This is a genomic window from Streptomyces virginiae (genome assembly GCF_040638905.1).
Classification (GTDB): Bacteria; Actinomycetota; Actinomycetes; order Streptomycetales; family Streptomycetaceae; genus Streptomyces; species Streptomyces virginiae_B.
In genome coordinates this window covers 1-55,724 of the sequence record NZ_JBEZYV010000033.1, presented here as the reverse complement: position 1 = coordinate 55,724, position 55,724 = coordinate 1, and the positions used below count along the sequence as shown (strand labels likewise).

General features: G+C 71.4%; 55 protein-coding genes and 3 pseudogenes (1 of these 58 running past the window's edge). 26 read left to right on the top strand and 32 right to left on the bottom strand.

Translation table 11 applies throughout. From position 1 onward, the window contains the following. Positions 1-709, top strand: partial view of an acyl-protein synthase gene (locus AB0F82_RS31275; RefSeq protein WP_362633578.1) — the 3' portion only. The gene continues 440 nt to the left of window position 1, outside the view; only the last 709 of its 1,149 coding nucleotides appear in the window; its start codon lies off the left edge, out of view; its stop codon occupies positions 707-709. A gap of 2 nt (positions 710-711) precedes the next feature. Beyond that, positions 712-3,222, top strand: coding sequence for an acyl-CoA reductase (locus tag AB0F82_RS31270; RefSeq protein ID WP_362633575.1), 2,511 nt, complete (start codon positions 712-714; stop codon positions 3,220-3,222). Between the two features lie 73 nt (positions 3,223-3,295). Here the strand turns inward: AB0F82_RS31270 and AB0F82_RS31265 are convergent, their stop codons facing one another. Both AB0F82_RS31265 and AB0F82_RS31260 read right to left on the bottom strand, forming a co-directional pair. After that, positions 3,296-3,793: a DUF427 domain-containing protein gene (locus tag AB0F82_RS31265; protein ID WP_362633538.1), complete on the bottom strand. Its 498-nt coding sequence runs from the start codon at positions 3,791-3,793 to the stop codon at positions 3,296-3,298. After that, the gene (locus tag AB0F82_RS31260; RefSeq protein WP_362633535.1) at positions 3,790-4,173 is read right to left on the bottom strand and encodes a UBP-type zinc finger domain-containing protein; all 384 of its coding nucleotides are present in this window, start codon (positions 4,171-4,173) and stop codon (positions 3,790-3,792) included. The genes AB0F82_RS31265 and AB0F82_RS31260 overlap by 4 nt, the downstream gene beginning before the upstream one ends. A gap of 225 nt (positions 4,174-4,398) precedes the next feature. Here AB0F82_RS31260 and AB0F82_RS31255 point away from each other — a divergent pair, with 225 nt between their 5' ends. The 3 genes from AB0F82_RS31255 to AB0F82_RS31245 all read left to right on the top strand — a co-directional run bounded on the left by AB0F82_RS31255 (position 4,399) and on the right by AB0F82_RS31245 (position 6,991). Continuing rightward, a complete protein-coding gene (locus AB0F82_RS31255; RefSeq protein ID WP_362633532.1) occupies positions 4,399-5,076 on the top strand; it encodes a M15 family metallopeptidase in 678 nt (225 codons plus the stop codon). 138 nt (positions 5,077-5,214) lie between these two features. After that, the gene (locus AB0F82_RS31250; RefSeq protein WP_362633529.1) at positions 5,215-6,516 is read left to right on the top strand and encodes an LCP family protein; all 1,302 of its coding nucleotides are present in this window, start codon (positions 5,215-5,217) and stop codon (positions 6,514-6,516) included. Between the two features lie 214 nt (positions 6,517-6,730). Then, entirely contained in the window at positions 6,731-6,991 is a 261-nt protein-coding gene (locus tag AB0F82_RS31245) for a hypothetical protein (RefSeq protein ID WP_362633526.1), read from the top strand. A 170-nt stretch (positions 6,992-7,161) separates the two neighbouring features. On the opposite strand, the pseudogene AB0F82_RS31240 reads toward AB0F82_RS31245, so the two are convergent. Both AB0F82_RS31240 and AB0F82_RS31235 read right to left on the bottom strand, forming a co-directional pair. Further along, positions 7,162-7,527, bottom strand: a pseudogene (locus AB0F82_RS31240) (cation:proton antiporter domain-containing protein); the annotation flags it as partial. A 72-nt stretch (positions 7,528-7,599) separates the two neighbouring features. After that, positions 7,600-8,178 carry a suppressor of fused domain protein gene (locus AB0F82_RS31235; protein ID WP_362633523.1) on the bottom strand — a complete coding sequence of 193 codons (579 nt, stop codon included), beginning with the start codon at positions 8,176-8,178 and terminating at the stop codon, positions 7,600-7,602. Between the two features lie 175 nt (positions 8,179-8,353). On the opposite strand from AB0F82_RS31235, the gene AB0F82_RS31230 reads away from it, so the two are divergent. Next, positions 8,354-9,568, top strand: coding sequence for a serine hydrolase domain-containing protein (locus tag AB0F82_RS31230; protein ID WP_362633520.1), 1,215 nt, complete (start codon positions 8,354-8,356; stop codon positions 9,566-9,568). Between the two features lie 257 nt (positions 9,569-9,825). After that, positions 9,826-10,467, top strand: coding sequence for a ScbR family autoregulator-binding transcription factor (locus AB0F82_RS31225; RefSeq protein ID WP_362633517.1), 642 nt, complete (start codon positions 9,826-9,828; stop codon positions 10,465-10,467). Between the two features lie 166 nt (positions 10,468-10,633). Here AB0F82_RS31225 and AB0F82_RS31220 read toward each other — a convergent pair. After that, positions 10,634-11,070, bottom strand: a pseudogene (locus AB0F82_RS31220) (phosphatase); the annotation flags it as partial. Positions 11,071-11,253: 183 nt separating this feature from the next. Between AB0F82_RS31220 and AB0F82_RS31215 the strand changes: the two are divergent. After that, entirely contained in the window at positions 11,254-11,685 is a 432-nt protein-coding gene (locus tag AB0F82_RS31215) for a VOC family protein (protein WP_362633514.1), read from the top strand. An 8-nt stretch (positions 11,686-11,693) separates the two neighbouring features. Here AB0F82_RS31215 and AB0F82_RS31210 read toward each other — a convergent pair whose 3' ends face one another. Beyond that, positions 11,694-11,885, bottom strand: coding sequence for an alpha/beta fold hydrolase (locus AB0F82_RS31210; RefSeq protein ID WP_362633511.1), 192 nt, complete (start codon positions 11,883-11,885; stop codon positions 11,694-11,696). A 691-nt stretch (positions 11,886-12,576) separates the two neighbouring features. Between AB0F82_RS31210 and AB0F82_RS31205 the strand changes: the two genes are divergently transcribed. Continuing rightward, positions 12,577-12,984 (top strand): hypothetical protein, encoded by a 408-nt coding sequence (locus tag AB0F82_RS31205; RefSeq protein WP_362633508.1) that lies wholly within the window; start codon positions 12,577-12,579, stop codon positions 12,982-12,984. A gap of 90 nt (positions 12,985-13,074) precedes the next feature. Here AB0F82_RS31205 and AB0F82_RS31200 read toward each other — a convergent pair whose 3' ends face one another. The 3 genes from AB0F82_RS31200 to AB0F82_RS31190 all read right to left on the bottom strand — a co-directional run bounded on the left by AB0F82_RS31200 (position 13,075) and on the right by AB0F82_RS31190 (position 15,276). After that, on the bottom strand, positions 13,075-13,401 hold the full coding sequence (locus AB0F82_RS31200) for an STAS domain-containing protein (protein WP_362633505.1): 327 nt from the start codon (positions 13,399-13,401) through the stop codon (positions 13,075-13,077). A gap of 694 nt (positions 13,402-14,095) precedes the next feature. Continuing rightward, on the bottom strand, positions 14,096-14,299 hold the full coding sequence (locus AB0F82_RS31195; protein WP_030832902.1) for a cold-shock protein: 204 nt from the start codon (positions 14,297-14,299) through the stop codon (positions 14,096-14,098). A 632-nt stretch (positions 14,300-14,931) separates the two neighbouring features. Beyond that, positions 14,932-15,276 (bottom strand): hypothetical protein, encoded by a 345-nt coding sequence (locus tag AB0F82_RS31190; RefSeq protein WP_362633500.1) that lies wholly within the window; start codon positions 15,274-15,276, stop codon positions 14,932-14,934. 327 nt (positions 15,277-15,603) lie between these two features. Between AB0F82_RS31190 and AB0F82_RS31185 the strand changes: the two genes are divergently transcribed. From AB0F82_RS31185 to AB0F82_RS31170, 4 genes are all read left to right on the top strand, one after another. Continuing rightward, a complete protein-coding gene (locus tag AB0F82_RS31185; protein ID WP_362633497.1) occupies positions 15,604-16,968 on the top strand; it encodes an NAD(P)/FAD-dependent oxidoreductase in 1,365 nt (454 codons plus the stop codon). A gap of 185 nt (positions 16,969-17,153) precedes the next feature. After that, entirely contained in the window at positions 17,154-18,053 is a 900-nt protein-coding gene (locus tag AB0F82_RS31180; protein ID WP_362633494.1) for a hypothetical protein, read from the top strand. 217 nt (positions 18,054-18,270) lie between these two features. Beyond that, the gene (locus tag AB0F82_RS31175; protein ID WP_362633491.1) at positions 18,271-18,627 is read left to right on the top strand and encodes an SsgA family sporulation/cell division regulator; all 357 of its coding nucleotides are present in this window, start codon (positions 18,271-18,273) and stop codon (positions 18,625-18,627) included. Between the two features lie 40 nt (positions 18,628-18,667). Next, on the top strand, positions 18,668-19,018 hold the full coding sequence (locus AB0F82_RS31170; RefSeq protein WP_362633488.1) for a PRC-barrel domain containing protein: 351 nt from the start codon (positions 18,668-18,670) through the stop codon (positions 19,016-19,018). A 24-nt stretch (positions 19,019-19,042) separates the two neighbouring features. Here AB0F82_RS31170 and AB0F82_RS31165 read toward each other — a convergent pair. After that, a pseudogene (locus AB0F82_RS31165) lies at positions 19,043-20,084 on the bottom strand (IS701 family transposase). Positions 20,085-20,245: 161 nt separating this feature from the next. On the opposite strand from AB0F82_RS31165, the gene AB0F82_RS31160 reads away from it, so the two are divergent. Then, on the top strand, positions 20,246-20,614 hold the full coding sequence (locus AB0F82_RS31160) for a hypothetical protein (RefSeq protein WP_362633485.1): 369 nt from the start codon (positions 20,246-20,248) through the stop codon (positions 20,612-20,614). 251 nt (positions 20,615-20,865) lie between these two features. Here AB0F82_RS31160 and AB0F82_RS31155 read toward each other — a convergent pair whose 3' ends face one another. From AB0F82_RS31155 to AB0F82_RS31105, 11 genes are all read right to left on the bottom strand, one after another. Then, positions 20,866-21,300: a hypothetical protein gene (locus AB0F82_RS31155; RefSeq protein ID WP_362633483.1), complete on the bottom strand. Its 435-nt coding sequence runs from the start codon at positions 21,298-21,300 to the stop codon at positions 20,866-20,868. Positions 21,301-21,370: 70 nt separating this feature from the next. Continuing rightward, complete coding sequence (locus tag AB0F82_RS31150; protein WP_436842201.1) at positions 21,371-21,763, bottom strand: gas vesicle protein K; 393 nt, start codon at positions 21,761-21,763, stop codon at positions 21,371-21,373. Continuing rightward, entirely contained in the window at positions 21,700-21,978 is a 279-nt protein-coding gene (locus AB0F82_RS31145; RefSeq protein ID WP_362633477.1) for a gas vesicle protein, read from the bottom strand. Before AB0F82_RS31145 ends, AB0F82_RS31150 begins: the two co-directional genes overlap by 64 nt. Beyond that, a complete protein-coding gene (locus AB0F82_RS31140) occupies positions 21,975-22,880 on the bottom strand; it encodes a GvpL/GvpF family gas vesicle protein (RefSeq protein WP_362633474.1) in 906 nt (301 codons plus the stop codon). The genes AB0F82_RS31145 and AB0F82_RS31140 overlap by 4 nt, the downstream gene beginning before the upstream one ends. Continuing rightward, complete coding sequence (locus AB0F82_RS31135) at positions 22,877-23,308, bottom strand: gas vesicle protein (RefSeq protein ID WP_362633471.1); 432 nt, start codon at positions 23,306-23,308, stop codon at positions 22,877-22,879. The genes AB0F82_RS31140 and AB0F82_RS31135 overlap by 4 nt, the downstream gene beginning before the upstream one ends. A gap of 40 nt (positions 23,309-23,348) precedes the next feature. Further along, positions 23,349-24,485, bottom strand: coding sequence for an SRPBCC family protein (locus tag AB0F82_RS31130; protein ID WP_362633468.1), 1,137 nt, complete (start codon positions 24,483-24,485; stop codon positions 23,349-23,351). Further along, positions 24,478-25,110, bottom strand: a complete 633-nt coding sequence (locus AB0F82_RS31125) for a hypothetical protein (RefSeq protein ID WP_362633465.1) — start codon at positions 25,108-25,110, stop codon at positions 24,478-24,480. Before AB0F82_RS31125 ends, AB0F82_RS31130 begins: the two co-directional genes overlap by 8 nt. 40 nt (positions 25,111-25,150) lie before the next feature. Continuing rightward, positions 25,151-25,408 carry a gas vesicle protein GvpG gene (locus AB0F82_RS31120; RefSeq protein WP_362633462.1) on the bottom strand — a complete coding sequence of 86 codons (258 nt, stop codon included), beginning with the start codon at positions 25,406-25,408 and terminating at the stop codon, positions 25,151-25,153. Between the two features lie 45 nt (positions 25,409-25,453). After that, positions 25,454-26,167: a GvpL/GvpF family gas vesicle protein gene (locus AB0F82_RS31115; protein WP_362633459.1), complete on the bottom strand. Its 714-nt coding sequence runs from the start codon at positions 26,165-26,167 to the stop codon at positions 25,454-25,456. 3 nt (positions 26,168-26,170) lie between these two features. Further along, positions 26,171-26,608, bottom strand: a complete 438-nt coding sequence (locus AB0F82_RS31110; protein ID WP_362633456.1) for a gas vesicle structural protein GvpA — start codon at positions 26,606-26,608, stop codon at positions 26,171-26,173. Between the two features lie 79 nt (positions 26,609-26,687). Continuing rightward, complete coding sequence (locus tag AB0F82_RS31105) at positions 26,688-26,984, bottom strand: gas vesicle protein (RefSeq protein WP_362633454.1); 297 nt, start codon at positions 26,982-26,984, stop codon at positions 26,688-26,690. A 247-nt stretch (positions 26,985-27,231) separates the two neighbouring features. On the opposite strand from AB0F82_RS31105, the gene AB0F82_RS31100 reads away from it, so the two are divergent. Continuing rightward, on the top strand, positions 27,232-28,275 hold the full coding sequence (locus tag AB0F82_RS31100; RefSeq protein ID WP_362633572.1) for an aldo/keto reductase: 1,044 nt from the start codon (positions 27,232-27,234) through the stop codon (positions 28,273-28,275). Between the two features lie 132 nt (positions 28,276-28,407). Here the strand turns inward: AB0F82_RS31100 and AB0F82_RS31095 are convergent, their stop codons facing one another. Further along, positions 28,408-29,031, bottom strand: a complete 624-nt coding sequence (locus AB0F82_RS31095; protein WP_362633451.1) for a TetR family transcriptional regulator — start codon at positions 29,029-29,031, stop codon at positions 28,408-28,410. Positions 29,032-29,130: 99 nt separating this feature from the next. On the opposite strand from AB0F82_RS31095, the gene AB0F82_RS31090 reads away from it, so the two are divergent. Both AB0F82_RS31090 and AB0F82_RS31085 read left to right on the top strand, forming a co-directional pair. Beyond that, entirely contained in the window at positions 29,131-29,322 is a 192-nt protein-coding gene (locus tag AB0F82_RS31090; protein ID WP_362633448.1) for a hypothetical protein, read from the top strand. A gap of 74 nt (positions 29,323-29,396) precedes the next feature. Next, positions 29,397-29,612 carry a DUF4190 domain-containing protein gene (locus tag AB0F82_RS31085; protein WP_362633445.1) on the top strand — a complete coding sequence of 72 codons (216 nt, stop codon included), beginning with the start codon at positions 29,397-29,399 and terminating at the stop codon, positions 29,610-29,612. Positions 29,613-30,028: 416 nt separating this feature from the next. On the opposite strand, the gene AB0F82_RS31080 is transcribed toward AB0F82_RS31085, so the two are convergent. After that, positions 30,029-31,372, bottom strand: coding sequence for a hypothetical protein (locus AB0F82_RS31080; protein WP_362633442.1), 1,344 nt, complete (start codon positions 31,370-31,372; stop codon positions 30,029-30,031). Positions 31,373-32,005: 633 nt separating this feature from the next. Between AB0F82_RS31080 and AB0F82_RS31075 the strand changes: the two genes are divergently transcribed. Next, positions 32,006-32,614 carry a GPP34 family phosphoprotein gene (locus tag AB0F82_RS31075; protein WP_362633439.1) on the top strand — a complete coding sequence of 203 codons (609 nt, stop codon included), beginning with the start codon at positions 32,006-32,008 and terminating at the stop codon, positions 32,612-32,614. A 786-nt stretch (positions 32,615-33,400) separates the two neighbouring features. Here the strand turns inward: AB0F82_RS31075 and rph are convergent. Further along, on the bottom strand, positions 33,401-36,001 hold the full coding sequence (rph, locus tag AB0F82_RS31070) for a rifamycin-inactivating phosphotransferase (RefSeq protein ID WP_362633436.1): 2,601 nt from the start codon (positions 35,999-36,001) through the stop codon (positions 33,401-33,403). Between the two features lie 412 nt (positions 36,002-36,413). On the opposite strand from rph, the gene AB0F82_RS31065 reads away from it, so the two are divergent. The 6 genes from AB0F82_RS31065 (at position 36,414) to AB0F82_RS31040 (ending at position 41,091) form a co-directional block, all read left to right on the top strand. Beyond that, positions 36,414-36,839, top strand: coding sequence for a pyridoxamine 5'-phosphate oxidase family protein (locus AB0F82_RS31065; RefSeq protein WP_362633433.1), 426 nt, complete (start codon positions 36,414-36,416; stop codon positions 36,837-36,839). 209 nt (positions 36,840-37,048) lie between these two features. Beyond that, positions 37,049-37,651, top strand: a complete 603-nt coding sequence (locus AB0F82_RS31060) for a hypothetical protein (protein WP_362633430.1) — start codon at positions 37,049-37,051, stop codon at positions 37,649-37,651. A 48-nt stretch (positions 37,652-37,699) separates the two neighbouring features. Continuing rightward, positions 37,700-38,677, top strand: a complete 978-nt coding sequence (locus tag AB0F82_RS31055; protein WP_362633427.1) for a GlxA family transcriptional regulator — start codon at positions 37,700-37,702, stop codon at positions 38,675-38,677. A gap of 309 nt (positions 38,678-38,986) precedes the next feature. Then, positions 38,987-39,748 (top strand): MBL fold metallo-hydrolase, encoded by a 762-nt coding sequence (locus AB0F82_RS31050; protein ID WP_362633425.1) that lies wholly within the window; start codon positions 38,987-38,989, stop codon positions 39,746-39,748. Positions 39,749-39,895: 147 nt separating this feature from the next. Next, positions 39,896-40,510, top strand: coding sequence for a hypothetical protein (locus AB0F82_RS31045; RefSeq protein WP_362633422.1), 615 nt, complete (start codon positions 39,896-39,898; stop codon positions 40,508-40,510). A 251-nt stretch (positions 40,511-40,761) separates the two neighbouring features. Beyond that, on the top strand, positions 40,762-41,091 hold the full coding sequence (locus tag AB0F82_RS31040; protein ID WP_436842200.1) for a hypothetical protein: 330 nt from the start codon (positions 40,762-40,764) through the stop codon (positions 41,089-41,091). An 88-nt stretch (positions 41,092-41,179) separates the two neighbouring features. Here the strand turns inward: AB0F82_RS31040 and AB0F82_RS31035 are convergent, their stop codons facing one another. The 4 genes from AB0F82_RS31035 to AB0F82_RS31020 form a co-directional block, all read right to left on the bottom strand. Then, positions 41,180-42,679: a tyrosinase family protein gene (locus tag AB0F82_RS31035; protein WP_362633420.1), complete on the bottom strand. Its 1,500-nt coding sequence runs from the start codon at positions 42,677-42,679 to the stop codon at positions 41,180-41,182. Positions 42,680-42,811: 132 nt separating this feature from the next. Further along, positions 42,812-43,447 carry a DUF3291 domain-containing protein gene (locus AB0F82_RS31030; RefSeq protein WP_362633417.1) on the bottom strand — a complete coding sequence of 212 codons (636 nt, stop codon included), beginning with the start codon at positions 43,445-43,447 and terminating at the stop codon, positions 42,812-42,814. A gap of 328 nt (positions 43,448-43,775) precedes the next feature. Next, positions 43,776-45,227, bottom strand: a complete 1,452-nt coding sequence (gene argG, locus AB0F82_RS31025; RefSeq protein WP_362633414.1) for an argininosuccinate synthase — start codon at positions 45,225-45,227, stop codon at positions 43,776-43,778. A 17-nt stretch (positions 45,228-45,244) separates the two neighbouring features. Then, positions 45,245-46,534 (bottom strand): PP2C family protein-serine/threonine phosphatase, encoded by a 1,290-nt coding sequence (locus tag AB0F82_RS31020; protein ID WP_362633411.1) that lies wholly within the window; start codon positions 46,532-46,534, stop codon positions 45,245-45,247. Positions 46,535-46,634: 100 nt separating this feature from the next. On the opposite strand from AB0F82_RS31020, the gene AB0F82_RS31015 reads away from it, so the two are divergent. Both AB0F82_RS31015 and AB0F82_RS31010 read left to right on the top strand, forming a co-directional pair. Next, positions 46,635-47,504, top strand: a complete 870-nt coding sequence (locus tag AB0F82_RS31015) for a hypothetical protein (RefSeq protein WP_362633408.1) — start codon at positions 46,635-46,637, stop codon at positions 47,502-47,504. A 38-nt stretch (positions 47,505-47,542) separates the two neighbouring features. Continuing rightward, complete coding sequence (locus AB0F82_RS31010) at positions 47,543-48,259, top strand: hypothetical protein (RefSeq protein ID WP_362633405.1); 717 nt, start codon at positions 47,543-47,545, stop codon at positions 48,257-48,259. Positions 48,260-48,412: 153 nt separating this feature from the next. On the opposite strand, the gene AB0F82_RS31005 is transcribed toward AB0F82_RS31010, so the two are convergent. The 4 genes from AB0F82_RS31005 to AB0F82_RS30990 form a co-directional block, all read right to left on the bottom strand. Beyond that, positions 48,413-49,201 (bottom strand): class I SAM-dependent methyltransferase, encoded by a 789-nt coding sequence (locus AB0F82_RS31005; protein ID WP_362633402.1) that lies wholly within the window; start codon positions 49,199-49,201, stop codon positions 48,413-48,415. A gap of 623 nt (positions 49,202-49,824) precedes the next feature. Then, on the bottom strand, positions 49,825-50,667 hold the full coding sequence (locus AB0F82_RS31000) for a dienelactone hydrolase family protein (RefSeq protein ID WP_362633399.1): 843 nt from the start codon (positions 50,665-50,667) through the stop codon (positions 49,825-49,827). A gap of 113 nt (positions 50,668-50,780) precedes the next feature. Further along, positions 50,781-53,210, bottom strand: coding sequence for a SpoIIE family protein phosphatase (locus AB0F82_RS30995; protein ID WP_362633396.1), 2,430 nt, complete (start codon positions 53,208-53,210; stop codon positions 50,781-50,783). Beyond that, the coding region (locus AB0F82_RS30990; protein ID WP_362633393.1) for a response regulator at positions 53,207-55,724 on the bottom strand (2,518 nt) is incomplete at its 5' end. The genes AB0F82_RS30995 and AB0F82_RS30990, both read right to left, overlap by 4 nt.

Below are 55,724 nucleotides of genomic sequence, written 5' to 3'. Positions count from 1 at the left end.
GCCGGCCCCGTCCCTGAACCTGGGCACCGCCTTCACCGACAACTACCTGTGTGATTTCGCCCCGGCGCGCAGTGTCGAGTACGCGCTGCGCAACACCGGCGGCGACCACGAGTTCGACCCCTTCGGCTGCGTCGCCGCGCTGCGCCGCTTCGAACGGGAGGACGCCCCGGTCCGCATCCTCGGCTTCCCCGCCTTCCTCTTCTTCACCCTGGAGCGGATGCGGGCCATGGGGATGGCGCCGCTGCGCCTGCCCGAGGGCTCGCTGGTCGTCCTCGGCGGCGGCTGGAAGGGCCACGCCGACCGGCGCATCGAGAAGGAGGAGCTCTACGCACGCGTCACCGAGCAGCTCGGCATCCCGGGTGAGCGGATCCGGGACACCTTCGGGTCGGTGGAGCACTGCATCCCGTACATCGAGTGCGACCACCACCGGCTGCACGCCCCCGTCTGGTCGCGGGTGACGATCCGCTCCACCCGGACCCTCGAGCCCCTGCCGTACGGGGAGCGCGGCTACCTGCACCTCGTGTCGCCGTACATCACCTCGGTGCCGGCGCAGAGCGTGGTCATGGGCGACCTCGCCTCGCTCCGGCCGGGCGAGGCCTGCGGGTGCGAGCTGGAGACCCCCTGGTTCACCGTCCACGGCCGTGCCGGGGTGAGCCGCAACCGGAGCTGCGCCGTGGCCGCGGCGGAACTGATGAAGGGAATGGCGTGACCATGAGCGTGCACCACCACTACTGGCAGGGTTCCTTCATCGGCGACGAGGAGGCGGGGCGACGCCTCGCGGAGCTGCCGGCCGCCGTCGAGGCCGCGCTGGCGACGGACCTGGAGACCGAGACCGTCCTGGCCGCCTGCGACGCCCTCGCCGGCGCGCTGTGCGACCCGGCCCACCCCGTACACGGCCGGCTCGCCGCGCACCTTCCGGAGGGCGAGGACCCGGCGGTGCTGGCCGAGCTCGGCACCCTCCTCGGCCGGCGCGAGCTGACCCGCAAGCTGCGCCGGGAGCTGGGCGGCGCGGCTCCGGGCCGGCTGAACCGGGCCGATCCGCGCGAAACGGTCTACGAGGCGTGGGCGCCGGTCGGCCTGGTCGCCCACATCGCCCCGGGCAACGCGGCGACGGTGGCACCGCTGAGCATCGTCGAGGGCCTGCTCGCGGGCAACGTCAACATCCTCAGGACGAGCAGCGCCGACACCCTGCTCACCCAGCACCTGATGGCCGAGCTGGCGGCCCTGGACCCCAGTGGCGCGCTGGCCGCGCGAATCGTCGTCCTGCGGTTCCCGTCGTCCCGGCAGGAGTGGCTGCGCCTGATGTGCGCGCCCGCGGACGCCGTCGCCGTGTGGGGCGGGGAAGGCGCCGTGGAGGGCGTGGCCGCCCATGTGCCGGCCGGCTGCCGGCTGGTGGAGTGGGGGCACCGGATCTCCTTCGCGTACCTGACGCGTGACGCCTGGTCGGATGCCGTGACGCTGGGGGCGCTCGCGGACGACGTGTGCCTGCACGAGCAGCAGGCCTGTTCCAGCCCCCAGGTGGTGTACCTAGACACCGAGGACGAGGCTGAGGTGTTCGCCTTCGCCGAGCGGTTCGCCGCCGTGCTCGCGGCCCGGCCGCCGGCGGTGGGCGCCGTGTCCGCGCTCGGCCCGGATCCGGCACAGGAGGCGGAGCTGACGACCACCGAGCTGGTGGCCCGGCTGGAGGAACACCTCGGTCTCACCCGGGTGTTCACCGCGCCCGACGGCTCGTGGCGGGTCATGGCCGACACCCGGTCCCCGCTCACCGCCTCGCCGCTGCACCGCAGCGTCTGGGTCAAGCCTCTGCCGCGGAAGCGGATGATCGCCACCCTGCGCCCGATGCGCCGCTACCTGCAGACGGCGGGCCTCGCGGGCAGCCGGACCGACATCGCCGAGCTGTCGCGCACGGCGCTGGCCGCCGGCGTCACCCGTGTGACGCCCGTCGGGGCCATGCTGGAGAGCTACGCGGGTGAGCCGCACGACGGCGTGTACGCCCTCCAGCGCTACAGCCGCCGCGTCGCGGTCCAGGCCGACCCCGCGCTCTTCGCCACCACCGCCTGCCTGGACGACCTGGCCAGGCGCGTGGTCCTGCCGCCGCCCGCGGGCCCGTTGCTGGGCAAGGAGGACGTGCAGGAGCCGGGCCGCCGGGTGGCGCGCGCCGATGCCGAGCTGTACTTCCGCAGTGGCGGCAGCACCGGCGCGCCCGCGCTGTCGGTCTTCAGCTACGACGACTACGACACGCAGATGCACGCCGCCGCCCGCGGCCTGCTCGCGGCCGGCTACGACCCGGTCGGGGACCGCACGGCCAACCTGTTCTACTGCGGCGCCATGTACGGCAGCTTCATCAGCTTCTTCTCCGTACTGGAGCGGCTCGGCGGGGTGCAGCTGCCGCTGTCGGCCGGCCCCGACCACCGGGCCACGGCTCAGGCGCTGATCGACCACGGGGCCGACACCCTGTTCGGGATGCCCTCCTACCTGTGGCAGCTGCTGCATGCGGAGGCGGATGCCCTGCGTGCGTACGGCGGGCTGCGCAAGGTGTTCTACGGCGGCGAGCACTTCACGGCGGAGCAGCAGCGGACGCTGAAGGACACCTTCGGCATCGAGGTGATCCGCTCGATCACCTACGGCAGCACGGACCTCGGCCCGTTGGGCTACCAGTGCACGGAGAGTTCCGGCGGCGTCCACCACCTGCACGCCGACCTGCACACCATGGAGGTCCTGGACCTGGCCGAGGACCGGCCGGTGGCGCCGGGCGAGACGGGCCGGCTGGTCTTCACCACGCACGCCCGGCGCGGCCAGGACCTGGGCCGGTACGTCATCGGCGACCTCGGCAGGGAGGTCCCGGGCCGCTGTCCGTGCGGCCGGCACGCGCCTCGCTTCGAACTGCGGGGCCGCACGGGTGACGTGATGCGGGTGGCGACGTACTTCCTCAACCACCGGCGGTTCCTGGACCTGGCCGGGAAACCCGGGGGGCACCGGGGCGAGCTGCAGATCCGGCTCGACGCCACGGACGCGCGCGAGCGGCTGACCGTACGGGTGGAACGCGGCGCGGCGACGGATCCGGAGCGGCTGCGGGACGTCTTCCTGGCGGGATACCCGGAGCTGCGGTCGGCGGTGGCGGAGCGGCTGCTGGACCTGGTGGTGGAGGCCGTCGACGGCGCCTCGCTGGACCGCAGCCCGACCAGCGGCAAGCTCCTCGCGGTGGTGGACGCCCGCCGATAGCGGTACGTCGTAGGGCGCCCGGCCGGCGGTCCCCGGCCTTCCGGGCCGCCCGCCGGTGCCGGGGCGGGTCGTTTCACCAGCCCCGGCTGCCGGGCTCCCCCTTGAAGGGGCCGGTGATCTCGTGCGTGATCCACCCGCCGTAGAAGCCGCCCTGCTGGGCCCGCACCGGCTCTCCGTCCACCGTGCAGGCCTCCACCCGGTCGGCGCGGAACGCGAGATGGCCGGCGATCGGCGCGTAGGCCGGGCGAGGCGTCTCGTAGCTCCACGCGATGTCGGGCCCGGGCGGGAGGCCGGGCTCCGGGCCGAGGGTCCAGTAGGTGGCCGTGCCCTTCCACTCGCACACGCTCCGGTTCGCCGAGGCGCGGAGGAGGTCCGTGCGCACATCGGCCCGCGGAACGTAGAAGACCGGCGGATGGCTGGTCTCCAGCACGCGCAGGCAGTGGCGGGAGTCGGCCAGGACCACGCCCGCGTGCCGTACCAGCACGTGCCGTGCGTCGGGCTCGATCCGGGGCGGGCGCGGATAGTCCCACACCGATTCGGTCCTGGGCGGTTCCGCGTCGTGCGTGCTCATTGGGCCTCCCGTGGGTGCGGTCCTCGTCCGGCGGGCGGATCCGCCACGTCGCCTCCGACGCGGACAAGGAAGACCTCGTCGGGGAAGCACCAGGCCCAGTCCTCGTCCGCTGCGAGCGACACGGCGACCGGGTGCCCGCTCTCCACATGGTGACCGTAGGCGTGGCGGCCCCTGGAGCTGTCGCAGCATCCGACGTACCCGCAGGTCACGCATTGGCGCAGCCTCACCCGGGGCAGCCCGCGCACCAGGCACCCCTGGCACGCGGCGGGCGATGCGGCCGGGGCCGGCCTCCAGTCCTCCAGGAGGTCGAGATGCGCGCAGGCGCGTCCGTCCGGACGCCCCGCGTCGGGCGCGACCTGCCACTTCTCCGGTCCTCCCATCGGGCCTCCGCTCCGCTGCCGGACCGCGTCCGCCGCTCGCGGACGCCTCGTCTCGCCCCTTCTTCGGCCCGGGCGGGCCGAACGGATGCAGCGCCGAGCGCCACCCGAAGCGCCCGGACTCCCGGGCGTCCGGGAGGGACCCGTTAGGGCCCGGTGCCTTTCGACCGCTCCCGCGCGGCCGAGCCCGGCATGCCCGGCCTCGGCGATCGCCGTAGCCTTTGTCCCGTGCGCCACACCACCGCGGCCGCGGCCGTGACGACCGCTCTCTGCGCGGCCGCACTGGCCTGTTCCACGCAGGCCGCTCCACCGCGGGCGCCGGTCGGGCCGCCCGAGCCGCCGGCCCGGTTCACCGCACGGGTGACGCCCGTGCCACAGGAGAAGCTGGGCGCCTCCTACCGGGTGGGCTGCCCGGTTCCGCCGGAGCGGCTGCGACTGATCCGGATGAACCACCGGGGCTTCGACGGCCGCACCCACATGGGCGAGATGGTCGTCAACGAGAACGCCGTCCGCCCCGTCCTCCACGTCTTCGAGCGGGCCTTCGAGGCCCGGTTCCCGATCCGCCGTATGCGCGTGATGGCCGAGTACCGCGACGACGCGTCGGCCATGGCCGACGACAACACCTCGGCCTTCAACTGCCGCCCGGTCACCGGCGATCCCCGGCGCCTGTCACAGCACGCGTGGGGCGACGCCGTCGACATCAACCCCGTCGAGAATCCGTACGTCGACATCCGCGGGGTCGTCCACCCGCCGAACGCCCGCGCCCACCTGCGACGCTCCCCGGTGCGCCCGGGGCAGATCCACCGGGACGACGCGGTCTCCGCCGCCTTCCGCGAGGTGGGCTGGCAATGGGGCGGCCGCTGGGCCAACCGGGACTACCAGCATTTCTCCGCCAACGGCGAGTGAGCACCGGGCCCGCCGCGCGGGTGACACCGGCGTGTACACGACGGCCACTCCCCCAGCGACCCCTAAAGTCACGATTTGAGATGATTCGTCCTGTTTAGGGGATTCGCGTTGCGCCGACTCGCCGTTGCTCTCGCCTGCGTGACCGCCCTCTCCTGCGGCGCCCTCGTCGGCCCGCAGGCCGTATCGGCCCAGACGGCGGCCGCGGCGGGCGCCGGCCGGGGCACGAACATCCTGGTCGTGGGCATCGACAGCCGCGCGGGGCTCTCGACCGCCGAGAAGAACCGGCTCCACGTGGGCGGGAAAGGGTGCAACTGCACCGACGTCATGATGCTCGTGCACCTGTCCGAGGACGGGCACCGGGCGAGCGTCGTCTCCATCCCGCGCGACTCCTACGTCGAATACGCCGGTACCGCCGTCCCCGCGCGCAGCGGCAAGATCAACGGTGCGTTCGCCCTCGGCGGCGGCCCGCTCACGGTCGCCACCGTCGAGAAGGCCACCGGACTCCACGTCGACCACTACCTGGAGACCGGTTTCACCGGATTCGAGCGGACCGTGGACAACCTCGGCGGCGCGACCGTGTGCACGGACCGGCCGCTGACGGACGAGAACTCCGGCCTGGACATCGGGGCCGGCCGGCACCACACCGACGGCAACCGGACACTGCGCTACGTCCGGGCCCGGCACGTCAACCTCCGGCCCGGCGACCTGGGCCGCGTCCGCCGACAGCAGCGCGTGGTCAACGACCTGCTGGCCCGCCTCACCGTCGAGGGAGCCCTGGCCAGCCCGCTGCGCACGGCGCGGACCGTCCGCACCCTGCTGAAGACCGTGCGCACCGGCGAACGGACGGGCCCGGCCGACCTGATCCGCATCGGCTGGGCGCTCGGCCGGCTGCGCGCGGACCGGACCGAGTTCGCCACGGTACCGATCCGGCTCTTCGACCACCGCGTGCCGGGCGTGGGGTCCACCCTCGTGTGGCACGAGGCCCGGTCCGCCGCGTTGTGGGAGGCCCTGGGCGCGGACCGTCCGATCACCGGCGACACGCGGATCCAGCCCGTCCCCGAGATTCCGGCAGCGACCGACCCCGCGGCCATCGCGGTCCGTGTGGACGACGCCACCGTGGCCGCGGCCCTGAGCCGGAACGGCTTCGTCGTCACCGACACCTCCCCGACCGCGCCGCTCGCGCGACCTGCGGGCCCGCCCGTCATCCGGTACGCCCCGGGCCAGAAGGAGCACGCGGCGACCCTCGCAGCCGCGCTGCCCGGCTCCCGGCTGGAGGCCGTTCCCGGCCACGACGCGCTCTTCGACGTCACCGTCGGCACGGAACCCGTGCCGGTCAAGACGGTCACCTACGACCGCAACATCGCCGACGGCGCTCCCGTGACCGGCGACAGCCTGCGCTGCGCCGAGCCACCGGCAGCGGCGCCGGCGGGACGGTCGTGACGCGGGCTCGGGAGAGGGGTGCCGGCCCCGATGTGCGGGGCCGGACCCCGGGTGACGGTGGGGTCAAGGAGCACCCCTGCTGCGGGCGGTGCAGCGCCGGTGCGTGAGCGCTCCCCCTTCCGCCCCCGGCCCCAACGGGACGTGCAGGTGACGGTGTTGTCCGTACTGAGGCCCTTCGGTGGGAGGTGCACGCACGGGCACGAGAGGAGCGGCGATGCCCCACCGGGACGATGAGACCCACGTCGTACGGGCCACGCGCGCCCACGGCCGACGGCGCTGCGGGCGCTCACCCGGCAGGGTCCGGCCCGGCCGGCCGGGGGCCCTTCTGGCGCTCGCCCTGACCGCCGCCCTCGCCGCGGCCGTCGCCGGCGCCGTCCTGCCCCACGGCCTGCTCCTCGCGGCCGGCCTGATCGCGGCCGCGGTGGCGGTGATCCGCTCGGGCGCGCCCGGCCGGGACCGTGAACGGCTGCCGTGAGACGGGACGGCGGCGGAGGTTCCTGCGGACACGACCTGGGGATTGTGCGCACAGTGGCGTCGGCCGCCCCGCCGGCGGGGACCCGCGGACACGCCGTAGGGGTGTCTCGCCGATCATGCCGGGCTCGCTCCGTCTGGCGCCGCTCCCCTGTCCGGCCCGATCGACCATTGGCCCGCCCGCCGGGCGGCCCAGTAGCTGGTGGCGATCTTCGTACCGGTGGTGACCAGCGCGAGCGCGAGGGCGGGCAGCAGGACGGGCGGGATGCTCGCCGGGTCGGTGTGCAGGCCGAAGAACACGAAGAACACGGCGGCGAACAGGTCGCGCAACGGGCTGAGCAGCGTGTGGGTGCCCTCGGCGACCTCTCCGGACAGGGCGATCCCGACCAGGAACGCCCCTACGGCGGCGGAGACCTGGAGCTGCTGGGCGATGCCCGCCACGAGCAGCGTCAGACCGAGGACGACGAGCAGCAGCTTCTCCGGATCGTCGCTGGAGACGAAGCGGGAGATGAGCCGGCCGTAACGGACGGCGACGAACAGCCTGCGCGACCGCCCGGAGCTCACGCGCTACGCCATCCGCGTCGGCCTCATCGAACCCTGACCGCCCCGTCCTCACGCGACGGAGGCCCGGTACGGGTCCGTGGGAACGGTCCCCGCTTCGTCGAAGAGCCGCTCCAGCGCCTCGTGCCCGTGGCGCCTGCGGAACTCGATCTCGGCGCTCGTCACCGGCAGCGTCCACAGCACCCGGACGTGCCCTCCGGGCACCCGACAGTGTTCGAGCTCGGGTCCGTACGGATACGGAAGGCTGACGAGCAGGTGGTCACAGCTCGAACCCGGCGTCCACGGCTCACCGATGGGCATGCTGTGCCCCAGGCCGAGCCGGTGACCCCCGCAGTGGTAGTACGCGATCATCGCCATGAGGTCGATGAACCGCCGGTCGCGGACGCCGGCGGTCATGACGAACTCCGGGCCGTGGCCGTCCTCCTGCGCCGCGGCCCAGCATCCGGCGGTGACGTAGGCCCAGGCGCCGCCGCGCGGGCCGGGCCCCACGACGAGGACCCGTAGGCCGGGGACGACGTCCCGGCGTTCGGGACCGAGGTCCGGGTCGACGGCCTCGACGGGGTGGCCCTCGAAGTAGGTCCGGACATGGGCCTCGACGGCGTCGACGGCCGACAGCCTCGCTTCGCTCACCGCGTGATCATCCCAGACACGGGGGCTCCGGGGGTTCCGGCGGCTCCGGGGTGGGTCCCTGAGGTGGGGTCAGGGTGTGTTCGGGGTCGGGTCGGGGGGAACCCCGTCGAAGGGGGCGGAGCGGACGGACAGACTCGGGTAAGTCGATCACCGCCTTCCCGTTGGAGTGTTTCCCGTGCGCCGTTCCTCCGCGCTGTTCCTGACCGCCGCCGTGGCCTTCGGGGTCGTCGCCCCCTTGCCGGCCGCGACCGCCGCCACCGCCAGGACCGGTGCCACCAGTGCATCGGGCGGTCTGGACCGGGCGGCGCTGCGCGAGGCGATCACCATACGCCCGGACGACCACGCCTCAGGTGTCGTGGCCGAGGTGCACAAGAACGGGCAGGCGTGGCGGGGCACTTCCGGCGATGTCGTCACTGGCAAACACATCAGCCCCGACGCACACTTCCGTATCGGCAGCATCACCAAACCCATGGAGGCGGTGATCCTCCTCCAGTTGTCCGCCGAGGGGCGGATAGACCTGGACCAGAGCGTCCAGCACTACCTGCCCGGGCTGCTTCCGGAGGACCGGTTCAAGGAGCCGGTCAGCGTACGGCAGTTGCTCAACCACACCAGCGGCCTGCCCCATGACTTCGAGGGTGCCCCCGGGGCCTCCCCGGACGAGGAGATCGAGCGCCGCCACGACTACCTCACCTTCGACGAGGTGATCCGGCAGACCCTCCGCCCCGAGGGCAGGCCGGCTCCTGGTCCGCATTTCAGCCCCGGCACCCGGCAGGAGTACAACTCCTTCGGCTACCGCGTCGCCGGCAAGCTCATCGAGGAGATCACCGGGAACCCGTACCAGGACGAGGTGACCACCCGCATCCTGAAGCCGCTGAAGATGTCGCAGACCAGGCCCGTCGCGCCGGGGCGCAGCAGGCCCGTGCCCCGGCCGTACCTGCCCGGCTACCTGTCGCAGGGCGACGGCACCCCCGTGGACGTGAACGTGCAGGGCGGGCTTCCCGCCAGCATGACGTCCACCACGGGCGACCTGGACCGCTTCATCTCCGGCCTGTTCGACGGCCGTCTGCTGCGTCCGGCACAGGCCGCCGAGCTGTTCACCGTGCCGAAGGGCGCCGACGGCAAGCCGCTCCCGTACGCCGACGGCTCCAACTGCAACACCGGCCCCGGCAGGGGCACCGCCTGCTACAGCGTCGGCCTCATGTCCGTGCCGCTGCCCGACGGCACGGTCCTGTGGGGCAAGACGGGCTCCGATCCGGGCTACCGCAGCGGCGTCTTCGCGTCCCGCGACCTCAGCCGTCGCGCGGTGTACTCGACGGGGACCTCGGGCGCTCCCGTCGACGGAGCCCCGCCAGTGTCCCTGCGGCTGTCACGCGCCGCCTTCGGCAACTGACGGGTCGGGGGGTGGGCGCTTCCACCACGGGGAGGGCCCACCGCACCCCCAACCCGACTGCTGTGCCGGACCGTTCGCATCTCACGCCTGGCTCTCCCGACCTGAGACACCACGCAAAGAGCCCCACAACAGCACGAACGCCTCCCCGTTCTCATAAGAAAGTACCTGCCGACTGGTTTTCTTTCAGGTCACCCGATTACATTGACGGCACACCCCAGCGGACACCGTGCCGAAAGCGACCCGGGAGGACGACCCACGTGGCGAGGGCCAGACAGGAACGGGCCGAGATCACCCGCCAGGCCATCCTCGACGGTGCGGCCATCGCGTTCGACGACTCCGGGTTCGAGGGCACGAGCCTCAGCGAGGTCGTCAAGCACGCCGGAGTCACCAAGGGAGCGCTCTACTTTCACTTCCCGTCCAAGCAGGCACTCGCCCGTACGCTGATGGACGAACAGTTCCAGGTCTCGGAGCACCTTCCGGCGATCGAGAACCCGGGGCTGCAGACCGTCATCGACCTGACCCACCAGATGGCCCACGGGTTGCGCACCAACGTCCGCATCCGTGCCGGCATCCGCCTGGTCATCGAGTTCGGTTCCTTCACCAGCCCGGACCCCACCCCCTACGACGTCTGGATCGACACCTGCCGCAGCTGTCTGACACCGGCCCAGCGAGTCGGTGACATCCACCCCACGCTCGACGTCGACGCGCTCTCGGCCCTCCTGGTCGGCGCGTTCACGGGTATCCAGGTCACCTCGCACGTCCGCACCCGCCGCCAGGACCTCCACACCCGCGTCACGGACCTGTGGAACTTCCTCCTGCCCACCATCGTCCCCGCGAGCCGAATCACCCGGTTCCACCCCACGGGCACACCCCGGTCGCACGGCTCCCCCACCGACTGACCGCGCCACACCGCACCGCACCGCACCGCACCAGGACGGCCTCGCACACGCCGTGGCGAACCACGGGGGTGCTCGCCACGGCGTGCCCGAGACCGCCCTGCCGGAATCCACCACCGGCTCGTCCTACTGGGGCGACCGACCGACCGACGTCGGGGCGCGGGCCGGCGCCGCGGGCGAAGGCGAGGATGGCGTCGGCCGCTTCGCCGAGGCTCGCGAAGAGGCGGTGCATGCCCTCCACCGCGACGGGGGCGTTGCCCCCCATACCGTCGACGACGACCTGCGGGACGGGAAGGCCTGTCCGGGCGAACCGCCCGCGCACCCGGTGCTCGTAGTTCGAGGTCACCAGCGCCCACGACCCGGACGGCAGGGCCTCCAGCAGGCCGGCGGCACCGTCGAACGCCGCGTACACGCCCGAGCACACGTCCTCGTCGCTCGCGCAGCAATGCCAGGCACTCCGCGGGGGCGCGCTCCGGGGCGACCTCGGCGAAGGTCTCCACCGGCCTGGTGCGCAGCGCCACCCGGTGGACCTCGTCGGGATCCAGCCCATGGCGCCGCGCCCCACTCCGCCCACCTCCGGCGCTGGTTGTCCACGGCCTCGATCAACGTGCCGTCGACATCGAACAGGACGAACTTCTCACAACTGTTCGCGGAACAACCCCGTCAGGCCCTTGCGGGCGTTTCGACGTGCGCGACCAGCCGTCATCGGCGACCGTGGGGACCCGCCCAGGCGCCGGCCCCCAACCCCGGCCCCCGACCCCCGACCCCCGACCCACCGAGGAGACACCCGTGAACTGGACCATCGAAGTCGTCCCCGTCCCCGTCACCGACATGGACCGCGCGAAGGAGTTCTACGCCGGGGAGATCGGCTTCAACGTCGATCTCGACGACGAGGTCGCCCCCGGCGTACGCATCATCCAGCTGACCCCTCCCGGCTCCCGCTGCTCCGTCGCCCTGCTCCAGGGGATGCCCACGCCGCCCGACGCGAAGGTCATGGCCCCGGGCACCCTGCACGGGCTGCAGATGTGCGTGACCGACATCGAAGCCGCCCACGCGACCCTCACCGAGCGTGGGGTGGCCGTCTCCCCCGTCCGCCATGTCGGCGCTTCGGGCTGGGAGGAGGGCAAGGGCGGCACCTGGAACTCCTTCCTCACCTTCAGCGACCCCGACGGCAACGGCTGGGTTGTCCAGGAGGCTCCCTCCGACCTCAGCGAACGCTGACCCGCGCGCTACGCCACTTCGTTCGTACGCTCACCGGGACGGCTCCCGCGAAAGTCGATGTCGTCCATCAAGGCGAGCATCCGGGCGTTGACCCGGTCGGGGTGGTCGATCTGCGGTCCGTGGCCGGTGGCGGCGACGATTTCGGCGCGGGTGCCGGGGACGAGGCGCGGTACGCGCTCCACCTGGCGCTGCGGGTGCACGAGCAGGCTCCCGCTTGCCCATGACCGGGCGGAACGGCGTCCAAGTGGACCCCAGTTCCGCGTCCGGCAGCGGCAGCGGGGCGTCGGATCCGGGAGGCCCCTACGCCGGCCTGGATCACGGCGCGCGCGGAGTTCGGGGACGACGATCACCGGCTGTTCCAGCCACTCGTGTCGCCCTTGGCGATTCGTTCGTGCGCCTGCGCGGCGCCGAAGAGGCAAGCTCAGTCCCTCTGCGATGGGGCCTGGACAGCGGGACGCCCATGCTTACCGACGGGGCCCTCCGCGCTGTCACCATGCTGCGCTCGGTACCCGAGCAGGAGACGATCGACTACGGCCGCAGCGGGACGGCCCGGTATGCGGGTCCGCACAGCCTTGGAGCGGTGTGCAGCAGTTCTGGGGGCGGACGTGGCTGATGCAGCGACCTCGTCGCTCAAGGGCAAGTACCGCACCTATCGCCCGCTCTAGGGAGGCGGAACGACCTGCGGCTATGCCGACGAAGGCCGCCTGCTGGCGAGCCGGACGACCGCGGTCAGATGCGGGAGCGAACGCCCCGTCCCCGCCCATCGGAGCGTGCCGGCCCCGGCTCGGACGGATCGGTCGTGCCGCACCTGCCCCTCGGCCGGCCGCAGCCGCGGTCTGCGCGCGTATCTGCCTCGCTGGTCCTGGGGCGTCCGGTTCGGGGTGGGCGCTGATGGCGACGATCGCGCGGTGCGGGCAGTGCGTACCCGCGATGGCGATCGAACGTGATTGCTGTGGTCCGCACGTGCCCCTTACTGACCTCAGCAACGGCTTCCATGATGTCGAGCAGCGGCGGCGCGTCCAGAGGGTCATTCATGATCGCCTCGCAGACGACCGTGACCCGCAGGAATGCCGCTTCCTCATGCGGTTCTGGTGGCAGCTGGCCATGCCGTACCAAGAAGTGTCGATGGAGGAACTCAGACTGAACGTCGGCGAGTCGAAGCTCGCCGTGATCGAGGCGCTGATCAGCGCCATCAGGTCGTCTCGTGCCGACATCGACGGCTGGATCAGCACCACGCAGAAAGCCCTCCCAGTGATCCAGGATCGCGGCTTCACGTCCGATCAGGACAAGGACAGTTGACGCGATCGGAGGTTTGCCAGCGGCGAGCGGCCGGTGACGGAGGCGACCGCTCCGCAAGCCCTGACCGCCGGACGCCCGGCCGCGAAGGGGTCAGGCCGGCGGGGCGGGGTCGATGGTGAACACCTCGCCAGCGCCGGTCATCTCCAGCAGACGCATCACCTGGGGGGACGGGGCGGCCAGGCGCAGGCGGTGACCGGCCTCCTCGGCATGGCGACGCGCACCGAGAAGGGCGTTGAGGCCCGAAGAGTCGCAGAAGGACATGGCGGTCAGGTCCACCACCACATCGACGGCACCGGGGGCGGCCGCGATCGCCTCGTTCAGTTCCATGCGAAGCGCTGGGGCCCGATCGATGTCCATCTCCCCCCGCACACGGACCACGACCGGTCCGGGCCCTACCTCTTCCTCGTGACGCTCCACGTGTTCGATCCTTCCGGAACCCTGATCTCTGACTTAGCCGGCCCAGACCGTACCCGGGCAGACGCGGGGACCACCGTTGCCGCCCTCACGCCGCCGGCTACCGATGCCGGGGTGCGACTCTAGGGATTCTTGATTTCGATCGGAGCGCTCCGGCTCGACGTCGCTTGCGGGCCGACTACCCCTATCGGTGGATTGCGGGGCTCAGACGGCCCGGTCAGGGCAGCCTGGACGTCACGGACCGGCTCGTCCGGCGGGGTACGCCGTCGGGCCGCGGCCCCGCGTCCTGTGCGTTGTACTGCGCGACCGGCTCGGCAACGTTGACCGGCAACGCGGCACGGCACGGCGCGGAGCACCATGGCGGTCCCCCCGACTTGCCGGATCCGACATCGGCAGCTGATCCACCTCATCGAAACAATCCCCGAGCCTCTGCCCGTTCTCTCCCGCCCCAGCATTGAGGGCCGCACCTGGGACATTCCCTCTGGGACATTCCCTGGGCACGGCGCAGCTCCGATTCGTACGCCGACCTCGGCGTCGGCCGGGCGCGACCGTGAGCGCGGGTCGTACCGGCGGACCGCGGTCAGCAGTGGTCCGCCGGCACACCCTGAACTCCGCGACTGGCCGTAGGGGTCGTAGGGCGCAGAGGCCGGGCCAGGCTCGGGGTCGGGTTCCGCGGCAGCGGTCAGGCGAGAAAGCGTCAGATGGGGCGGACCTGCTGCGCCTGGGGACCCTTGGGCCCCTGGCCAGTGGTGAACTCCACCCGCTGGTTCTCCTCAAGCGACCGGAACCCGGACGCATCGATCTCGGAGAAATGCACGAACACGTCCGGAGTACCGTCATCCGGCGAAATGAACCCGAACCCCTTCTCCGCGTTGAACCACTTCACAGTCCCCTGAGCCATGACACACCTTCCCGATCCACCCCGCCCGCGAACTCCGCGGCCGGCAGCAACCCGATACTCCCCCACCCCTTACAGGCGAAACACCACTCAGGAGTGAACGAGACGAGCGGGCACGGTCCCTGCCGGGTCCACCCAGCGTGAGCGCCAGGTCGATGTGTTCTCCGAGAGCGACCAGCACCTCGATGAGGACGTCGGGGTCCGTCTCCTCGGCCGACCAGTCGGTGAAGATGTCCGGGGCAGGATCGGCGAGGGGGTCCTCATCACGGTCGTCGAACAGATGGGTCAGCCGTAGCACCTCGGCTCCGAACAGTCGGTGCAGCGGGTCCGGATGCGTCCGCAACGCCGCGGCAGCCGTCCAGAGGACGGTGCTGCCTCTCCGTCTCAACCGCGCCGGCCAGCCGGCCGCGGCCGGTCGCCCGTGCGCGCGTACGGTCCTTCGGTGACCGTCGTCCTGTGACGGAGACGGTGGTGGCAGTCCTCCGCAAGCCCCAGGAAGGCCTGGCCCACGGCCTCAGCTGCTCCTGCACCGCTGACGTCACGGAGGCCAGGCGGTGGCGGGTCCGCGGGGGACGGGCGCGGGAACAGGCGGCGCGTGAAGACAGCGCCGCCTGCCCGGTCGGTTCCTGTCCGACTCAGTCGTCGTCGGGGGCCGGACGGACCTTCACCGTTGTGGTGGTCTTGACCGACTTCTTGACGACCTTGCCGTGGTGGTCCTTGGTGATCTTGGTGATCGTCTTGACCACGACGACCTTGACCCGCCCGTCACTCAGGGTGCGTTGACTGATCGTGAGCTTGGTCGTCACCACTGTCTTGGTGCGGGCCTCGTGGGCCGGGCGTTCGTGGGTCGTCTGTGCGGCCGTCACCTGCGGTGCTGCGGGGGCGGCGAGGGCGGTGGAGGGAAGCAGGGCTCCGCCGGCGGCAAGGGCTCCGCAGGCGCCGAGGAGGGCGAGGCGCTGGGTCAAGGTCGTACGGGTCATGGGATGTCTCCTTGAGTGGGGATGGCGGGGGGCCATCGGTCCGGGCTGTCCGGTGGGCCCGTGCCGGGCCCGTGTCTCCATTGGGCCTGAGAGCCCTGTGACGGGTCATGCCCCTGGACCTCGGGACTTGACGTCCTCCGCCCGCTGTGCAAACCCGCCCGCACATCGCATGCGGAGCCGTGGGGCCGTCACTGACCTGCTCGTTCACCGATGCCGCAGGCCCCTCTGCAGGGCGGGCCACGGTGTCCGGCCCGCCTTTCGTGTGCATGGAACGGTCTGGCGGGGAAGGTGCTCGGGGACCCGTACACCCGAGAAGGGACGGACATCATGGCGCGACCGAGGATCGTGGTCGTCGGCGCGGGCTTCGCCGGCGTCGCCTGCGTACGCCGCCTGGAGCGGACGCTGTCACCCGGGGAGGCGGAGATCCTGTTGGTCACTCCGTTCTCCTACCAGCTCTATCTGCCCCTGCTGCCGCAGGTGGCCTCCGGGGTGCTCACCCCCCAGTCCGTGGCGGTGTCGCTGCGCCGCAGCCGCCGTCACCGCACCCGGATCGTGCCCGGCGGGGCCGTGGGCGTCGACACCCGGGCCAAGGTCTGCGTCATCCGGAAGATCACCGGGGAGCTGGTGGACCAGCCCTACGACCACCTGGTGCTCGCGCCGGGAAGCGTGACCCGCACCTTCGACATCCCGGGCCTGGCGGAGCACGGCCGCGGCATGAAGACGCTGGCCGAGGCGGCGCACCTGCGCGACCACGTGATCGCCCAGCTCGACCTGGCCGACGCCGCCGCACCGGGCTCGCCGGAACGCGCTTCACGACTCGGCTTCGTCGTGGTGGGCGGCGGCTACGCGGGCACCGAGACGGCCGCCTCCCTGGAGCGGCTCACCACGAACGCCGTCGCCCGCTACCCCCGGCTGGAACGGCGCGAGATCACCTGGCACCTCGTGGACGTGGCCCCCAAGCTGATGCCCGAGCTCGGCGACCGGCTGGGCCTGGCCGCCCTCGACGTGCTGCGCCGCCGCGGCATCCAGGTCTCGCTCGGCGTCTCGGTCGCCAAGGCGGGCCCCGAAGACGTCACCCTCACCGACGGCCGCGTGCTGCCCTGCCGCACCCTCATCTGGACCGCCGGAGTCGCCGCGAGCCCGCTCATCGCCACCCTGGGCGCCGAGACGGCGAAGAGCGGCCGGCTCGTCGTCACTCCGGACCTGCGGGTGCCGGGCGCGGACGGCGCGTTCGCACTCGGGGACGCGGCCGCCGTGCCCGACCTCGCCGGCGGCGGCGACGGTGCGGTGTGCCCGCCGACCGCGCAGCACGCCGAGCGCCAGGGCAGGGTCGCCGCCGACAACGTCATCGCAGCGCTGCGGGGCACGCCGCTGCGTCGTTACGTCCACAAGGACCTCGGCCTGGTGGTGGACCTCGGCGGCCGCGACGGCGTCTCCCGGCCGCTCGGCATCGGCCTGCGCGGCATGCCCGCCCAGGCCGTGGCCCGCGGCTACCACTGGGCGTCGCTGCGCACCGGTGCCGCGAAGACCCGGGTGATGACGAACTGGCTCCTGAACGCCGTGGCCGGCGACGACTTCGTCCGGACCGGCTTCCAGACGTACAAGCCGGGGACGCTGCGCGATTTCGAGTACACGGACCAGTACCTCACCCCGGAGGAGGTACGGGCCCGCACGGCGGCCGCCGGAGGCTGACGGCCGGCGCGGGCGAGATCGCCATCAGCAGGAGCCCGCCCCCTGCGCACACACCCCTCGTCGGAGCTCCGACCCGGCCACTCGCCCACTCCCGTGCCGGGGCCCGGCATCGTTTCGGTATCGTCACCGCGCCCGTGCCCCATCAGGGGTGACGGGCGCAAGACGTGTACGACAGGACGGTGCCCGTGAACGCGAACCCCGACTCGATAGCCGAAAGCCCCGACAGCAGGATGCTGTTGATCCCTGCGGGCGACCCCGGGTTCTCGCTCGGTGTGGCGCTGTGGGACGACGCGGACGACGTGTACCGGTCGTTCGTCCGATCCGCCCTGTCAGAGGGCTGGGAGAAGCGCGTCTTCAGGGCGGCTGTCGGCGGGCGGTCCGAGAAGGGCCTGCACTTGCCCGTCGTGGTGCAACTCGTGCCCCGCCCGGACAACGACTACAACCCCAAGGCGATCAGCGTGGCCGCACCCGCGCCCCTGGCCGGTACGGCTCATGAGCGGCACATGGGCTACATGTACGACCGGAACCTGGTGTCGCTCGGTGGGCCTCTGCGAGGTCTCGCATCCGTTGCGGACCGCCCGGTGGGCTGTCACGCGCTCGTCGAGCTGCTGGAGGCCGACGATCGCTGGGACGAGCACGAGGAGGAGGCGGGGGAGGAGCAGTCCGGCGACTGCCTCCGCATCCCGGGTGCGACGCGGCGGTACACGGCGACGGGTTCCCTGCGTCTGCGGCTGCCGTGGTGGGAGGACCTCCAGACCATGGTGGTCGAGTACGCGCGGAGGGCCCGACCCGGCCTGGTCATGCCGTTCATCGGCCACTGGATGCCTTACCGGCCGGGCGCCCACGCCGAACTTCTGCGGCGGACCGACCGGAAGGAGTTCCCCGTGACCCTCCGGGTCGCGAACGGCGCGCTCCTCGCCTACTACGAGGACCTGGAGCTGTCCGTGCTCGTGCCCTCCGGCCGGGACTTCTTCGCACGGACCATGCGCCAGGTCCAGGCAATGGGCGGCACGGCCACGGCCCGTGCCGAGGAACACCGGGGAGCGCTGAAGGTGCTCGTGGAAGACAGCCGGGGCGTGCTGTGAAGAAGCACCACAGCATCCGTGGCGGGCCCTCGGGCCCCGGTCCGAGCCCAGCCCGAGCCCGGCCGGCAGCACACGGCTCAGGGCATGGGGTCACGCCGGAGTGAGTACGGCCGAAGAGGGCACACGAGGAGCGCACCGTACCGCCCACTTCGGAGGCTTCCCCATGTCCTGTGTGTCCAGTCTGGTCGCTGTCCGTCTTGAGACGGAGGAGGGGGCTGTGCCGCTCTTCGTCCGGTTCTCGTATTCCGCTGACAATCCCTACGCGGTTCAGGCGGACTTCTTCGACGGTCTGGCCGTCCTGGCTTCCTGGCAGTTCGACCGGCAGATGCTGGCCGAGGGGGTACGTCGGCCGGTGGGTGAAGGAGACGTCACCTTCCGCCCCCACAGGGGGACGGGCGGCGCCGAAATCCGTATCGGCCTGCGCAGTCATGGTGATGGCCGAGAAGGACATGCTGTGCTCTGTGCGGATGTCGGTGCGCTGAAAGCGTTCCTGGACCGGAGTTACGCCGTGGTGGGCGATGGAGAGGAGTTCCTCGATCTCGACAGGCTTCTTGAGGAGTTCCTGGCCCGCTGAGGTCCAACCCATCGGATGCAGAAGCAGAGGAGTAGCGGTGATGGCGGAGGACCCGTGGAGCTTTGGGCCGTCGTGCGGTCAGCTGGCCGGCATCGACCTGACCGGATGGCAGGTGGAGGCCGTTGACGGCCACATCGGCGAAGTGGACGAGCATTCCGACGAGACGGGCAACGCGTTCCTGGTGGTGGACGCGGGAGGATGGATCTTCGGGAAGCTGCTGATTCCGGCGGGCGCGGTGACGCGGATCGACCGTGCCGGGCGCACGCTCCACCTGAGCCTGAGCAGGGGGCAGGTGGAGGACGCGCCTCAGTTCCTGCCGGACCAGCACCGTGGCGACCGGGAGTACCGGGAGGACATCGTGGACTACTACTGGAAGGCCGGCCCCTGCTAGTACTGCAGCCGTAGATCGTGATCTTCATCCTTGCGTGGCTTGTCGCCGAAAGTGGCTGGCCTGCGATCGCGCCTGGTGACGGCGTCGCCAGTCGGACCAGCCGAGTCGGTGGACGATGTCGTGGGCGGGTTGGGCGACGAGCGCGATGAACAGGCGCTGGATCTCGTTGCAAGTGAGCGTTATGAGGGTGTCGGGTGCGGGGTGGTGGGCGTGTTCGTCCGCGCGGACGACGGCGAGGAAGGCGTGCGCGAGCATGGCGAGGGTGACCCAGCGGGACCAGGACGTGTAGCGGCGGACCTGATGCTCGTCCAGTGCGGCCAGGCCCTTGCCGGACTGGAAGAACTCCTCCACTCGCCACCTTGATCCAGCGACGCGCACCGACTCGGCGAGCGGCACCGGTTCGGGCGAGTAGCAGCGGTCGTAGGCGAGTTCGCCGCTGCTGCGGTTTCGACGGATCAGCAGGTGGCGGTTGCCGGGTCGGGGTTCGCAGCTTTGGGTTGCCGCCGTAGACCTCGTCACCCGCAACCCATGCGACCCGATGGCCGGCATCCAGGAACCGGGTGACCATACGGGCGGCCAGTTCCGGCTTGGTGGCGAAGGACGCCTCCTCCGCGAGGCCCGCGGCGCGGCAGCGGTAGGCATCCGAGGACCAGAAGCGCGGAACGTAGAGTTCCCGATCCACCGCGGCGTGCCCGCTCCGACCTGCGTAGACCAGGTAGACAGCAACCTGGGCGTTTTCGATCCTGCCGGCAGTGCCGGTGTACCGACGCTGGACGCCGACAGTATCCACCCCCTTCTTCACGTCGCCGGTCTCATCGACCACCAGCACCGCCTGGTCATCGTGCAGGTGCTCCACCACGTAGCCACGCATGTCATCGCGTACCTGGTCGGCGTCCCACTTGGCCCGGCCGAGCAGGTGCTGCATGCCGTCCGGAGTGGCTTCCCCCGCCCACTCGGAGATGGTCCAGCAGTTCTTGCGAGGCAGGTCTGCCAACAGGCCGAGTACCAACTGCCGCACTGGCCGTCGGGGTTCGACCCGCGCGAACCGTCCCGCGATCCGGCCCATCAGGCCCTCGAACGACTCCTGCCAGCGGGCAGGGTCTACGCTGTGACCTGCGGCCACTGTGTGATCATCTGTATTCACGCACCGATGATCAACCCGTCCCCGTCTCCGCAGCGGCCCCGCGGCCAGATCACGAACTATGGCTGAGTGCCAGGAGGACAACGATGACGATGCCCCCGTGGTGGCACGATCTCCTGGCGGTCAGCGATGAGCTGGTCATCGTCGATGACGATCTCCCACCGACCCTCCTGCTGGCTGAGTTCGGCAACGTGTTCGCCGCCCACGCATCGGAACTGACACACGATCAGCGCAGGCAAGTGCTGAATCTTCTCGAGCAGGTGCTGACGGACGGCACCGAGGCAGATGGGGCACTGGTCGCCACCGGCTTCCTCGAGGCACTGCTCAACGCCTGGGACAACGGGTTCGAACTGCGGACGGTCTGGGATGACCTCGGTCCAGATTCCCAGGCGCACTGCCTGGCCTGGAACAAGTTCGCAGGCGTCGACTCGCCGGCTTGGATGCGTCTCCGTTGACCCGCCGGGTATGACCTCGGACATCTGCACGAGGTCAAAACCATATCGTTGCGTCCACCCGCCTCCGGGGCGGCCCCGCGGGCTGAGATCACGATCTACGGCTGGAGTACTAGGGAGTGTCGTCAAAGTAGCGTTGACCAGGCGGGACTTTGACGACACGACCTAAGGCCGTGAGGCGAAACGACGCCGATCCGCTCCGGGGGACGGAGCGGATCGGTAGGCGTCAGCCGTGGGCCAGGCCTGAGCTTTCGTCAGATGCGGCCGCCCATGAGCTTGGTGAGCGGGCCGACCTGGGGCTTGGCCGTGGAACGGCCGACGGCGAACGCCGCGCCGGCGACGCCGACGAGGCCTGCGGCCGCACCGGCAGCGATCGCCTTCCTGTTCTTGACGACCGTCCATGCGGCCGTGGCCGCGGTGGCTGCCTTGGCGGCGTTCGCCGTCACGGCCTTCTGGCCCGTCTGCAGGCCGCTGGCGACGGCGCGGCCGGCGTTCTTCGTGGCTTCACCCGCGGACTGCAGGCCCGCCGTCGCCGTCTCCTTGGCCTCGCGGGCAGAAGTTGCGGTGTCGCTTGTCGCTGTGGCGGCCTGCGACTGGGCCCGTTTGGCGGTCGACGCTGCACGCTTGGCGGGCGACTTGCCGGAGGTGGTACTGGCAGAGGTCTTGGCACTTCCGTTCGATTCAGTCATGACATTCCTTCTTGCCTGTTTTGGTCCGGTGAAACGGGGAGCGTCCCACCGAAAGGGTCTGCGGGCCGGTTCACGGGTTGCGGAATTCACGGGGAAGGAGCGACCCCAAGGGGCCCAGATCCAGATTGAGATCGTCCATGGTCAGGCCGTACCGCTCGCACAGTTCTTCCATCCGCTCGTGCAGGATCATCAGCGTCATGCCGATGCGCTCTTCCTCGTCCTCGGCGAGATCGCCCTGGTCGACGCGGTGTACGGCAGTGCGTTCCATCAGCTGGCGCAGCAGCTCGACAATGGTGAGCACGAGCTTGATCAGGTCGCGTTCCACGGTGTCGGGGTCGACGGAGAGCCGCTGTGCCACGGCGCTGCCCCCGGCGACGGCATGCGGGTCTTCCACCTCGGTCACCTCCTTGGCGCTGTGGCGCGGTCGGGGAACGGGGCGTCGGGGCGGGAGGTCCCCGCCCAGGGACCGGGCTCGTCGCCGGTGATCGAGCGGATGACCGCACGCAGGTTGATGTGGACCAGGTCCACATCGGCGATCGAGAGGACCAGGTCTCCGGTCAGGACGGCGCCGCCGGTCAGCAGGCGGTCCAACAGATCGATGAGTGCCACCGGTGGGCCGGACAGCCGTTCTGGCGACTGCGCCTCGGGGGAGGGGTCGTTCGGGAAGGGGGTGCTCATCGCGGCGCCCCGTCCGGGCCCGGGTCCGCCGCGGGAGTCGCGAAGGAGTACGGGGCCCAGGGACCGGTCACCTCCACCTGTACCCCGGCTGCCGGCCGCGTCGCCGCCTGTACTGCCTGGCGGAAGCGCTCTTCGGCGTCGGCGGGCACCAGATACGCGTGGTTGGCGATGTTGATCCCGTGCCGCCCGGACAGCTCGCCCTGCTGGGGGCGGTGCACGACAGCTGCCGTCGCGAGCGTCCGCGCCGCGTGCGCGACCTCGTCCGCGACCGCGCCGGCGGCACGGTAGAGGTCCTCGATGCTGTGCCGCTTCTGCCTGCGCTGCTGCAGGTACGCTCGGCCCGGGCTGGGCGCGAGCGGTTCGGCGGACGTTTTCGGGGTGGCCCGCGCTGCGGCCGCGGCGTCCGGATCGACGTGGACCTTCACTCCGAGCTCGACGTGGCCGTCGAGCCACGCCAGCAGTTCGGCGAACCGGTGGCGTTGATCGAGGAGCATGTCGGCCACACGGGCCTCGTCGAGATAGACCGTGGCCAGCCGGAGGGGGAGGAACACCGCCTCGCCGAACGCGGCGTCCACCACGGCGTGGTGGGCCCGGGCCAGCTCCTCCAGCCTGCCGAGATCCCCCAGACGGTGCTGCAACGCGGTCTCGTCGAAGGCGTCGGCCGGCACGGCCGACACCAGCGCGACGAGGCCGCCCGCGGCGACGGTTCCCACGTCGTGGCCGTCGACGCCGTTCGCCGCACGGGCGAGAGCGCGAAACTTCTCCTCGTCCCGGCCGACCCCGTACACGTAGGCCATCTGGGAGCCGGCGGTGGCCCGCTCCCCCACGGCTCGGGCCCCGGTCTCGCAGGTGGGGGCGCCGGCGGCCTTGCTCGTCTGGTCCTGTTGGTCCTGTGCGCTCATCGCGCCTCCTCCCTCCGCTCGCGGGTGTCCGCCGGAGGCTGCTGGTCCTGCACGTCCCCGGAGCGCAGGCGTACGAGTTCGGCGCGCAGGCGCTCGTTCTCGTCGGCGAGGAGCTCCTCCCGGCTGCCGCCCCCGCCCCCGCCGCCGACGTGGCGGGACGGGCGGGCGCCGGAGGAGAGCGAGGGGTCGTGCTCCCACCAGTCGATGCCCATCTCCTTCGCCTTGTCGACCGAGGCGACCAGCAGGCGGAGCTTGATGGTCAGCAGCTCGATGTCGAGCAGGTTGATCTGGATGTCTCCGGCGATGACGATGCCCTTGTCGAGCACCCGTTCCAGGATGTCCGCGAGGTTCGCGGAAGATCCCTGCTGGTGACTCGGCACTGCGGCGTGCGGTGCGGCCGGAAGGCGTCCTGCGAAGGACTCGGACACGGTGGCGCCCCTGTTCTCTGGTGTGCTCTGTTGTTACGGGTCAGCTGCCGACGGGAGTGCGACGACGGGTACGGCGGCCGGATCCGCGCGGCCGGGGGTCCTGCGCAGCGGGCGGCTCGTCGTCGTCCTCGTCGAAGTCGGAGTCCTGTTCGTCCGTGGCGGCCCCGTCGGGGGTCTCGGCCTCAGCCTCGTACTCCGGGTCCTCCTCGGCCTCCTCGTCGAACTCCTCGTCGACGGGATCGTCATCGACGGGCTCGTCGTACTCGTCGTCCTCGAATCCGCCCTCGGGGTCTGCGTCCTGGTCCGGGAAGTCCTCCGCCCGGCCCTCGGCCCGGTCCTCCTCCCTGACCGCTTCGTCGTGACCGATGACGACCTCGCCGTCCCGGATCTCGCCCCGCCAGCCGTCGGTCGCCTCTCCCCGCAGCATCAGGAACTTGCGGTAGAGCTTGAGGTCCAGCCGGGCACGCCTGCCCTGCGCACGCCACAGGTTGCCCGTCTTCTCGAACAGGCCCTTGGGGAAGTACTCCAGGACGAGCAGAACGCGGGTGAGGTCGTCGGTGATGGGGTGGAAGGTCACCACTCCCCGGACCGTTCCCTTCGCGCCGTGGGTGGTCCAGGCGATGCGCTCGTCCGGGATCTGCTCGGTGACGTTCGCCTGCCAGCTGCGGGTCGACTTGGCGACCTTCACCTTCCAGTTGGTGGTCGTGTCGTCCGCCGTCTCGACGCTGACGACACCCTTGGCGAAGGTACTGAACTCCTGGAACTGCGTCCATTGGTCGTACGCCTCGCGTACGGGGACACCGACATCGATGTCCTCGACGATCGTCACGCTCTTCGAGGTGCCGCCACCGGACGTGCGGCCACCACCGACAAGGCTCTGGGCCTTCTCCTTCAGGGTGTCCTTGACGGCGGACGTCCCCGCCGCGAGCGCGGCCCGCGCGGGGGACTTGCCCTCGCCGAGGGCCTTGCCCCCCTCGGCGAGACCCTTCGCGAGGCTTCCTTTCGCGGCGCCGGGCTCGGCCAGCCGGGCGACGTGGGCGCCGAGGCGCTCCCCGAGCCGGGTGACGGCGTCCTCGGCACGGGCCGTGAGGTAGCGGCGGAGTTCGTCCTTCAGCCGGTCGGTGGCCGGGTTTCCCACCACGTCGTTCTTGATCTTGCTGAGGGCCGAGTCACTCATCGCTGTCCCCCTTGCTCTTGCGCGTACGGGAGGCCGTGGACTTCCTGGGGGTGCTCGTACGCTTGCGGGCTGCTGTCGACCTGCCGGAGGAGCCGCCGGAGGAGCTGCTGGGTGAGGGGGCGCGGCCGGTGCTCTTCTTGCCTGCGGTCTTGGCCGCAGCCGGGGACCGTTTCCGCTTCTGCCGGCTGTCGCCGGCGTCGCCGTCTGCTCGCTCCGCGCCGTCGTCCGCGGGTTCGTCGTCCCTCTTGCGCGCTTCGGCACCGTCATCAGCGTCGGCTTCCGAGGTGTCGTCGGTTTCCGGGGCGTCGTCGGCTTCGGAGGCGTCGTCGCGGCTGAGGGCCCGCGTGCGCTGCTGCAGTGAGTCGGCGAGGCCTGCGGCACGCTGGCTGAGGGCCTGTGCCGCGGCCGACTTCGTCGCCTCGAACAGCTCTCTGCGGATCTGCTCGCTCAGGGCACCCGTCACGGGCGAGGCGGCCAGCACCTTTCCCAGTCGCCGGGGGTCGAGGTCCAGCCTGCGGCCGGCGAGGAACATTCCCACCCCGATGGCCATCTTGGCCTTCCTCGTCCGCCCCAGGAGGTAACCCCCGACGAGCACGGCTGCCGTCGTGGCGTTCTTCGGTATCACCGGTGTACCTCGTTCCGCCTTGCTTGATCACTCTGTTTCGTCATGAGCCGCTTCCCGTCTGGCTTCGGTAGGCCTCGATTTCGTCGAGGCGGTCCAGGAGGGCGTCCTCCCGCCGGTCGAACTCGGCAGCGTCCACGCGGCCGTTGGCCAGGTCGTCCACGAGCGCCGCCAGCTGTGCCCGCACGGGCCCGGGGTCGTAGTACTCACGCTCCGCGGCGACCAGCACCTGGTCGACCACCCAGGCCGTGCCGCGCAGCGGTGCGATCGGCAGGGTCAGGATTGTGGTGATGAGCCCCACGTCCCGGCCTCCTTCCTGCGTTCGCCGTGCGTGCCGGCGTACCTGTCACACGAAGCTGTACGGCGGCAGCGGACCGGTCAGGGTGAAGGTGTAGGTCTCGCCCCGGCGGTCCGCCTCCTCGCGTACCGCCCGGACGAACTCCTCCGCGGACTCCGCCGCGACGAGGAAGGAGGCGTTGAGGAAATGGCTGGCACCCGGCTCGGCACGCGAGACGCGGGCCGCGGCCGGCAGCAGCCTCTCCAGGGTCTTCTGGGCCTGTTCGTTGTTGCGCTCGGCCACCTGGCCCGCGACGAGCTCGCCGAGGGCGATGCGGTCGTCCTGCCCGGCGGATCCCGACCTGGTGCGTTCGTTGAGTTCCCTGATCTGGTCCGACTCGGACACGATTTCGAGCAGGAGGTCCTGTTCGTCGCGGGCCGCCTTGAGGTTGAACTCGACATGTCCGGCGAGCTCGGCCAGGCGGCTGCGGTATGCGGGCCCGTCCTGCTCCAGGGCTTGCGCCACGTGGTCGTCGTCCGGGCCGAGCAGACCGAAGCGCATGGGCAGTGTCGCTCCGTCCGCCATCAGCGCCTCCAGGACCGCCTCGTGTGCCAGCACGTCACGGCGCTTGGCACGCAGGCCTTCTGGAGCGTCGCTGACGACCGCGGCGATGTCGCCGGCGCGGACCGTCCGCAGAGGTGGCGTCTGCTCGCCCACACCCTGGAGGTCGTCCAGGCGCAGGGGGTGGTCCTTGGCGGTGATGGCGTAGATGTAGGTGGGCACCTGTTACTCCTCCCGTCGGGCGGCGGACGTGCGGCTGGACGCCGACTTGCGCGCCGGCCGCTTGCGGGGCTCTTCCTCGGACTCCTCGCGCTTGCTCTGCAGGGAGTCCGTGATCGCCTCGACGGCGCCGGTCAGGGCGCCCTTCGACTTCCCCTTCGCGCCGTTCTCGGTCATGTCGCCGACGATGTCGGTGAGCTGCGTGGGTGCCTTCCGCCCGGATTCCAGATCGAGCCGGTTGCACGCCTCGGCGAAGCGGAGGTAGGTGTCCACGCTGGCGACGACCACGCGGACATCGATCTTGAGGATTTCGATCCCGACCAGGGAGACGCGGACGAACGCGTCGATCACGAGGCCCCTGTCGAGGATCAGTTCCAGTACGTCGTAGAGGTTTCCCGAGCCGCTTCCGCCGCTCGTTGCACTGCTCTGTTGGACGAGTGTCACGGTGAACTCCTTCCAATTGTGCGTCTTGCGACGCGTGTTGGCGCCCGGCTCCCTCCTGGGGAGGGCCGGCGCCGCCGCCTCAGCGGCGGTCGATCTGGCCGCGGGCGTAGCGCCGTGTGCGCTCGTACTCCACGAGCCGGCCGTCGGTGTCGAGCGCGACGCGGTACGAGGCCATCACGCTCATCGTGTCCGGGATCTTCTCCAGTTCGACGATCTCCACCTCCGCCGTCCAGCCGTCTTCGGTGGCCTTCACCTTTGAAACGGAACCGGGTTCGCACCGGAGGAGCTCCGAGAGCTGCTCGGAGGCGAGGCGTATCGCTGTGGCGATGTCGAGTCTTTTGGTCGTCTCTTGCGTTTCGTCGTCTGTCGCGCTCATGTTCCCGCCTGTGAGGCATGGAAGACGGCTCTGCTGTGGTGTTCCGGCGCCGTCTGGACTCACGTTCGCCTGCCCGCCACTTCCGAGCGTATGCATGACGGACCATCAGGTTGATCGGGCAGGAGCGGCGTCGGGCCCCTTGGAGGCCGGCCGGTTCGGCGGTCGTGCCGGTTTTCCCGGTCGGGTCGGTGCCGGGTGGGGGTTGCGCTGGAGTGCGCTCCAACTCGTAAGGTCGGCCGCCATGACGATGCGATACAGGTTCTTGGGCGGTACCGGGCTCGAAGTGAGTGTGCAGTGTCTGGGCACGATGATGTTCGGGGCGGTCGGGAACCCCGACCACGACGACTGCGTACGGATCATCCACGCGGCTCTGGACGCCGGTATCAACTTCGTGGACACCGCCGACATGTACTCGGCCGGCGAGTCCGAGACCATCGTGGGCAAGGCGTTGCGCGGGAGGCGGCGCGAGGACGTGGTGCTCGCGACCAAGGGCCACTTCCCGATGGGTGAGGGGCGCAACCGCGGCGGCAACTCCCGGCGCTGGCTGACCCGGGCGGTCGAGGACAGCCTGACCCGGCTGGGTACCGATGTGATCGACCTCTACCAGGTGCACCGGCCGGACCCGCGGACGGACATCGAGGAGACCCTGGGTGTGCTGGGCGACCTGGTGCGGGCGGGCAAGATACGGGCCTTCGGCTGTTCCACCTTCCCGGCCGAGGAGATCGCCGAGGCGCACCACGTGTCCGAACGGCGGGGCCTGGCCCGGTTCCGGACCGAGCAGCCGCCGTACTCGCTCCTGGCGCGCGGGGTGGAGAAGGACGTGCTGCCGGTGGCCCGGCGGTACGGGATGGGGGTGCTGACGTGGAGTCCGCTGGCGTCGGGGTTCCTGAGCGGGAAGTACCGGTCCGGGCGGGAGGTCGACCTGAGCCGCGGCCGTGCGGCGCTGACGCCGGCGCGCTTCGATCCCGCGCTACCGGGGAACGCGGCGAAGCTCGAAGCGGCCGGTGAACTGATGGATCTGGCGGCCGAGTTCGGCTGCACACTGCCGGAGCTGGCGGTTGCGTTCCCGCTGGTGCACCCGGCGGTCACCTCCGTGATCGTCGGGCCGCGGACCATGGAGCAGTTGGAGTCCCTGCTGAAGGGGGTTGCCGTGGTGCCGGACGACGCGGTGCTGGGCCGGATCGACGAGATCGTGCCGCCGGGCACCAACCTGTACCAGCCGGACGGCGCCTGGCGGCCGGTCGCGCTGACCGATCCGGCCCTGCGCCGGCGAGCCGCCGGCGACCGCTGAGGCGGGGCATGCGCCCGGCCCCAGGCCGGGGCGGGGCGGGGCGGGGCGGCTGATGAGGCGGGCGGGCGATGGAGCCGAACCGGAAGCCGCGCGGTGCCGGCTTGCGGGACGGGTGATGGAGGTCCGTCCGGATCACCCCGGCCAGTGCACACGCCCGAGGTGGATGAGGCGGAGCTGGCCGAGGGCCGTGCGGGTGGCGGCCGTCCAGTCCTCGCCGCGCAGGGAGGCGGCGAGGAACGCGGAGGCCGTCATGAACATGTGGTCCACCAGCAGCCGCGACAGCATCGTCACATCCTGCCCGGCCCAGCCCGCACTCACGGGATCGGCCGCGAGGGCGGCCCCTGTCTCCTCGGCGAACACGTCCAGTTGTTCCGATATCGCCTCTCGTACCGCCGCGACGCCGCCGTGGCGCTCGCGGACCAGGAAACGGACGTGCGCGGGCCGGGTGCGGACCAGTTCGGCGACGAGGCGCACCGCGGCCTCGCCGCGCCGGTCGGGGTCGCCGGTGGTGGCGAGGACGCCGCGCACGGTCGTGTGGAGACTGGCCAGTGCTTCCTCGACCAGCGCCGTCCCCAGCTCGTCCATGTCCCGGAAGTGCCGGTAGAAGGCGGTGGGGGCGACACCCGCGGCCCGGGTGACCTCCCTGAGGCCGAGACTGCCCAGGCTGCGCTCCTCCAACACCGACAGGGCCGCGTCGAGCAGGGCGCGGCGGGTGCGGCGGCGCTGGGTCTCGCGGACCCCCGTGGACGGACTCATGACGCGCAGTCAACCGCGTCACACTCGTGCGCCGCCAGCATGACCCCGACTGAACCGGGTAGTCAGTGAACAACTGTTACCCGAAAGGAAGGACCTCTCGTGCTCTTCCTCGTAGGCGCACTGCTGGTGCTCGGCGTCGTCCTCGGCGCCGTGGTCCACCTCCCCGTACCCGTCGGCGCGGCCATCGGTCTCGCCATCGCCCTGTGGCTCGGCCTCTTCGCCGCCCGCGAACGACTGTCGGGCCGGCGCCGGAGCGCACTGCCCCACCACGATCGTGGGGGGCTGCGATGACGCCGCGCACCCGACCCCGTACCGGCACGGATACGCGTAACCGTAGCCGGAGCCGTACCCGCGACGCCGACGCGATGGCCGTCACCGCGTTCGTGCTCGGCCTGGTGGGGCTGCTCGTGATGAACCTGCTGCTCGGCCCCGTGGCCGTGGTCCTCGGCACCCTCGCCCTGTACCGCCGCACCACCCGCCCCGGCCGCGCCCGCCTGGCCATCGCCCTGGGCATCACCGACGTCCTGGTCCTCGTCTGCCTCGTCACCGCCGACGGCACCTGGTCCTGGAGCCTGACCTGACCGCCTGGGCGACTCCGGCCGCTTCACGCAGCGGTGCCCGTCCCGCCCTCCGCGGCATTTCGTCCACCACGTCACCGTCTGAACTACTCAACGGGGTTCGGGTTGCGGCGTGCGGTGCGCACTGCGCGCACCTCAGCAGGGATGCCGCGGGGGGCGGCCGAGCCGGGCGACCTGGGCAAAGTACATGAACGGCTCGGCAGTCATCCCGCAGCCATCAGTAAGGCAAACGCGACGGTGGGCACCCTACGGGGCATGGGCGCCCTCATGGGGGCAGTGGTCGATCCCAACGTGGCGCAGCTGCGGCCGGCCACGGACCGCGAGCGGGCCGTGTTGACGCTACAGCTCGTGGAGGCCCGGCACCGTTCGGAGCGCATCGCAGAGGAGCACGGCTGCCTTTTCCACACCCACGGCCGGCGTCAGGAGTTGGGGAGGCGGCGGAAGCGGTCGTCGTCCTGGTAGCCGACCGCCGGGATGCCCAGGAGGTCGTCCACGCCGGGGAAGCCCTCGCCCGCCTGGAACTGTGCCCCGTGCACGGAGGCGTTCTCCGGCGGGCCCTGGTACATGCCGGTGTGGGCGCTGCCCAGTTCCATGAGGTAGCCGCCGCTCGCCGACGGGCGGCGCCGGTCGTTGGCGACGGCCTGGGTGGCGTAGGTGTTCATGGCGGCGACGCGCTGGTAGAGGGCGGTTGCCGACATCGTGGGGCGGCGGGCCGGGCGGCCGTCGAGGCCCTTGACGCGGATGTTGTGCTCCCGGGCGGCCTCCAGCACGGCTCCCAGTCCGGTCGTGCCCAGGTTCATGTTGCTGTCGTAGCGGGTGACGAATGTCTGCAGGTCGTCGCTCATGGTCCCGCTGGCGAGGTATGCGTCGACGTGTGACTGGTATCCGTCGTCGCGGATGCTCTCCAGGTAGAGGGTGCTCACGCCGGCGGCCCGGATCTCCTCCATGTGCGTGCACAGGAACTGCCAGATGCGTGCCCCGGAGTGGGTGCCGCCGATGGCCACGCCTTCGAACTGCTCCAGCAGTGCGCGCAGGTCGCCCATCGCGTCCTGGGAGTCGGCGCCGGCCAGGGTGTCCTCCACGGTCCGGTGGCGCTGCTGCCGGTCCTCGGCGGTCTCCGTGTACGCATCGCGGGTGGCTCGGGCGTCGCGGCCGAGCTGTGCGTCGCGCGCGTCCTGGCGGTTCCAGTGGCCCCGGGTCTGCGGGTCGGCGCGACCGATGCCCTCCAGCACCTCGTTGCGTCCGGCCGTCAGGGGAACGCCCGGCGCGAGCCTGCGGATGTTGCCCAGGTTGTAGTGGAGCCGTTGGTCGGTTTCCTGAAGAGTCTGCGGGTCCGCGTCGACGGCCACGCGCTGCTTGTTGGCGGCGTCCCGGCTGGGCTGCGGCAGGCTCTGCCATTCGTCCGGCGTCAGCGCGTGCGGAGTGCGGTCGCGGGCCCGGGAGTTGCGGGGGCCGCGGACCCGCAGCGCGGGGCCCGGGGGGTGCTGGTGCAGTTCCTCCTGCTCCATGCGCTGGATGGCAGGTGCGGGGCCCGAGGGCGGTGCCGTGTCCTGGACGGGGGGTGTGTGGCCGCAGTCCGCGGTGTGCGCGTGGCGCTGTTCCTCGATGATGCGGGACACCACCGCGTTCCCGGCGAGGCGCTGGAGTTGCAGCATCGGCTCCGCGGTCGTCGCACCGCCGGACCGGGGCTGCCGCACGGGCTGTGCGGCTCCCGGGCGCTGCGGGCCCTTGCGCTGCTCGTCACCGGTGTGCTGCGCCCGCATGCGGCATCCCCTCTTGCGACATGGACTGGGAACGCCGAGTGTCACTGCTCCGACCTGCTCGGCGGTATGCCCCGAGGGGCAGGCGCGGGTGCAGGCGCCTTGCCCTCGTGTGCAGTGGGAGCCCGGGTAGGGTCGCCTCCTGGCCCCGGGCCGCCTGACGGCCGGTCGCCCGCTCCCCTTTCGCAGCCGGCCCTTGCGTCAGCCCTACGCCTGACCCTCCTGACTCCCGAGCTCTGACCGCGCGCACGGTCGGTCCCTTGCACGCGCCGGGGGCCACGGCGGCGGCGCTGAGGTCCCCCCGCGTCTGCGCGACCCGATTGCGGGGCGGGCCTCGGCATCACCTGCAGAGCCGGTCCTCCCCGGGCAGCCGGCGAGCCGCATTTGTTCGCGGCCCTCTCCCCCTACTTCGTCTCCGGCAGGCGGGAGGCGATCGCTCCCGGGGCCCGGCCCGACTCCTGGGGCCGGGCCTTCGGTGGTTGGTGCCCACCTGCGATCCGCCCCGCCCCGGACACAACACCACGGCTCCGACGTGGTGAGGGAGGGAGAGCGGGCCGTGGTTGAGCGATACTTGGCGCTCACCCCGACCCGCGACGGGACGGGACGCGGGTGCGGGCGACGACGAGGGAGCCGTACATGACCACGGCAAGAGACCTGTTCACCATTGCTCTGGAGCCCCAGCCGGAGCGCTCCGTGGGACAGGGTGACCTGTCCCTGTCCCTCGCGGGCGCCGAACTGGTCGACCTCCTCAGGGCCGGGGCCATCGGCCTGGACGAGGAGCTCATCGTGCCGGGCCCCCGGTTGGACCTGGACGACCGGCTGCTCGTCGCAGCGGCCTCGGCTCTCGTACGGCAGCTGCCGTACGAGAGCGTCGAGGACTGGCTGTGGCGCAGGGGCCGTGACCTGGCAGCGGCCTACCAGGCCGCGTTCGAGGAGGAGGGTCTGCTGGCGCGTGCGCGGCGCGGGCGCCTGAACTTCGGGGCCGAGCGCATGGAGCTTGTCGACACGCCCGCCCGGCGTTCGGCACGAAGCCGCTGGCAGGAGGACGAACCCGTGCTCCGGGCCCTCGCCGCGGCCATCGGCATCCGCCGCGGTGAAGCCCCCCTGGACGATGCCGGCACGAGTGGCGAAGCGGTGACGACCGTGCTGGCTGCGGTCAACGACGCGGTGATGGAACTGGAGGCCGTGCGCCAGCGGCGTTCCATCGAGAACGCGGCCTTCGCCAATGTGTGGCGGGTCCCCTAAGGGCTGTCCCGCAATCCCCGGTGGATCAGCGCGCGGCGTCAGACGCGGTGCATCGCAAGGCGGAGGAGCATGCTGATACTGGGCGTATCCGGGCGTTCCGACAACGCGGCGAGGTGCCGTGGCTGTCGTCGTGCGCCCGCCGGGGATTACGGGACAGCCCTTGGACAGCTGGTCCCCTGGACACCGCGTCACGCCGGCCGCGGGTCGTCTCCGGTGCCGGCGGGGCCTGGGCGAGCCGCCGGCTCCTGCCGGCACGGGTAAGGGTATCCAGCTGCGCCGGGCTGCCGGCGCATGGGGAGTCGAGGGCCGTGTCCATGGTGGTGGGAGACGATCAGGACGGCACCCACCCAGGCGATCACCCCGCTCCAGGCCAGAGGCTCAGACCCGGCCAAGCTGCCTGCCACGAGCATGATGAGCGCGGCCGGCAACATGACCGCCATGAGGAGCTGACGGCAGGCCGCCCACCACATGCGCCGGTCGGCCCGTGCCCGGCCGCCCTCCAGCTCGGCGAGCAGCTGGTCCCATACCGCCGTCTCTTGCGGTGTCAGTTCGTTCCCGGCCACCTGCACCTCCCCTGCTCCCGGTCCCAGGGGTACGGTTGCCCGCCGACGGCCGGACCATTACTCGGCGGACCGGACCTTAGGGCGGGCTGCCCGCGCGCTCGCCCCTTACGCGCGGACGCGGTGTGCCGGCGCGGCCGATGTGGCCGGTGTGGCGAGATGCCCGATGGGGCCGTTGGGGCCGTTGGGGCCGTTGGGGTCGTTGGGGTCGATGGGGGTCGGTCGGTCAGGGCAGGATCTCGACGTACCCGTCGGTGCCGTGCACGCGGATCCGCTGACCGTCCCGGATGAGCCGGGTGGCCCGCTCCACGCCCACGACGGCCGGCAGGCCGTATTCCCGGGCGATGACCGCGCCATGGGTCATCAGGCCCCCCACATCGGTCACCAGGCCCGCGATCCCGACGAACAGCGGCGACCAGCTGGGGTCGGTGAAGGCCGTGACCAGGATGTCGCCCGCTTCGAGATCGGCCTCCGCCATGTCGAGGACGACGCGGGCCCGTCCCTCGACGGTCCCGCCCGAGACCGGTACGCCGACCAGCGCGCCCGCGGGGACGTCGTCCCGGCGGTACGCCCCGGTGAGGGCCTCACCGTCCGAGGTGAGGACCCGGGGCGGGGTGAGCGCGTGGTAGGACCGGAACGCCTCCTTGCGCTGCTGGACGAGCTGCGCCTCGGCCGGCCGGCCGGAGCGCACGACCTCGTGGAGTTCCTGGAAGGTGAGGTAGAAGGCGTCCTCCCGCTCGGCGAGCACACCCGCCCGCACGAGGCGTTCGGCCTCCGCCGTCAGGGCCTGCTTGTAGACGAAGTAGCGGCTGATGATGGCGTACTTGGGATACTCCCGGTACCCGATGAAGGTGCGGACCCGGTGGATCATCCGCTGGGTCTCGTCGGCCTTCCGGTCCCCGTCCGGCAGGGCGCGCAGGCGTGACAGCACGTCCTGTTCCTTCTGTCGGGCCTTCTGCCGCCCCAGCTCGAAACGTCGTCCGGCAGCGCCCGGCTCGAAGTTGCGCACGTGGTCGAGGATCACGGGCACCAGCGTGCTGGGGTGTTCGCGCCAGCGCGGCCTGGTGATGTCGATCTCGCCGACGCAGCGCATGCCGTACCGGTCGAGGTAGGCCTCGATGGCGTCACGCGCCTCGGGCCCGCCCGCGAGCTTCACCAGCTCGTCCAGGAAGCCGTCGTCCCGCACGCCCCGCAGGAACGCCACCACCTCCGGCAGCGGGCGGATGACGTCCGCGACGTCGAGCAGGGCCAGCCCCATCTCCGAGGTGACGTTGCCGGGGGCGGACAGCGTCAGCGTGTCGGCCGCATTCTTCTCTCTCAGCCACTCGCCCAGCTTGTCGTTGAGCCACCGCGTGGCCTCCATGCCCGCCATGATCGCCTGGATGTTCAGCGGATCGCCGAGGATGCGCTTGTGCTCCTCGAAGGCCTCCAGCAGGAAGTCGAACAGCGCCGGTCCGCTCTTCGTCCGGATGTCGCGCTCCAGGGCGGCGAGTGAGACCCGGCTGCGCTCGATGAGGTCGGTGACGACGGCCGGATCGGTCTCGATCGGGTCGGACGCGCCTGCGGGCGGCGGCCCGCCGGGGCCCGGGTCCGGGAGCGACGGTACGAAGTCCCCGCGGTCGAGGACCGTCTGCAGGGCGTCCCGGACCAGCGGATCGCCCTTCCCGAGGGCGTCCAGGAGGGCTGCGCGGCTCGCGGGTGAGGCCAGGCGCGGGGTGACGTCCACGAACAGCCGCCCGCCGGCCTCGTGCATCGGCACCATGGCCGTCAGCTGCCACATGGAGAACCCCAGCGGCTTCAGGGGGTCGGTCATCATCTGCCCGTGGCCGACGGAGACGTAGACGTGGTTGTCCCGGTCGCCGCGCTCCGGGACGGGGAACAGCGTCGTGATCGGCCGGCTCTGCACGATCCGGAAGTCGTCGTCCACCAGGCACCATTCGATGTCCTGGGGGCGGCCGAAGTGCGCCTCGATCCGCCGCCCGAGCTCGACCAGCCGTACGGCCTGCGCATCCGTCAGCGCCGGTTCCTCCTGGCGCTGTGCGTCGATCGCCACTGCGTGCGTGCCACCGCCCGGCAGGGCGGTCAGGGCGCGCTGTTTGGCGGCGATCGCCCGGGCGACGACCTTGCCGTCGCGCACGGTGAAGACGTCCGGGTTCACCAGGCCGGAGACGAGTGCCTCGCCGAGGCCGAATCCGGCGTCCACGGTGGCTACCTTCCGGTTGCCCGTGAGGGGGTCGGCCGTGAAGAGGATGCCGGCCGCGTGCGGGAAGGCCATCCGCTGCACGACCACGGCCATGTGGACCGTGCGGTGGTCGATGCCGCTGCGTTGGCGGTAGGCCACGGCGCGCTCGGTGAACAGCGAGGCCCAGCACCGGCTGATGTGCCGGAGCACCGCCGGCGTGCCCACGACGTTGAGGTACGTGTCCTGCTGGCCTGCGAAGGAGGCCGTCGGCAGGTCCTCCGCCGTCGCGCTGGAGCGCACGGCGTAGGCGGCCCGTGCGCCGGACCGGGCGAGTGCACGGGTGATCGCCGCCGCGAGGTCGTCCGGGACGGCGGTTCCTTCGATGGTCCGGCGGATCTGCGCGCTGAGCGTGCGGGTCGCTTCCCGGTCGTCCGCTGTCACGCGCGACAACCGATCGAGCAGATCGCCGACCGGGGGCGCCTGCTCGATGATCCGCCGGAAGGCCTCCGTCGTCACGCAGAAACCACCCGGCACGCGGACCCCTTCGATGCGCGACAGCGCGCCGAGGTGTGCGCCCTTGCCGCCGACGAGCGCGACCTGGGTCTCGTCCACCTGGTGAAGGTCCCACACGTACTGCTCGTTCACTGCGGTGCCTCCAAGGCGGTCATGGCTCGGGTCGACGATTCTGCGCCCTGGCCGGGGCCTTGCGGCAAGCCCCCGGTCGCGCTATAAGTTGAGAGCGGCAAGGAGAGTGCTCTCCTTGCCTTTGTCGTTTCCGGCCCCCGCGAACCCCGGCCGCCCTGGTGGAACCCGGCCGAGGCCGCGCGGACGAGGCCGACCCGTCGGTCCAGAACATCGGTGGAGCGCGGCCACCAACGGCCGCAGGAGGTCAACAGGCGTTGGCAGCAAGCCATGGAGCGGTACCGGACGCCGTAGCTGCTGGTCATGGAGAGGACCGGACCCAGGGGTCCTGGTGTTCGGCCTCGGGGAATGGTCCGGCGTCGCGGCGGTGTTTTCGGTGGGTACGCCGTTTCCGCCCTGCTGGTAGGAGGATGTCGTGGCACTGTCCCGGACCGAGCGTGAGCAGTTCCTCGCGGAACCCCACATCGCCGCCCTCTCCGTGAGCGCGGGCGATGACCGTGCCCCGTTGACGGTACCGATCTGGTACGACTACTCCCCCGGCGGCGACCTCTGGATCATGACCGGGCGCGATTCCCGCAAGGCCGAACTGATCGCGGCCGCGGGCCGGTTCAGCCTGATGGTCGACCGTGTGGAGCCGACGGTCCGGTACGTGTCGGTCGAGGGCCCGGTCGTCTCCGTCGTGCCAGCCCTGCGCGAGCAGCTGGAGTCGATCTCCGCGCGGTACCTGCCGGCCGACAAGGTGGACGGCTATGTCGACGATGCGTGGAAGAACCACGGTGAGCAGGTCGTGATCCACATGCGTCCGTCGCGGTGGGTGAGTTCTGACCTGGGCCAGGTGTGACCCGGTAGCGCACCCCGATCTCGCCCGTGCCGGCGGAGCCGGTACGGGCACCTACGGCATGAAGTGGTGGTCGCTGCGGCTGTGTCCGCGTACGGGGGCGCCGGGAAGCAGGGCGGGGCTGGTGAGCATCGCCACCGCACCCGCCTCACCGGGCGTGGTCGGTTCGCATCCTTTCGCGGCGCCACCGAGGGCTGGAAGACTCACCGATCGTGACGAACAGCGGACTGTGGGTCGGCATCCTCACCGCACTGACAGCACTCGGAGCCAGCTACATCACCGCGCGGGCGACCTCGCGGGCGGCACTGGCACAGGCCCGGACCACCGCTCTGGCGCAGGCCCTCCGCGAGCAGCGCGACCGGCGCCGGTCCGCCTATCGGGAGTTGATGGCCTGCGCGCACTCGTTCAACGAGGTGGCATGGCTCATCAACGACGCCGATGCGGCCCCTGACCGTGAGAGTGGCGACGCGGTCCTGACGCAGATGTACGAGCGCATCGGTCCGACCATGGGGAACATCAACAAGGCGACCCACGAGGTCCGGCTCGACGGCCCCGTCGAGGTCTCCGACGCGGCGGAACAGGTGCGGCAGACGGCGCGACGTGTGCAGCCGCGGCTCCAGGCACTCATCGGCGCCGTCGGACCCGAGCACAGGCGCGCGTACGACGCCGCGTACGTGGACTTCCGGGACGCGTACGTCACGTTCATAGGACTGGCGAGAGAGGCGTTGGACGTCACGGCGGCGAAGTGTGACCCGTCGCCCGTCCGGGCCGGGGGCGGTCACGGGGCCCGGCCGGGCACGCGTGTCCGGATGTGACAGAACATGGTCATTGCAGACCTGGTGGTGGGACGAAATGATCGGCACATGCAGTCACCGCACAGGGTCGTCATCGCCGCCTTCCCCGGCGCCGAGCTCCTCAACGTCACCGGCCCGGCCGAGGTGTTCTCGGTCGCCACCCGGGTCGCGGGCACCGGCCGGTCCGGCTACACCGTCCGCATCGCGACCGCCGGAGGGGAACCGGTGGCCACCGCCGGCGGGATCCGGCTGATGGCCGACATGACGCTGGAGGAGGTGAACGGCGACGTGGACACCCTCCTGGTGTCCGGGGCGGTCCGCGTGGACGGCCACCAGGTGGAGCCGGTGCTCGACGGCGGGATCATCGACTGGCTGCACCGGGCGGCACCCGGTACCCACCGGGTGGCCTCCGTCTGCGCGGGCGCGCACCTCCTGGCCGCGGCGGGCCTGCTGGACGGCCTGTCCGCCACCACCCACTGGCGGACGGCCGCGCGGCTGGCCTCCGACCATCCGCAGGTCACCGTCGATCCGGACCCGATCTTCATCCGGGAAGGCCGCCTGTGGACCTGCGCGGGCATCGCCTCGGGAATGGACATGGCGCTGGCCATGGTCACCGAGGACCACGGCCCCGGACTCGCCCTGGCCACCGCCCGCACGATGGTCATGTACGTCAAACGCGCCGGCGGGCAAAGCCAATTCAGCGTCCCGCTCACAGTGCCGGCCGACCCGGGCGACCCCATCGACGAGCTGCGCATGTGGATCGGCGAACACCTCACCGAAGACCTGTCCGCCGAGGCCCTGGCCGCACGGCTGCACCTGAGCGTGCGCCACTTCTCCCGGCTGTTCTCCCGGCGCACCGCCACCACCCCGGCCGCCTACGTCGAATCCGTCCGGCTGGAGGCCGCCCGCCGCCTGCTCCAGGACAGCGGCCACGGCCTGCCCGAGGTCGCCGCCCTCAGCGGCCTCGGCTCCGTGGAGAGCCTGCACCGTTCCTTCCGGCGTCGTCTCGGTACCACCCCCGCCGAATACCGGCGCCGCTTCCGCTGAGGGTTGTCCCGCCATCCCCGGTGGACCAGCGCGCGGCGTCAGATGCGGTGCAGCGCAAGGCGGAGGAGCGTCCTGCTACTGGGCGTCTCCGGGCGTTCCGACAACGCGGCCAGGTGCCATAGCTGTCGTCGTGCGACGTCCAGTACGCGGCGAGCTCCTCCGCCTTGCGCAGCACGGCACCGGACAACGCGGCCCCGGCCGACCAGATCCGAAAGAGACGACCCAGGGGCCTTCGCCCCTCCCCCGACCGTCCGCGAACGACCGTGCGACGGAAGACAGTCATGCGTGGCACAGCCCGAGGAGAGAACAGTGTCCCGAACCGAAGTCGTCCCGATCCCGGTCATGGGCCGGCACAACATCAACGCGTACCTGCTGCTGGGCCGCCGGCCCGTCATCGTCGACGCGGGCACACCGGGCAGCGGCCGCAGGATCGCCGACCAGGTCGCCGCGCACGGTGTGGACCCCGCCGACGTCTCGTTGATCGTCGTCACGCACGGCCACATCGACCACTTCGGCTCCGCCGCCGAACTGCACCGCCTAACCGGGGCACCGGTGGCGGGACACGTCGCCGACCTCGGCCCGTTCCGCACGGGCCGGGCCCGCGAACCCTACCTGCCCACCGGGCGGATGGGCCGCCTCATGGCCAGGAACAGGAACCTGCACCTACGAGTCGAACCCTTCGAACCCGGCGTGCTCGTCACCGGCGAGACGGACCTGGAGGACTTCGGGGTCGCGGCACGCATCATGCCCACCCCCGGGCACACCGCCGGATCGGTCTCCGTCCTCACCGGTGAAGGAGACCTCGTCGCAGGCGATCTGATCGCCAACTCCTTCTTCGGCCTCGTACCCGGGCGGCCCGCCAACCCTCCCTTCCACGACGACCCGCTGCTCAACCTCGCCAGCCTGCGCCGGATGCTCGCTCTGAACCCCACCAGACTCCACGTAGGACACGGCACCCCCCTCGAACCCGACCGCGTCCGACGCTGGGCCGCCCGGGAACACCGGCGCCTGACCCGGCTGGAAGCAGCCGGCCGACTCCGCACCCGGACGGACGATGCCAACGCGCTCTGACCAGCCGCCGGCCGCCATCGGTCGAAGACACCGGGAGATTGATACGCGTCAGGAGTCCAGGCCGACCCCGCGGTCCACGGCCATCGCACCACGGCAGGTCGTCGCCGCCGAGCACCCAGTCGTTTCACACCGCTGGGGCCAGCAATCATGAACCCGTCCATCGACCCGCACGCCCAGGGGCCCAACGGCAGCGCCCCATCTGCTCCTCCGTCACATACGGCGGAAGCCTCGTCCTGGTTCGCCTATGACGTGACCCGGTACCTGTGCGCGGCGATGCACACCGACAGCGCGCTCGCCCGCGAAGCCGTTTCGCTGGTCCTACACCAACCTCGCCGCGCTGCAGCCTCCTCGCCCGGCCTGGACCTCGCCTGTGTTCTGAGGCACGCCTTGGCCGCGCGCCGTCTGCAGCGGCGCCGGGACATCGCACTCTCGCTCCTCCTGGCTGTCCTGCTCATCGTGGTAGGCGTTCTGGTGTACCAGTCATCCACGTATGTCGTTCTGCCGTCCGCCTACGGAGTGACCCTGCTCCTGGGCTGTTTCATCGCTTGGATGATTGTGGCTGTCGAGATGTTCTCCACGCACTACAGGGTGATATCTCGACAGCTGAAGCGGGAAAATTTCAACCCCAGAAACGCTCCGCGACCTCGGAACAGAAAGGACGCCGCACGAATCGAAGAGATTGAACTGCGAGACCGCGGCAACGTGGTGATTTCCTCGGGCTTCGACCCCTTCGTCGGACACGGCGGCACCTACAGCAGTTGATCGTTCGCTTTGAACACCGCACGCCCCGAGACGGGCAAACAGATCATCCCGTTCACCATCCACGACCTCAACGAACACGTATATCCCGCCGCACGACCTGTTCGCCGAGGCCTGGCGCGCGGCGCGTCAGCGGGCGCGCGGGGGCGGGTGACGCCCCCGTGCGGTATCCGCTGCCCGCCTGCGCCGCGGCGGGGTCAGCCGAGACGGAGGTGCTGGTGCGTATGGGAGCCGGCGGATGCGGGCAGGTGCCTGTGGTGACGTCGAAATCCGGCCCCGTCACCACACCCGACGGGCGCCACATCATCGTCGGCGGCCGCCGTTGGCGTGCCACCGATCCGACTGTTCCCGACGCGGTCGGCGCTCGTCTGCGTGTCCATTTGATGGCGGCCCGCCGTGCGGTGGCCGCCGCCCGGCGCGCGGAGGACCCGCAGGCCGAGCGCGCCGCCCGCACGCGCGTGCAGACGGCCAAGGAGGCGCTCGGGGAACGCGGCATCCCGTGGTGGGAGCAGAGCACCGAGGAGCGGCGGGCGCGGTGGAGTGCAGGTTTGGCCGCGCTCGACGCGCAGAAGGACACTCCGTGAACAGCGCTTGCTCTGCGATGGGCGTGGACCGAGGCCCTCGTCCCGGTCGAGGGCTCGTCCCCTCAGTGGCGGGGGTTGGCCCGGATGGCTATGCCTCCTCCACCAGCAGCCGCGCGTTGATGGACGGATTGCCGGCCTGTGCGAGCGGGAAGGCCGTGCCGATCTCCTCGGCGTGCCCGGGAACATCGATACGTACGGACAGCGTCCGGTTGAGAAGCCGCTCCTGCGGCATCCTGAAGTCGATGTTGACGATGCCGTGCTCCACGCAGTTCGCGCAGCCCGGCGGATTGATCGGCTGGAAGAAGAAGCGCTGCGCGACCGGCTCATCGTCGGCGAGCAGGGTGACGATGAACGACCCGGGGATGTTGAGCCGGTGGATCCCCTTCACCCGCACCGAGACCGGGCTGGTGCTCCGGAAGGTGAAGGTGCGCGCGGCGTCGATGTTCCCGGACAGGTTCTCCAGCGGGCCTTCCACGGGGCTGAGGAGTTCCAGTCGATCGTAGGTGACTTCGGTTTCGATCGTCTGGTCCGCGGTCGTGCTGTACGGAGGCAGTGCGTTGAACGGCGTCGTCAGCCAGTCGGTGTTCTCCCCCAGCGTGGATCGGAAGCCGGTCAGCGTGGTCGCGGAGACTCGTGTCTGCCAGCTCAGCCAGAGGCGGTCGAGGTTGCAGTGGAAGAACCAGAACACCGGGTCGTAGGAGGCGACTTCAGGTGTGCCCATCGTCGGTCCGATCGATCCGTGGCCACTGTCGTGGGCCTGGATCGAGAAGTCTTGGTAGCCGTTCACGTTGAACGCGCCCCACAGCGACTGGGTCAGCGACGTGGCGATGTCCTCCAGGACCTCGAAGCCCGCGACCCGCTCTGCGATCTCGTCGGCCGGGAAGCGCTGGGTGGTGTACGGGAAGAATCCGGTCACGGGCGGCGACACGGTGGCGCCGGGATCGGACGGGAGAACGTACGCGTCGAACGGTGGCTGCTGCAGGCGCTCCGGCAGCGGCGTCGAGATGTCCCAGTAGGGAATGGTCACCGCCTCACAGCCGGGAACGGAGCGCAAGGCGTCTTCGAACACGCGCAGGTACTCGCGGTGCCAGGGGTTGTAGCGGTCCTGGTGGTGCAAGCACCAGCTGTTCGGTAGGCCGTGGTGCCCGGCCAGGGCGAAATAGCCGGCCGGATCTCCCGCACCCCGGTCCATGAGGCCTCTGAACGCCGTGGCCAGCAGGTCGAATTCGGCATCGCTCAACGTCGTCACGTCTTTACGCAGGCGCGTCGGGGCCTGCCCGTCCGTCGGCGGCTCTGCGGGCGTGGCCGTACCGAGCGGGAATCCGTTGACGATCCAGTTCCTGAACGTCTGCGAGCGTGCGGCGCTCCACTTGCCCCCCGCGTCCGGGGGCATCAGCGAGTTGGGCGGAGCGGTCTGCGCGTGTACCGAGAGCGCGTTGCTCTTCAGTCCCTCGTAGGTGCCGAGTTCGATCCCCTTGGCGGCCATGTGTGCCACGTCTTCGGGCCGGAAGAAGAATCGGATGTCCGCCAGATAAGTCGGCGCTGCAATGACTTGCTCAGCGATCGGGCTGTTTTCGGGCGGGGTCATGATTCCTCCGTTGGCTCCGAACGGGCATTACGGACGACTCGGTTCTGCAGTCGCCGAGAAGTATGCGATACACCCGGCTTTATATGGGTGATCGACACAGGTGCCCGACTCGTTCGGAATTGGTCGCCCAAGTCAATTGTTGAATGTGCGATCTGTGCAATCGATTTGAATGCCGGAAATTCCTCTCGGCACCCCAGGGGAAGTATCGTTTCCCCATCCGTTCCTCTTGTTCGGCCCGATGCCCTTCGTCTTCGCCGGAGTTCCCTCCGGGTCGAACGAGTGGTGGAAGGTGAAGGCGTGCGGCGCGGGGCCCTGGTCATGGAGGTGTTCCAGCCCGGAAACCCCCTCCTGCCAGGTGGGTATCACGCCGTCGGAGACCCACCAGCACACGTACTTCGGGTGAGTGGTCCTTTCGAACCACTCGTGACGCCTGTTCAGCGCCCCGCGGTGCAGACCGGTGTGGACGGCGTCGAAGGCGGGCCGCAGGCCGGTCCAGAGCGAGAGCGTCGTGGCCAGGGCGGTGGTTTCCACCGTACGGCCCTTGCGGTACCAGCGCGGTACGGCGAACTCCCCCCATGCACCCCAGTCCGCATCGAAGAGCACGCCCCGGTCACCGTCTGCCGCTTCGGCACGCGCGAGGTATCCGGGGTGCCGGCTGATCTCCCGGTAGACGGCCTCACCGATGTCATAGAACTCGCGCGTGAGAGGTGCGGGATCGCTGAGAGGTGACTTCAGGACGCCGAATGTGTACAGCGCAAGATGGGGCATGCGTCTCTCCCTGGTCGGGGGTGTCCGGTGCGGACCCTTTCGGCGGCTCATCCCGTCGCGGGTGGCTCAGCCCGAAGGAATTCCTCTGCGACCGTGGGCGATCGCCGAAGACCAGGTGAAGGTAGCCGCCTCTGCGGCTCATGTCGAAGTTGCGCTTTCCCTGTCCAAGTGGCCTCTGGCACACGGCCACAGGACCGCGCGCCGCCTGCGGGCACGGCAACCGCTCCGCCGGCATGTCACTGCGGCTGGACGCGCAACCCGGACGCACAACGGCGGGCGGCGCGTCCCCTGTTCGGGATGCGCCGCCCGCCGCCGGGGCCGCTGCGGGTCAGTCGGTGCCGAACTCCATCGCGGCGCGGTCGAGCATCTGCTCGTCGTCACCCTCGGCCCGGCCGCGGGAGGCGATGACCTCGGCGCCGCCTTCCGGCATCGCGCCGATCAGGCCCGTCGAGGCGGCCTGGGCGGCGCCGATCAGCGTCGCGTGCGTGTTGCCGACGATGCCGAGCGCGGCGTACTGCTCCAGCTTGGCGCGCGAGTCGGCGATGTCGAGGTTGCGCATGGTGAGCTGGCCGATCCGGTCCACCGGACCGAAGGCCGAGTCCTCGGTGCGCTCCATGGACAGCTTGTCCGGGTGGTAGCTGAACGCCGGGCCCGTGGTGTCCATGATCGAGTAGTCCTCGCCGCGCCGCAGCCGCAGTGTGACCTCGCCGGTCACCGCCGCGCCGACCCAGCGCTGGAGCGACTCGCGGATCATCAGCGCCTGCGGGTCCAGCCACCGGCCCTCGTACATGAGGCGGCCGAGCCGGCGGCCCTCGTTGTGGTACTGCGCGAGGGTGTCCTCGTTGTGGATCGCGTTGACGAGGCGCTCGTACGCCGCGTGCAGCAGCGCCATGCCGGGGGCCTCGTAGATGCCGCGGCTCTTGGCCTCGATGATCCGGTTCTCGATCTGGTCGGACATGCCCAGGCCGTGGCGGCCGCCGATGGCGTTCGCCTCCATCACCAGGTCGACGGCGGAGGCGAACTCCTTGCCGTTGATCGTCACCGGGCGGCCCTGGTCGAAGCCGATGGTCACGTCCTCGGCGGCGATCTCCACCGAGGGGTCCCAGAACCGCACGCCCATGATCGGCTCGACGGTCTCGACACCGGTGTCGAGGTGCTCCAGGGTCTTGGCCTCGTGGGTGGCGCCCCAGATGTTGGCGTCGGTGGAGTAGGCCTTCTCGGTGCTGTCGCGGTAGGGGAGGCCGTGGGCGAGCAGCCACTCCGACATCTCCTTGCGGCCGCCGAGTTCGGTGACGAAGTCCGCGTCGAGCCAGGGCTTGTAGATGCGCAGGTGCGGATTGGCCAGCAGGCCGTAGCGGTAGAACCGCTCGATGTCGTTGCCCTTGAAAGTCGAGCCGTCGCCCCAGATCTGGACGTCGTCCTCGAGCATGGCCCGGACCAGCAGGGTGCCGGTGACGGCGCGGCCGAGCGGCGTCGTGTTGAAGTAGGCCCGGCCGCCGGAGCGGATGTGGAAGGCACCGCAGGTGAGCGCGGCCAGCCCCTCCTCGACCAGCGCGGCGCGGCAGTCCACCAAGCGGGCGATCTCGGCGCCGTACGCCGAGGCACGGGCGGGCACCGACGCGATGTCGGGCTCGTCGTACTGGCCGATGTCGGCGGTGTAGGTGCACGGGACGGCACCCTTGTCGCGCATCCAGGCGACGGCGACGGAGGTGTCGAGTCCGCCGGAGAAGGCGATGCCGACGCGCTCGCCGGTAGGAAGGGAGGTGAGGACCTTAGACATAGGAAGAGTATGCAGGCTCACGCATGTTCATGCAATCCGGTGGGCGTGTCGGCCTGGCCTTCCAGGCGCAGGACGACCAGGACCGTGTCGTCGGTGACGCCGACGGGCGGCATCAGCTCGGCCAGGAGGGCGTCGGCGAGCGCGGAGGGATCGGCGGCACGGTGCCGGGCGAGGGCGTCGGCGAGGCGGCCCAGGCCGGTGTCGATGTCCTCGCGACGGCGCTCGACGAGTCCGTCGGTGTAGAGCACGAGGACGGAGCCGTCGGTGAAGGCCGTACGAACCTGGGGCCGCGGCGCGTGCTCGGGGCGTGCCCCGAGCGGCGGATCGGTGGCCCGGTCGAGGAAGACGACGGTGCCGTCGGGGTCGCAGAGCGCGGGCGGGAGGTGGCCCGCGCTGCTGTACGTGAGGGTGCGGCTGTGCCAGTCGATGAAGACCGAGACGGCGGTGGTGGACTCGGCGCCGGCGACGGAGCGGGCGTAGAGGCCGAGGACCTCCAGGGCCTGCGCGGGGCCGTCGGAGACGAGCGAGGCGGCCGACAGGGCGCTGCGCAGCTGTCCCATGACGCCGGCCGCGGCCAGTCCGTGGCCGACGACGTCCCCGACGGCGACGGCGGTGCAGCTGGGGGCGTCGACGAGGTCGTACCAGTCCCCGCACACGTTCAGGGACCCGGCGGCGGGGCGGTAGCGCACGGCCGCCTGGTGGTGGGCCAGCGGGCTGGGGGCGGGGAGCATCGACTCCTGGAGGTGGAGTGCCACCTCCCGTTCTCGGGCGTGGGCCTGGCGCAGCCGCTCGTTGAGCTCCTGGAGCTCCCGCGCCCGGCCGTAGAGCTCGGACTCCAGCACCTGGGTAACGTCCTCGCCGCTGCGGGCGCCCCGGGCCCGGATCAGCTCGGTGACCTCCTCCACCCGGTGCAGCAGCAGCGCCACGCTGCCGTCGGGGGCGAGGACGGGGACGTTGACCGGGCTCCAGTACCGCTCCTGCCACGCCCCGGGGCGTTCGGGGTCCTGCACGTCGTAGCGCTGCAGGGCCATCGCGTCACGCTCGCCGGTGGCCACGACCCGCTCCAGTGAGGCGCGCGCGTTGCGCATGCCCGAGGCGTCCGGGTCGTTGGGGTTGTCGGGGAAGGCGTCGAAGATGTAGCGGCCGATGAGCTGCTCACGAGCGCGGCCGGCCACGGCCAGGTACGCCGCGTTGACGTCCAGGAAGACGAGACCAGGGGTCAGCAGCGCGGCCGCGCCCGGCAGCGCGTGGAACACCGCCCGGTAGTCGATCCCGGATCCGTTCACGATCCACCTGTCCGTGTGCATACGTCCCGGTCGTGAGGTTTCTCCCACGATAGGCGCGGCAGCGCGGAACGGCCCCGCCGGCCAGGCGGGACTTTGACGACACGGCCTAGCATCTGGGGCCATGGCGAGGAGCGGGCAGAGCGGCGGCGGGGCGGGCGGGGGGTGGCGCGCCTCCGTGGTGGAGTACCGGCGCGGGGCCGGGCGGCCGGCGTACGGCGCGTCGCGCGCCGCCGGGCAGCCCCTGGCCCAGCGGGACGGGCTGAGCGTACTGGGCGGGCCCGGGGAGGTCCGCTGCGTCGACTCCTCCGGCCGCGTGCTGTGGACAGCCGCCTGTGCCGGGGTCCCGAACGCCGCCCACGTCTCCGGGGGCCGGGTCCTGGTCACCACGGACTCCTTCGACTACACCCCGTGGGGGCACCTCGGTCCGGCCCTGCTGCTGGACCTGGCGGACGGCGCGCCGATCGCCGAGCTGCGCGGTGCGAGCGGTGCGGTGCTGAGCGGCGGCCGGTTCTTCCTCGGACTGGAGGGCTACGACGTCTTCGACACCTGGGAGTACGACCGTGACGGCGCCCTGGTGGACTCCTGGCGCAGCTACGGTCACTACGTCACCGGTACCGGCATCCGCGTCGTCGAGACCGACCGCAGCCTGCCCACCCGCAGCCGGGTGGTGCGTTTGCTGCCCGGGGGCGCCGTCGAGCGCGGGCCGTCGCTCACCGACCCGCTGTGCCCCGAGCCCGTGGTGCTGGCGGACGGCACCATCCTGGTCCTCGACGCCGGGGTGCTGCGTGCCGTCGACCGCCGGCTGGGGGACGCCGTCCTCGCCGATCTGCTTCCCGTGGACCCGGACCGGGCCCGGCGGTACCGCGGCGGGCTGCGCCGCAGCGGCGACAGGCTCACCGTGACCCTCGCGGAAGAAGACCGCGACCGGCCCGGCAAGCACGTCCTGCACACCTGGACCCTCGCCCTCCGGCCCGGGCCGGTGACCGTGTGATCATGTCCATCGGCACAACAGCACCTCATGGGGGGACCATGCGCACCCGCACCACCACCGCCACGACAGGACTCGTCACCGCGCTCGCGGTGGTGCTCGCCCTGGCGGGCTGCAGTAACGCCCCGGACAAGGGCCGGCCGGCGGCGGGACCCACGGCGTCGGCGCCCGCGCCGGCCGCGCCGGGTGGCGGCTCCGGGTTCGAGGGCCCGCGCCCGCAGGACCAGAACCTGCTGGCATGGACCGGCGACCCCAACGACGCCGGCCACGTCACCGCCCAGTCCACCGCCGGGGTCGCCGGCCGGATCACGCTGGTGCGGATCGTCCTGCGCGAGCAGATCACCTGGTCGAACATCTGGCTGGGGCTTGCCGGGCTGGACCCGAACGCCCAGCTGGCCAACTGCTACCTCGGCGTGTACGACGCCAAGGGCACGCTCGTCGCATCGACCGCCGACATCTCGCCCCAGCTGATGACCGACGCCATCGCCAAGCCGCTGCCCCTCGCCAAGCCCTTCACGGCCGCCCCCGGTACGTACTTCATCGCCCTGCTCCTCAACGGCAACTGGGCCACCAACGCCCTCACCCTGAAGTCCACGGGCGCCGGCATCTCCGTCAACGCCGGGCTGACCCCGCCGAACCTGCGCTACAGCAGCATCCTGACCGGCCAGTCCTCGCTGCCCGCCACCGTCAACCTCGGCGAGCAGTCCACGGCCACCATCAACACGGGCTGGGCCAGCCAGTGGTACGCCATCTCCTGAATCCCGCGAGCCCCGACCGGCAGCCCGGCAGGTCCCCTCGGACGGCATACGCCGGTGCGACCACGGGCCCGGCCGTGCGCCGGTGGCGCCGCAGGGCCTCCGGTACGGTCGGCCTCGCCTGACCGGCCGGTCGGCGGAGTGGCCGGCCGGGTGTCAGGCGTCGGCCCCTACGGCGCTGACGCGGATCTTGGACTGGCCGTGGCCGAGTTCCTCCCAGTCCTCCATGAAGCGGGCGGCCAGGCCGTACCGGGCGGCGAGGTCGACGAGGGTCTGCGTCCGGTAGTAGAAGTCCTCGCGCAGGACATGGTGTTCGGTGCCGGTGGTGCGGTCGAAGGTGAAGTCGAAGTGGCCTCCCGGCGCCAGGACGCGGCCGACGTGGGCGAGGCATTCGTCGATCACCTCGATCGGCGAGTGCGAGAACACGCTGTGGGCGTGGACCACGTCGAAGTAGGCATCGGGCAGGAAGTCCAGCGTCAGGTTCCTGGTGAGCGTCAGGTGCGGAACCTTGGCCTGGAGTCCCCGCTCGGTCAGCGTCCTCTTGGCGGCGATGAGGATGTCGGGCGAGATGTCGATGCCGTAGTAGTGGCCCGCGTCGAGGTAGTCGATGAAGCGCCAGCCGGCGCGCAGGTTGCCGCACCCGATGTCCAGCATCCGGGCGTCGGGCTTCAGGCCGTGGTCGAGCAGGTAGTCGAACTGCATCTTCCCGAGGGCGAGCCAGCGTTCGTGGGTCCGGCTGCCGACAGCTGCCTCCGGGTTGCGGCGCGTGTCCGAGGCCATCACCGCCCGGTAGTAGCTCACGTGGTCGGGGTGCTTGAAGGCCAGCCACCTGTCGCGCGCGGCGCGCTTGAGGTACGGGGCGATGCGGTTCGGGCGGCTCGCCGCGTAGCGGACCTTGTGGAGGAGGGAATCCCGGTTGGCGGTGAGGTTCTTCCTGGTGGCCATGAGCACTCCGTCTTCGTCGCGAGGCGAAATCCCGGTGCGGCAGACGGGGTCCGACGCCACCCGGAAGGATCTTCGGCACCCACCGTGCGTCGGTCACGGACCTGTGCAAACCACTTGGGTGTGATGAGCGGACGAAGCCGCTCCGGGCACGCAACGGCCGGCTCGCGGCTAGTCGTTGCGGGAGAGTTGCGGGAGAGGGGACGACCGACGTACTGGATCGCGGGTTTGTGGTGTTATGCCCCAGATTGCCACTCACCCGGCCCCTGACCCGCGCAACGCGCCCCAGGGAGCGGCGCGACTGCTGCGGCGACGGCACACGGACGCGGCAGGGCCGGGGGCTCCCGGGCACGCCGAGTGGGCGATGCTCGGGGCAGGCGGCTGCGGGGCCGCTGCCGTCCACGTGGATTCGGCGCCCGTACTCTTTCGACGTGCCGGTCCCCGGCGACCTCCTGGCGGAACTCACCCGGCGCACCGTCCGGGGCCGGACGGGCGGCCTGGAGTACGTGGCGGACGGCCGGCTCGAGCGCTCGGTCGGCCGGCAGGGCTTCCACCGCATGAGGCCGAAGTCCGCCGACGAGCCGGCGGAGCCCCTGGACAACGCCCGGGGCCGGCGGGGGCGCGGGTCAGCCGACGATGGTGGGGCGGTCTTCGAGCAGGAGGCGGGTGCGGAAGAGGTCGAGGACCGTGTCGAGGGCCTCGCGGGTGGGACGGCCCGGTTCGTCGACGAGGTGCTCCGTGAGCACGGAGTGCGGCGGCAGGGCGCTGTCCGGGTTCGCGTCGCCGTCGTCCAGTTCGACGGCGACGAAGGCGTCGCCCAGTCCGCGCCGCAGGTACGCGAACCGGTCGGCCGGGACCAGGCGGTCCCCGCGAAAGCGCAGGCCCAACACCTGGAGGCCCTCGCGCTCGCAGCGTCCGCGGACCACGGCGAGGTCATCGGGGCTGATGTCGATGGCGGCGGCGCGGCCGGGAGTGAGAGCCAGTGGAAGCGACGGCTGGGCGAGGACCGGGGCGACCAAGCGTTCGTCCGTGGCCATGGCCAGGGCGAACCCGCCGGTCAGGCACATGCCGACGGCGCCCACACCGGGGCCGCCGCACCGCTCGTGTTCGGCGGCGGCCAGGGCGCGCAGCCACTGCACCACGCGCGAACTGCGGCCCGTGGCCAGCAGGGTGAACTCCCGGCTGACGCACACCCGCCACATGGTCGACGCCATGTAGCGGCCGCTGCTCGCCCAGCCGACGGCGCGGGGATCCGGGTCGCGGCCTGGTTCGCCGAAGAGCACCGGGAGGACGGCGCTGCAGCCGGCGGCGGCCACCCGCTCGGCGAACTCGATGACCTTCGGGGTGATGCCCGGGATCTCCGCCATGACGATCACCGCGGGGCCCGTGCCCGCGCGCAGCACGCGGCGGGTCGCGCCGTCGTGGGTGAAGGAACCCTCGGTGAATCCGGTCAGGTCGTGGTTCGCCACGTGCCCGGTCCTTTCCGTCGACGCTTCTGGACCGCGCTCAAGTTACCGGCAGGTATGGCCTGGTGGTCAACCCTCGCGGGCAGTGCGGTCGCCCGCCGTCCGGCGGAGGGGCTTCAGCCCACCTGGATGCCGATCACGCAGGTGTCGTCGTCCGTGTCCGACCGGCTCCCGGCGAGCAGGCGGTCGAGCCGCGCGTCGAGGTCCCCGGCTCCGGCGGCGGCCGCGTTCACGAGATGGCGGAGCGAGTCCTGGACGGAGGAGTCCCGCCGTTCCACCAGTCCGTCCGTGAACATCAGCAGGGTGTCGTCCGGTTCGAGCTGCACCTCCCTCTCGCCGTACGTGACGTCGGAAAGGGCGCCGAGGAGCAGGCCCTCGATGAGCGGGAAGGCCTCGGCCCGGCCACCGCGGACGAGTACGGGCGGCAGGTGGCCGGCGCGCGCCCAGCGCAGCACCCTCGTCTTGGGGTCGAAGACGCCGCAGACGGCGGTGGCGGTCACGTGCTTGGCCAGGTTGTGGGTGACCGTGTTGAGCCAGGACAGCAGTTGGCCCGGGCCCGCGCCGGTGACGGCCAGGCCGCGCAGGGCGTTGCGCAGCACGACCATGCCGGTGGCCGCCTCGATGCCGTGGCCGGCGACGTCACCCACGGACAGCATGATGAGACCGGAGGGCAGGACCACGGTGTCGTACCAGTCGCCGCCGACGAGCGACTCGGTCTCGGCCGGCCGGTAGCGGACGGCGACCCGCAAGCCCGGGGCCTCGATGGCCGGCGGTGTGGGCGGCATGATGGCGTGCTGGAGCTGGAGGGCGAGCCGGTTGCGTTCGGCGGACTCGGCCTCGGTGTGGGCGAGCTGGTCCCTGGTCGCGGCCAGCGCCACCTCGGTCCAGTGCTGGGCGGAGATGTCCTGGTAGGCGCCGCGTACGGCGTGCAGTCGCCGGTCCGCGTCGAGGACGGGCTCGGCGACCACACGGATGTGGCGGGTGATTCCGTCGGGGCGTTGGAGGCGGAAATTGACGGATGAGGGTCGGCGGTGGTGGAGCAGTGCCCGCAGGAAGCGGCCGAGGGCGGCGGAGTCGTCCGGATGGGCGTGGCCGGGCAGGTCCCGCAGCCGTACCGGGTGCGCGGTGGCCGGGAGGCCGTGCAGGGCGTAGAGCTGGGCGTTCCAGGTGGTCTCGCCGGTGGCGAGGTTCTCCTCGAAGCCGCCGATGCGGCCCAGGCGCTGGGCGTGCTGGAGGAGGTTGGCCAGCCGGGCCGTCTCGTCCTCGATCCGCCAGATCAGCAGGACGGCGGCGCCGTGGCGGCTGACGCTGATGTCCGCGACCGAGGTGAGGGGGATCTGGTCGACCAGCGCGGTCAGGCTCATCCGTTCGGCGCGGAACGGCTCGCCCGTCGCGTGGACGCGCTCGACGATGTCGAACAGCCCGTTCTCGGCGGCGGCCATCGGGTAGGCCTCCAGCAGCAGCGCGCCGTTGACGTCGCCGCGCGGCCGTCCCACCGGGTCGACGAAGCGGCTGCCGGCGTGCCGGATCCGGAAGTCGGTGAGGCGGCCGTCGGGGTCGAGGACAGGTGTGAGCACCACGGCCGGGTCCTGAAGTCCCTCGGCGAGGTCGATGAGTTCCGCGACGTCCGGGAGGACCGCGTCGGCGGCCGTGGGGTCGCTCGGCGGGGAGGCGTCCATGGTGCGGGCGCACAGCTCGGCGAGGGCCTCGACCTGGCGCTCGATCTGCGGCGGCTGTGGCGCCAGGGGCCCGGGCCAGCAGATTTCGAGGACGCCGTGGATCCGTCCGCCCGTCCCGGTCGGTACGGCCATGCGTCCGCCGTCGGGCCACTGGACGTGGCCGATCGAGGGCAGGCCGGCGCGTTTGAGCCGGGCGAGGGTCACCAGCCGGCGCTCGCGGAGGGCGAGGCCGGCGACGGTGGAGACGCCGGGGGGTACGTGGCGCCAGCGGACTGCCTCGCGGGGCGGGAACCCGGCGTGGCCGGCGAGGGTCAGCGAGCCGTCGGGCACGGCGGTCCACACGGCGACGGCGACGGCCCCCAGCGGCCCCAGGGCATTGGTCAGGAGGGACTCGGCCACGGCCTGGGTGTCGGAGGCCGCGGCCAGCATGCCGCTCTCGGCGGTGCGCAGCCGGACCGACACCGTGGAGTGCTCGGCGGGGTCGTCGGCGCCGCCGGTGCTGCCGGCGTTCGCCACGAAGGCCGCGGCGATCTCGCTGACGTGGTCGCGGGACGCCTGGTTGACGATGTCGGCCGCGAGTTCGAGGCGGGACGTGCCGCTCTCCCGGCACAGCACGTCGAGCTGGCGTGCCGCCGCGGCCGGCGTGCAGTTCAGCTGCCCGATGAGAATGCCCTTGGCCAGTTCGACGAGGGCCCGGCCGTCGGCGGTGGCCTGCGCCTCCAGCACCTCCCGGCGCAGCCGTTCGACGGTCGCGACGAGGCGCCCCAACGGGGTCGGGGACTGGTGCGGGATGGCACGGGCGTTCTGCTCCGTGAACGGCGCCGACGGCGGGTGGACGGCGCCGCCGCGTGTGGTGTCCCCGGTCATCGCGTGAGCCAGTGCCGGACGCGGGCGATGAGGTCGTCGGCGTCCACCGGTTTGGTCACGTAGTCGCTGGCGCCGGCGGCGAGGCTCTTCTCGCGGTCCCCCGGCATCGCCTTGGCGGTGACCGCGATGATGGGCAGGGCCTCGTACGCCGGCATCCGCCGGATCTCGGCGGTGGCCGCGTAGCCGTCCAGTTCCGGCATCATCACGTCCATCAGGATCAGGTCGACGTCGGCGTTGCCGGTGAGGGCGTCGATGCCCTTGCGGCCGTCCTCGGCGTGGAGCACGCGCATGCCGTGCAGTTCCAGGACCCCGCTGAGGGCGAAGAGGTTGCGTGCGTCGTCGTCGACGACGAGGACGGTGCGTCCGGCCAGGTCGCCGTCGGGCACGTGGGCGTCCTGCTGCCGGGCGTCCGGGCGTACGAGCGGCAGCACGTCCCCGGGCTGTTCGGCCGACAGGTGGAGGGCGATGCGTTCGCGCAGTTCGTCCAGGCTGGACAGCAGTTCCACCCGGCGTGACGCGGCCCGCTCCCGCAGGGCCGCCCGGCCGGTGCGGACGCGGGGGTTGTTGTGGGCGAGGACGGGGAGCGAGGAGAGGGCCGGATCGCCGTCGAGCGCGTCGAGGAAGCGCAGTGCTTCCCCGTCGGGCATGTCCAGTTCCAGCACGACGCAGTGGAAGGCGTCGGACGCCAGGGCGGCGGCCGCCTCCCGCGCGCTCGTGGCGTTGACGACCTGGATGCCGCCGCGCTCCCCCGGCGCGTGGGGGTGGGGGGTGAAGTCCCGGTCGGCGCTCTCGGCGACGAGGGAGAGCAGGCCGTTGGGCCGTTCCTCGATCACCAGCAGGCGGCGGCTGCGCCGCTGTGCGGGCAGCGCCGGCGTGTCCCGGCGGTCCGCTTGGCCCGTCGGGGACGTGCCCTCGGGAGAGGTCGTCACGGCCTCGTCGGCGTCCGGGGCGTCCTCGTAGTCCGCGCGGCTGACCGGCAGGTAGAGGGTGAAGGTGCTGCCCTGGCCCGGGGTGCTCTCCGCGGTGACGGCTCCGCCGAGGAGCTGGGCGATCTCGCGGCTGATGGAGAGGCCGAGGCCGGTGCCGCCGTACTTGCGGCTGGTGGTGCCGTCGGCCTGCTGGAAGGCTCCGAAGACGGACTCCAGCTGCTGCTCGGGAATGCCGATGCCGGTGTCCCGTACCCGGAAGGCCAGCATGGGCCCGCGCCGGGAGATCCCGGCGGGGGTCTCGGGGGCCGTCGCCGGTTCGATGCGCAGCTCGACGCCGCCGCGCTCGGTGAACTTGACGGCGTTGGACAGCAGGTTGCGCAGGATCTGGCGCAGCCGGGAGTCGTCGGTGAGCAGGTCGTCGGGGGCGTCGGGGGCGGTGGTGACGGTGAAGTCGAGGCTCTTCTGGGTGGTCATCGGCCGGAAGGTGGCGTCGACGTACTCGAGCAGCTGGGGCAGGTGGACCCGCTCGGGGTTGATGTCCATCTTGCCCGCTTCGACCTTCGAGAGGTCGAGGATGTCGTTGATCAGCTGGAGCAGGTCGGAGCCGGCCGAGTGGATGATGCCCGCGTACTCGACCTGCTTGGGGGTGAGGTTGCGGGTGGGGTTCTGTGCGAGCAGCTGGGCCAGGATGAGGAGGCTGTTGAGCGGGGTGCGCAGCTCGTGGCTCATGTTCGCCAGGAACTCCGACTTGTACGTGGAGGCCAGCGACAGCTGCTGGGCGCGGGCCTCCAGTTCCTGCCGGGCCTGTTCGATCTCCAGGTTCTTGGCCTCGATGTCGCTGTTCTGGCTGGCGAGGAGGGCGGCCTTCTCCTCCAGTTCGGCGTTGGAGCGCTGAAGTTCCTCCTGCTGGACCTGGAGTTCCTCCGAGCGGGCCTGGAGTTCGCCGGTCAGCCGCTGGGACTCGCCGAGGAGCTCGTCGGTCCGGGCGTTGGCGACGATCGTGTTGACGTTGGTGCCGATGGTCTCCATCAGCTGGGCGAGGAAGTCCCGGTGGACGGGGGTGAAGGCGCTGAAGGAGGCGATTTCGATGACGCCGAGCACCTGGTCGTCGACGACGATCGGCAGGATGATCAGGCTGCCCGGGGTGGTGTGGCCGAGCCCCGAGGAGATGATGTAGTCGCCGGGGACCCGGTCGGTGGCGATGATGCGGCGGCTGCGGGCCGCCTGCCCGACGAGGGACTCCCCGAGGGCGAACCTCGTCCCCTCCTCGGCGTGAGCGGGACGGCCGTAGGAGCCGACGAGGGTGAGCACGGTTCCGCCGGGGGTGTCCTCGGCGAGGTAGAAGGCGCCGTACTGGGCGGCGACCAGCGGCGTCAGTTCGTCCATGACGAGTTCGGCGACCGCCGCGAGGTCGCGGGGGCCCTGCATCAGGCCGGAGATGCGGGCGAGGTTGGACTTGAGCCAGTCCTGCTCCTGGTTGGCGCGGGTGCTCTCGCGCAGCGAGCCGACCATGGAGTTGATGTTGTCCTTGAGTTCGGCGACCTCTCCGGAGGCGTCGACCGTGATCGAGCGGGTCAGGTCGCCC

Coding starts and splice junctions, on each gene's coding strand:
- AB0F82_RS31205 (WP_362633508.1), top strand. CDS start 12,577: ATGGCGACGATCGCGCGGTGCGGGCAGTGCGTACCCGCGATGGCGATC.
- AB0F82_RS31045 (WP_362633422.1), top strand. CDS start 39,896: ATGAACCCGTCCATCGACCCGCACGCCCAGGGGCCCAACGGCAGCGCC.
- AB0F82_RS31140 (WP_362633474.1), bottom strand. CDS start 22,880: ATGAGCGCACAGGACCAACAGGACCAGACGAGCAAGGCCGCCGGCGCC.
- AB0F82_RS31145 (WP_362633477.1), bottom strand. CDS start 21,978: ATGAGCACCCCCTTCCCGAACGACCCCTCCCCCGAGGCGCAGTCGCCA.
- AB0F82_RS31265 (WP_362633538.1), bottom strand. CDS start 3,793: ATGAGCACGCACGACGCGGAACCGCCCAGGACCGAATCGGTGTGGGAC.
- argG (WP_362633414.1), bottom strand. CDS start 45,227: ATGTCTAAGGTCCTCACCTCCCTTCCTACCGGCGAGCGCGTCGGCATC.
- AB0F82_RS31100 (WP_362633572.1), top strand. CDS start 27,232: ATGCGATACAGGTTCTTGGGCGGTACCGGGCTCGAAGTGAGTGTGCAG.
- AB0F82_RS31030 (WP_362633417.1), bottom strand. CDS start 43,447: ATGCCCCATCTTGCGCTGTACACATTCGGCGTCCTGAAGTCACCTCTC.
- AB0F82_RS31055 (WP_362633427.1), top strand. CDS start 37,700: ATGCAGTCACCGCACAGGGTCGTCATCGCCGCCTTCCCCGGCGCCGAG.
- AB0F82_RS31195 (WP_030832902.1), bottom strand. CDS start 14,299: ATGGCTCAGGGGACTGTGAAGTGGTTCAACGCGGAGAAGGGGTTCGGG.
- AB0F82_RS31170 (WP_362633488.1), top strand. CDS start 18,668: ATGGCGGAGGACCCGTGGAGCTTTGGGCCGTCGTGCGGTCAGCTGGCC.
- AB0F82_RS31020 (WP_362633411.1), bottom strand. CDS start 46,534: ATGCACACGGACAGGTGGATCGTGAACGGATCCGGGATCGACTACCGG.
- AB0F82_RS31035 (WP_362633420.1), bottom strand. CDS start 42,679: ATGACCCCGCCCGAAAACAGCCCGATCGCTGAGCAAGTCATTGCAGCG.
- AB0F82_RS31260 (WP_362633535.1), bottom strand. CDS start 4,173: ATGGGAGGACCGGAGAAGTGGCAGGTCGCGCCCGACGCGGGGCGTCCG.
- AB0F82_RS31010 (WP_362633405.1), top strand. CDS start 47,543: ATGCGCACCCGCACCACCACCGCCACGACAGGACTCGTCACCGCGCTC.
- AB0F82_RS31245 (WP_362633526.1), top strand. CDS start 6,731: ATGCCCCACCGGGACGATGAGACCCACGTCGTACGGGCCACGCGCGCC.
- AB0F82_RS31015 (WP_362633408.1), top strand. CDS start 46,635: ATGGCGAGGAGCGGGCAGAGCGGCGGCGGGGCGGGCGGGGGGTGGCGC.
- AB0F82_RS31075 (WP_362633439.1), top strand. CDS start 32,006: ATGACCACGGCAAGAGACCTGTTCACCATTGCTCTGGAGCCCCAGCCG.
- AB0F82_RS31185 (WP_362633497.1), top strand. CDS start 15,604: ATGGCGCGACCGAGGATCGTGGTCGTCGGCGCGGGCTTCGCCGGCGTC.
- AB0F82_RS31095 (WP_362633451.1), bottom strand. CDS start 29,031: ATGAGTCCGTCCACGGGGGTCCGCGAGACCCAGCGCCGCCGCACCCGC.
- AB0F82_RS31270 (WP_362633575.1), top strand. CDS start 712: ATGAGCGTGCACCACCACTACTGGCAGGGTTCCTTCATCGGCGACGAG.
- AB0F82_RS31155 (WP_362633483.1), bottom strand. CDS start 21,300: ATGACTGAATCGAACGGAAGTGCCAAGACCTCTGCCAGTACCACCTCC.
- AB0F82_RS31085 (WP_362633445.1), top strand. CDS start 29,397: ATGGCCGTCACCGCGTTCGTGCTCGGCCTGGTGGGGCTGCTCGTGATG.
- AB0F82_RS31190 (WP_362633500.1), bottom strand. CDS start 15,276: ATGACCCGTACGACCTTGACCCAGCGCCTCGCCCTCCTCGGCGCCTGC.
- AB0F82_RS31130 (WP_362633468.1), bottom strand. CDS start 24,485: ATGAGTGACTCGGCCCTCAGCAAGATCAAGAACGACGTGGTGGGAAAC.
- AB0F82_RS31080 (WP_362633442.1), bottom strand. CDS start 31,372: ATGCGGGCGCAGCACACCGGTGACGAGCAGCGCAAGGGCCCGCAGCGC.
- AB0F82_RS31105 (WP_362633454.1), bottom strand. CDS start 26,984: ATGAGCGCGACAGACGACGAAACGCAAGAGACGACCAAAAGACTCGAC.
- AB0F82_RS30995 (WP_362633396.1), bottom strand. CDS start 53,210: ATGACCGGGGACACCACACGCGGCGGCGCCGTCCACCCGCCGTCGGCG.
- AB0F82_RS31005 (WP_362633402.1), bottom strand. CDS start 49,201: ATGGCCACCAGGAAGAACCTCACCGCCAACCGGGATTCCCTCCTCCAC.
- AB0F82_RS31160 (WP_362633485.1), top strand. CDS start 20,246: ATGACGATGCCCCCGTGGTGGCACGATCTCCTGGCGGTCAGCGATGAG.